This is a genomic window from Psychrobacter sp. R86515, from assembly GCF_042466315.1.
GTDB lineage: Bacteria > Pseudomonadota > Gammaproteobacteria > Pseudomonadales > Moraxellaceae > Psychrobacter.
This window is the reverse complement of sequence record NZ_JAXHCC010000001.1, coordinates 2825903-2883573: the sequence shown is the minus strand read 5'-3', so window position 1 is coordinate 2883573 and position 57671 is coordinate 2825903. Positions and strand designations below refer to the sequence as shown.

Below are 57671 nucleotides of genomic sequence, written 5' to 3'. Positions count from 1 at the left end.
TCAATACTGAAGGTGTCGAATACGCGAGTACTGTCAATGGACAGCCTATTGTTGTGAATATAAAAAATAACCTTTGTATCGATGACAATGGCTATCAAAATGAATTTACTGCAATATTAACTTACGCAGGCAAAGCATATCAGGGTTGTGCTGTTGCCGGTGCAATAGAAATTGCGCCCACATAGCAGATAAGCCCAAGCGGTAGCCAATGTATATCCCAGCGGAACCATCTGAAAAGGCTCATTAATCAATTAATAGACTACTCATAGTAGACTGCTGTAGTGGAACCACTTAATGAGTACTGAGCATCTTCGGTCTTTCCTTGGCTACATCAGCGATCAGATGCCGTGAGCACTTGGTCATTTTTTGAATATCAGAATAGCTATGACCTGATTTGAGCAGACTAGTGATGATCTTACGCTTTTCCGTATCCTTTCTACGACCGGCATACTTACCTTCTGCTTTAGCACGAGCTATACCTTGCATCTGACGGTTACGGCGATCCTCATAATCTTTTCGAGCAATGGCTGCGAGCATATCCAGCATCATTGAATTAATGGCCTGCAATACACTGCTCATAAATTCAGTGCTGCTTTCAGGTTGAAGCGCCATATATGAGGTCGGCAGCTCTTTTGATACGATAGAGAGTTTTTTTTCTGATAGCATTCTTTTAAGCGTATCCCAATCAGCTTGGTTCAAACGTGCCAAGCGATCAATCTGCTCAACTAAGATAACATCGCCCTTATGAGCGTCTTCAATCAGTTGCATAAGCTTGGGTCGCACCAAGATAGCTCCTGATTCGTTTTCGATATAGAAGGCAGCAATTTTGTGGCCATGATCGTTGGCAAATGCTATGAGTTCGCTTTTGGCACGCTTAGCGTCTTGTTCTTTGGTAGACGCTCTAAGATACGCTCTGATAAACATAAACACCTAAAATAGTCTGTTATAAGTGGTTCCATTATAGCAGTCTGTTTTAAGTGGTCTGTTAATAGGTTTAGAGGGTAAAATAGCTGGTTCCCTTGGGGTATACTTAAAAATTATGCTTTTCATATGCATATGCATACTATCTATTTGTGATATTATATATATTCGTTATATTAAATATTTAAAGTTGGCTATTAAAATAAGAGAGGGTTCCGTTAACCTTCTTATGTTGTTTATCCAGGTTGTAAATAATGGAGCTAATACTATGAAACAGGAAATGCAACATCATTCAGAGAACGACCTAGGAGCCAAACCTGCGGACGAACTTGACGCAATTACGGCTGAGGATGAGTTAAACCATCTTGCAGAGCAAACATCTAATAAGTCTGGTTGGTATGACGTAAAGTGTGGAGTATGTGGGCGAGTGTGTTGTTCCCGATGTACTGCGGATGGGGATATTAATCGTTGCGCGAAAACTAGGTTTAATGCATGTAGTGTTTGCAATCATCCATCTTCGCAGCACTACCGAACTAATCACTGAATTTAATAAAGCTTTAATATGAGATTTTTTTCATTATATTCTTTATTTTTAGAACATATTTTTTTGTTAAAGATTAATTATTAGCAATAAAAAGCATAGTATATTTTCCGTTTTGAACTTCAAGAATATAGTCGACCAAAAACCTAGGAGAATGAAAATGAAAATGATACCTATCGTTTTTTTCGCCCTATGCGTTTCTTACCAAGCTAGCGCTGAAGTGACTTATTCAGTTAATGCAATAACAAAAGCAACAGCATTAGGTCCTATTGAGGTAGATACAGAATCAATTCAGACAGGTGACCATCATTGTCCACGTAACTGTGAAGGAGAGCCTACTAGGACCGCCTATAGAATTAATTATGCAGTTGAGGTTAATGAATATGAAATTACAGATGCAAAACTATCTTGCGATGCAGGGGCTTCTTGCAGCTATAACCAAGTCAGAGGTGTTGGTCATACAAAAAACACTGCTTATGGCGCTTTTGACGTTTGGTCGAGACCTAGTACATGGACATTGACAGTACAACGTCGAAAAATTCTAGATGTGGATGGTAAAACGGTACAGATCGACAGCGATGAACTTAAAGCAGGTAAATCTTTTGTGGTTGAACATGACAGAGCTTTATATAAAGATATTGAGCTCGAGGTAAATATGCCTTTCGGTGTCATAACGATGGATCCCAAGGACCCTTCAAATAAGTACTTTGAGTTACTTGGAAAGTCTAATTTTGGAACCAAAGTAAAGTATACGTTACTTTTTAAAGGTATTTAACCTCTCACAATTAGAACTAATCAACATTCGATATTATAAGAATCTTTGTGGAATGATGACGAAAATATGTATCAACATTTTTGACTCGATGCTATGCTGGCTATAGCTCCCCAGTCCCAACTACATATATTCATACATTTATCCTTCGAAGAAACTCACGCATGTTATTGAGAAATAAGCACACTTTAATGTACTGGTTCGTAACAAGCATTAAGAGCGATTAGCGAGAAAGTATCTAGGCCACCTTGGCTTCTTAAAAGAATCTCAATATTTTTTGCAAAATGAACTCTTGCTTGGTCTGTTTTGAAGGATTTTTTCAAAAACTTAAATTTATCTGGATTACTATCAGAGACAGTTTCCATTATAAATAGAACAAAATTCGATCTAGATATTTTTGAGTTTGAATTCATTATTGTTTTTAGAGAGCCAGGGGCTGCAAGACCTTAGCTCTCTACGATAGTTGCGGCTTGAAGAGTTAAGATATATGCTCTTTTTGTCTTATAGTAGAATTACCTGCAATATTCCACCACTCAGCTATCGATAACAAAGTTTTTTCATAAGCCTCATCAGAGTCACTGTACCTAGAGTTTTTACGATATTTGTAGGCTATTATAAAGAATATTATTATGCCGATAGTAAGCCAAGTAGGCATACTCGCTCCCTAAAGCACTAACTTTTATAATGCTCTTGCCGTAATTGACAGCCCATTCATAATGTAACTTCGGCCAATAACTCCATATCTTCTACCTTCTATAACGATATCAAAAGATATAGCTGAATTATCGATCTGCTTGAGTTCCATGATTATAGAAGGGTTTTCGTTAACAAATTTTAATAGCTCTGTATAATAAACATCGTCAATAGTTATAGCTAGTTCTTGTGGGTTTTTAGCTAAGAAGTTTGCTGTATAGACAATGACATTGAAAAATTTATATTTCTTTTTGCGAAAATTGTTGAATTTGTATCGAAACCAAATATATATAATTAAGAGAATGGTAATTATCCCTAGTGTTTCCATAATTGAACCTTATTATCTTGAATTTAGCACATCGTTATGCTTAGAAAGGTTACTACTTTACTCGTTTTACTCAAAAATTGTTTAATTAAAAGGCTGTCAAAGTGGGTAACGAGATTTAAAAGCCAGCGTAGCTATCGTCTCTGCACCACATTTAGCTAGAATCAATATGAAAAATAGTCTCTTGCAATAGTTATATCCAAAGCGTTGTCTCTGTGAGCAATATCACATGAGTGAGCTATGCTGAAAAAACCGTACACCTAAACTTGGTAAACTAAGCGTATTAATCGGAGTTTATCATGACCAAGAAAATAAGAAGCTACAGTGACGAATTTAAAGCCGAGGCCGTCAAGAAGATATCAGACAATAATGGCAATATCTCAGCGACCGCAAAGCACCTTGGCATCGCCATGCAGACCTTATCTAATTGGCATAATAAAGCCAATCAAGGCAAGCTTATCGGCACAGAACAATATGATCCTGATCTTATGACGGCTCTTCAGGAAATAAAGCAGCTCAAACGACAGCTTAAAGTAGCCGAAGAGGAACGAGAGATATTAAAAAAGGCGACGGCGTACTTTGCCAAGCACAGTTAGTGAAGTACGCCTTTATCAAAAACAACGATCTCTTCTTTAGTATCACTACTATGTGTCGTGTACTAAAGGTTAAGCATTCTAGCTACTATGACTGGCTGAGTCGTGATATTAGTGAGCAACAGATACACCGTAACCAATCTGAGCTACTTGTCAGAGCGGCACATAGTAAAACAAAAGCACGTTATGGTGCTGATCGACTGCACGCAAAGCTGATAGAGCAAGGGCACGATATTAGCCTATATATGGTCAGAAGCATTAAAGAAGAACATGACATCAAATGCCGTCGTCACAAACGCTTTAAAATCACCACTGATTCCAACCATAACAAGCTTGTCTATCCAAACATACTAAATCAGCAATTTGATGCTAAGCATCCTAATGAATCGTGGGTCAGTGATATTACTTATATCTGGACCAATGAGGGTTGGTTATATTTAGCTGGAGTCAAAGATTTATACACCAAAGAGCTGGTCGGGTATGCTATCAATAAGCGAATGACCGCAGATTTAGTATGTCGTGCACTCAATATGGCAATCAAGAATAAACGTCCAAGCCAAGGATTGATTGTGCACTCTGACAGAGGCAGCCAGTATTGTAGTCATGCCTATCACAAAATCATCAAGCAGCATAATTTCAAAGGCTCGATGAGTGGTAAAGGCAATTGTTTCGACAACGCACCCATAGAAAGCTTCTGGGGCACATTAAAGAATGAGCTAGTGTATTACCAAGACTATAAAACAAGGTTTATAGCAATCAATGATATCATCGGCTATATCGAGCTGTACTACAACCAAACGAGGATTCAAAAGAGTTTAGGCTATAAGTCGCCAAGACAGGTATGGTTTGACTATTATCGTCAAGCTGCTTGATTCAAATCTCCCAAGTTTAACTGTACGGATTTGACGGCAGGGGTCAATATTAGTTATATCGGTGATGGCAGAAGATACGAACAGATTAGATTCATAATTCCTGGCTATAATAAGGCATGGGTCTGCTTCGAGTTTGATAATGCAGAGTTTGATCGTCCAATCCTAGGAATTAAGTTCACTTCTGTAGAAGCCGCGAAAGCGTGTCCACATGCAGAAAGTATGAAAACGGTAATGAATACGATGCTAACTGATAAAAAAGTGAGCTCTTCTGCTCAGTGGCCTGCTTACTACTACTTTGATCCGCAAGACTGGAAAGGTTCGAGTGAGGCATGGTTAATGATAAATGAAGGCACGATGGCCGATAAAATCTTGGAAGAAATGGACACAGTGTTTCAGGTTTTAAATGATAACCATCTATTGAATGAAAAGTTATAATTATAAATGAGTATACCCATGAAATATCAGCTCGATAACTCGCAAATAGACGATACCCCTTGTGCTGCTTTATATCGATCAAACACAGAGTGTTTTCCACCAGCTATCATTGGTTGTTTTGTTATGAACGATGAATGGAGTGAGCAGGCACTGTTTGAGCTAAAACAGAAAGTAAAGGCTGATATTTTAGTAGGTTTACAAACAGATGATCATAACTATGAAAGCTTAGATATTGTAGAAGCAGTCATTAAGTGTCAGCCTAATGAAATAAATGATGTCGTCGAACTGCTTGATGTAGCTTCTGCAAGTACTATCATCGGCATAGATATGGCAGATGTTATAGACTTGCTTGAGTGTGGTAATTCCTTTCAGTTTGTGCACTCAAGTGCTACAGGTGAGGCTGAGTTAGATATGGTAAAAACAGCTACATACCAGCTAATTGGCCAACTTGAAAAAGCTTGTGATACCAAAGGGGTGTTGATTGGCATGGAGAGCGAGCAAAGCTTACCAATAGAAGCTTTTGCTTACATAGGAGATGCTGTCGAAGGATTATTATCTAATACTGGTGAGTCTATATATTATCGATCAAGTATGACTGATGAGCCTAACTCGTTTCAGTTAAAAGCGATATATGTTGAGGATTGCTAAGCCTTCGGCTTTACTTAAGCAAGGACTATAAATAAAAAGCCAAACAGCTTTGAGCTGTCTGGCTTTTTTGACGGTTAACACTCATTTATTTTCTTTATCTGTCCGCCATAAAGCATGTTCACATATCACGCATAACCAACTATCTTTTGCGCGCATATAACAAATATCAGCAGGTACTTCAATTGAACAAGCATAACCGCAATACTCACATACAACATCGTCCAAGTAGGCATAACACTGAGCAACTGTCTCAAAAAATACTTGAGGACTTACCTCATACTTCTCACAAAGCGTCTTCACATGTTTAATAAAGCCGCTTTTATTATCGTATGCCCAGTAATCCTCACATATTTTGATATCATATGGGCTCTGCGTCATATTAGGCTGAAGTTTTATACTCATCATATTCTCCTCAGTAGCTTCCATAGTCAGAGTACGGTAATAGCTCATAAAGCTCGATCTGAAGCTGACAACGCATATCCTCAACCACATAACCAAAACTTGCATCCAAGCGCTTCTGCACCCACACACGCATCGCCATATCATTATTAAAGCACCGCTTTACCCCTAGGAAGCGTGCTAGGTTATGACCAGATGAAATATATAACTCACGCATCAATGCATTAGCAATAAGGTTTGCATCTGTACTGATTGCACCATCAGGTTTAAACTCACCAAACAGCTCCTCATAATTGATGATTTTCATTGTGACGTCTCCTTGTCAGTTTGTGCATTCGTGATTAGTGTTTCAGCTCCAGAGCTATTCGATGCGCCTGTTAACTTCTCCTTACTCGCAAGTAGTAAGTTATCCATCGCTGAGCCATCTTGACGGGTAATATCAGGGACATAGCGGCTGTAGACCCGAAACAACATCTCCGTACTGCTATGACCCATCTGCCTAGCAATCCACTCAGGATTTTCACCAGCAGCTAACCAAAGCGTCGCTGCCGTGTGCCGAGTTTGATAAGCACGCCTATGTTTCAGACCGAGGAGGGCAAGGGTGGGCTTCCATATCCGCCTATTCACATTACGGTACTCCATCGGATTGCCTTGTGAATTGCAAAACACAAACTCAGACTTACCAAAGGTGCTTGCCTTCTGCTCTTGGAGGGCGTCATAGACCAGTTGTGACATCGCAATATCGCGCTGTGAGCCTAATGTCTTAGTCGGACCCATCTCCCCGTTTACCAATGCCCCTCTGATACTGATTTCACGCCGATCAAAGTTAATACAGTCCCACTTAAGCCCATCAATCTCACTGGTACGCATCCCTGTAAAAAAGCGGATAGTGTAGTAGGGTCTATAATCAGCACGAACATGCTTTAAAATCAGCCATACCTCGCTCAATGTAAACGGATTTACATCAGGACGAGCTTGCTTGAGATTCTTAATATTTTTATAAGGCATCTCAAACTCATGGCGATCTGACGCTTCTTCTAGTATCATACGAAGAAGTATCATAATCTGATTGATTCGTGCTACTGACAGACTTGACTGACCATCTTTACCGTAACGAACTTTGGCGAGAGAGCTACGGAAGGTCAGCAGGTCTGATTTTTTTATGGCATGTACCGCTTTGCCACCAAACGCAGGTAATAAGTACTTATTTAGAATAATCTTTGTCTTTTGCCGATAGCTCGGCCGCCATTCAATTTTCTTTTCCTCGTAAAAAATCTCTGCAAACTGCCCAAAGGTTGGATTACGACTGATACAAGCTTCTGCTCTATCAGCCAATGCCGTCATCTCCTGTGCTCGTTCACTCTTGGGAAAGTAAGCGGCATAGTCGAAAATACCTAGAGTGATTTCTGCTTCCATTTTTTCGATAATTTTAGCCAGCTTCTTTCGATTAGCTGGAGTGTCTGTGAGATTGGTTGTCTCACGGCAACGCATATTCATATATCGAAAATCTACGAATAGCTTGCCACGTCTCGCTCTTATTGAGGCCATTGTTTAGCTCCTTGCTTATGTAAAATTTACTGTAAGGCCATTCCGTTGATCGCACTCATGACAGGCTTACACATATCTTCTTCGATACGCTCCCATACATATAAAATCTTGCGACCACCGAAAGGGCGTATATAGTGGATGTTCTCGATTAAGACGGTATCCTTTAGTTGGTTACGGATAGTACGCGCATCGTATTTGATACGTTCGGCTAGTTCTTGAGTGGTGAGATAGGTCTGTGACATAATAGTTCTCCAGTCAGTATTAAATAGTTTTTAATAGACACTTTGTTGTTGCCAACGAGTACTATATTATCAGAAAAGTAGTCATTGGCAAGTACTTTTTACTTACCAATAAGGAATTTATTGTGATTTCATGTAACTTACCTGTTCTTTTGGCAGAAAGAAGGTTGCGTGTGGCAGATTTAGTGAGAATGACGGACATCAGTAAATCGACGCTACATAGGATCTATAATGATGATACGACTAGAATTGAGTTCGATACTTTGAGCAAGCTATGTAATGTATTAGAAGTAACGCCAGGGGATATTTTGAAGTATGTTCCAGATGAACTTGGTGAGGACGACTCTTCAGGAAAAGAGTGACTTAACTATCGCGATAACCGCTGATAGGGAATTTCTAGCTAAAGACTTATTAGGGCTAAAGCATACTTGTAGGGCTTAATAATTTCTATTGTTAGGTTGGAGTCATCATTTTTTAAGTGACGATTAGCTTTGAATACTATGGATCTTAGATACATTTCCAATAAATGAAGCATCTAAAAAACACATTTTTTGCTGAATTAAGGTTGGGTTCAAAAATCATCATAGTGCCAAATTTACTAGGTTAGGTGTCATGATGTTTTTTGAACCAAAAATAGCTAGGTTGTGGTCAGATACGTATATGCAGTTTTAGGGCAGGGCACGGTTTGGGCACCAAATGGGCACCGCACCGAAAATGAGCTTTTTGATTGAGTAGTTAGACTTAACTATATTCAAAAAGATATTTCGATAAATCTTCTACAAACCCTCGAAAATTGGACAAAAAAAAGCCTCACTGTTAAGTGAGGCTTTTTAAGTATTTGGAGCGGGAAAAGAGATTCGAACTCTCGACCCCAACCTTGGCAAGGTTATGCTCTACCACTGAGCTATTCCCGCTAATTATCAATTAACTATCGTCAGTTGATGAAGGCGTATTATACGCAGTTTTTTTTAGGTGTCAACACCTATGACGAAAAAAATTAAAGTTATTAAAATAGGCGTGTCTTCTGGCCATGGATATATGTTATAACGGTTTATTATAATATGTATTCCAAAAGCTTTGTAGTACATAAATAAGCTGGGACGCACTTTATAATTTAATCTCAATCACATTCACAATTATCAATACTTACAAAGATAAGTCATAAGGATAAAAAATGAGTCAACAATATACCATCGCTGATTATTTGTTTGATCGTGTCGCAGAAGCGGGCGCCTCTGAGATATTTGGCGTACCTGGTGATTTTAACTTAACTTTTTTGGATAACGTTCTTGCTTCTGACAAGCTACGCTGGGTAGGCAACACAAATGAGCTAAATGCTGGCTATGCTGCGGATGGATACGCACGTGAGCGTGGGTTTGCCGCCATGGTGACGACTTTTGGCGTAGGCGAGCTGTCAGCGATTAACGCGACCGCAGGTTCTTTTGCTGAGTACGCACCGGTATTGCATATCGTAGGTGCACCAAGCACGGCTCTACAAGATTCAAAGCGCCGTATTCATCATTCGCTTGGTGATGGTGTATTCAATCATTTTATTAAGATGGTCGAGCCTGTGACGGTAGCACGAGCGCAGCTTACTCCTGAAAATGCTGCTTCAGAAATTGATAGAGTGATTCGCTTAATTCTCAAAAAGCATCGTCCAGGTTACCTATTGCTATCACCAGACGTTGCGCGTCAGCCTATCTATCCACCAACGACCAAGCTGATCGATAGCCAAGAAGATATTACCAGCCAAGCGGCATTATCAGACTTTAAGCAAGCCTTAACAGAATTTTTGCCAAATAAGACCACCACACTGATGGCAGATTTGATGGTGCATCGTTTGGGATTGCAGTCACAGCTCAAAGCATTGATCGCTGATACCGATATTCCTTATACCACGCTATCTTGGGGCAAGACGCTGCTTGATGAAAATAGCGATCGTTGGGCAGGTACTTATGCGGGTGTTGCTTCGCGTCCAATTGTGAAAGATGCGGTAGAAAACTGCGAATGTCTCATCAAAGTAGGGGTGCAATATACTGACACTACTACCGCAGGGTTTAGCCAAGATATCAATGAAGATGTGGTCGTAGACTTGCATTATGAGCGTGCTTCTATCAGTGGTAAGAACTTTGCACCGATTGCGCTAAAAGATGCGTTGCAAGCCCTGCATGAAGTGATGACATCTGGCATTAATATCGTGCCAAAACCTTTCTGTGAAGAAGTTAAGCCGCACGAACAAAAAGGCAAAGACAGTGAGGCTATCCGCCAAGATGACCTATGGCACATTATCGCTGATCGCTTAGATCACAATAATTTGGTGTTTTCTGAACAAGGCACGGCCTATTTTGGTATCAGTGATGTGCGCCTACCAGAAGGGGTAACATCATATGGGCAGCCGATGTGGGGGTCAATTGGTTACACGTTGCCAGCTAGCTTGGGCGCGGCAATCGCATCGCCAGATAAGCGCAGTGTGTTATTAATTGGTGACGGCTCAGCATTGCTAACGATCCAAGAGCTAGCGGTCATGATTCAAGAACGCATCAATCCTGTGATAGTCTTAATCAATAACGACGGCTATACGGTAGAGCGCGCGATTCATGGCGAAAACCAATACTATAATGATATTCCTAAATGCGATTGGCAAATCATGCCGCGAGCGTTTGGCGCGACAGAAGAAAATAGCCTATTACTCAAAGCAGAGACAGCAGGCGAGCTAAAATCTGCTTTCGACAAAGCTGCTGCGACTACCGATAAGCTTATAATGATTGAGGTGATCGCAGACAAGCATGATATTCCGCCATTGCTAGCAGACATCAGCGCGGCATTAAAGCCAAAAAAGGACTAAGTCATTCGTAAAAGCTTAATGAATAAAAGTAACAGCCCCATTTAGCAACTTAGCTAGATGGGGTTTTTGCATTTTTTTATCATACAGATTAATTAATCAGCGATTGCTCTTATGTCAGTTTGCAGACTTTAGTATCATGGCGGATTGGGCTACGTTCAGCCTTGATAGTCAACAGGAGACAGACCCGTCGTGATTTGGTTAAAAATGCTTATCGGCGCCTTGATGGTACTGGCGATTCAAATGTTCGCCCAAACCCGGTTTTTCTATTTGGCGGCACTTGCGCCGCTATTCCCCACTTTTACGTTAATCAGTCACTTTATCGTTGGTACTGAGCGCAGTCCTGCTGATTTAAAGGTCGCGCTGATATTTAGTATGCTTGGTGTCATACCGCATTTGATTTATACCTTTGTGGTATTTTTTAGCATCAGTTATATGAGTTTATACAAGGCACTGCTATTAGGGGTGGTCGCTTGGACAATAGCGGCGGCTATTCTGGTACTGACATGGCAATACATTCAGGGTTAAGTAATATTAAGACGTAAACTCTTTTAGCACAGCAATGATATTTTATAAACTTAACTTTAATATTAGAGCGTTTTTTATTGAAGTCTTTTTTATTGATCTAGGGCGTGTCTTCAATTCACCCGATAGTCATCTAAATGGGCTAAAAATGGCTAAATCTTGCCAAACAGCGTCAAATAGCTGGTTAATATCCCGATATTAGCTGCGCTATTTTTCTTGTTTGACGGCAATTTATCTCATTTTTATCACCATTTTTGAAATGAAGACACGCCCTAGTATTGGCTGCTAGTTCTGATGGTAATGCTAATATCATCATAAATAATTGTCATTCATATTTTGAATAACGGCCGCTTATGATAGGCTCACTGGTGTAATATCTACTAACAGCAAGATAACGAAAACCCCATCGCAATCAATTACTATTCTTAATAATAAAAAATAGGGCTCAAAAAAAATGGATACCTTAAATATCCTGTATCTCGTAGGCGCAGTATTAATTTTCGCCAGTATCATGGCGAGTACATTATCGGCGCGCTTAGGCGTACCATTATTGTTGCTGTTTTTGATAGTGGGTATGTTGGCAGGCGAGCAGGGTATCTTGGGTATTGAGTTCTCTCAATATGCGCTAGCCAATTTCGTTGGGCAGGCAGCCTTAGCCTGTATCTTGCTAGATGGTGGTTTACGCACTTCCTTTAAATCATTTCGAGTGGGTCTAAAGCCTGCAATTACGCTGGCCACGTGGGGCGTGTTGGTCACGGTCATGGTGCTAGGTGTATTTGTCACTTGGCTGCTCGATGTCGATTGGCGCTTTGGTTTACTGATGGCAGCGATTGTCGGCTCGACCGATGCCGCCGCCGTATTTTCTCTATTACGTAATGGCGGCGTCAAGCTAAATGACCGTGTGCAGGCTACGCTTGAACTTGAGTCTGGTGCCAACGATCCCTTGGCTATTTTATTAGTCACTGGTTTGATTGCCTTAAATGTTGATCCTGATGGTCAGACAGTATTTGGCTTTTTAGTTTTATTGCTACAGCAGCTGAGCTTTGGGCTAGGTATGGGCTTATTGTTCGGTTATTTCTTATCCCGATTATTGCCCAAGGTACATTTGGCAGAAGGCATGTACGCTATTTTGATTCTCTCTGCTGGTTTGGCTGTGTTCGCCGCGACCAATCTCATTGGCGGCAGTGGATTTTTGGCGGTATACCTCACTGGTGTGTTAATCGGCAACCACAAGGTGCGCTCGACAGAGCATGTCATGCGAGTGATGGACAGCTTTGCTTGGCTGTCTCAGGCGGTGCTGTTTGTGGTATTAGGACTGCTGGTCACTCCGTCAAACGTCCTCAATGTCTGGCATTATTCGGTTGCAATCGCGCTCTTTATGATCTTTGTAGCGCGTCCTATTGCCGTCTATACCAGTGTCAAACCTTTCAAATTTAAAGACAGAGAGATCGGGTTTATCTCTTGGGTTGGTTTACGCGGTGCAGTGCCTATTACTTTGGCAATTTTACCCGTCATGGCTGGTATAGATAACGCCTTTATGCTGTTTGATATTGCCTTTGGTGTCGTGGTTCTGTCGTTGATTTTGCAAGGTACGACCATCCCGACGATGGCAAATCTATTTAAAGTACGTATTCCAACCAATAAAGACCCGAAAGAAGAACATGAAGTCTGGGTGTCCGATAAGGCCAGTATCACGCTGTATGAGTTTGAGGCAAAGTCGGGTGCATTTGCCATTGGGCGTCATCCTATGGGTATCTCCAAAGGTATCAATCCAGATGAAATCAGTGTCTTTGCGCTAGTCCGTAATCAGCAAATCGTAGTAGTCGATGATAACACAAAGCTAAAATTCGGCGACAGTGTCTGGTATGCCATGAGAGGTAATCACGCGAGCAAAATCGCCAAGATTTTTAATGACACAACATTAGATCGCAAAGCTATCGATGACTTCTATGGCGATTGGTTGTTATCACCGAGTGTTAAGCTTGGAGATTTGCCGTTTTTTACAGGAATTATGGCATCTGAGACTCTGGTAAAAACACTCAAAACGTCCGATGAAGACAGCGCAAAAAATATGTGGGAGCAGACGGTAGCTGAGTACGTAAAATCGCATTTAGGTACTGCGCCAGTGTCAGGCGACACCGTCGTGATAAGTGATGAATGGTCATTGGTCATTAAGGAAGTCGATGACAAAGGGAAGCTGAGAACCATTGGTCTAAAGCACCAAGATCAAGCAGCGACCGCTTAAATGTTTATCGTAACTTTGTAATGGCTAATGATCAAAATAGTAAGGCAATTAGCTATTAAAAGTATTCAGTTAGAAACGACTCACTAGCTACTAATAGCTTGAAAATAGAAAGCAGTTAAAATAAAAGGAGCCAGTTTTGCTGATAAATTAGGCTTTAGAATAATTCTCTGACAACAAATTTATCATTTTGTTCAAAAAATCTGCCACATGTTTGTGTAGGTTTTCTCTGTATGCCCAGTGATGCTTCACTTCATAGCTTGCCTCATCAGGCAGCAGTATTTTCATCAGCCCCATCTCTTCATAGCGCATTGCTAGATCGCGTGGCAAGTAACCAACATGGTGACCTGCTAGGATAAGCTGCGCGGTGGCTTCCATCTGATAGGTAGTTGCGCTCAGTATTTTTGGGCGAATATGATTGATACTGACATCAGTAATATAGCCTCGTTTCACCCAATGATGGTCTTGCTCTAATTCCTCAAATGTTAGCTTGTCAGGCTCATGAAATGAACGATGCTCACGCCCGCAGCAGACGACTTGTGTTTCGATAAAAGCAGGTTGAAAGGTCAATAGCGGCGGAAAGCTACCAAAATACCCCACACCAATATCACTCTCGTTACCGAGGAGCTTTTCTATCATGCTCTCAGGACTTTGCACGTCAATCGAAAAGTGTATCAATGGATTGTCACGGTAGCTTGCAGCCAAACATTGACGCAGCGCATCATAAAAAAGCGTCGGCATCTGATCGATTAAACACAGTCTGATATGACCACCACGCACAGAGTCTAACTGACGGATGTAGTGCAACTGATGTTGAAAGCTGGCAACGGCCTCGGTAAAGCTCAAACAAGCCTCATACACTGCCGCACCGTCCTCTGTGAGCTTAAATCCTGCTCGACCACGATGACACAGCGTCATTCCTAAGCGGTCTTCTAAATGCGTCAAATGTCCACTGATGACAGAAGTCGTGACATTCAAGCGTGACTGAGCAGCTGTCACGCCTTGGCACTCTACGATAGCCATAAAGCTACGCAGCGTTTTTATATCTATTTTTATTAGCTCATCTAGCATCGATCGCCACCCTATATCAAATTAATTAAATAGTAATGGATAAGAATTGAGTAATTTTCATCAACCTTACTTTTCTATATGTATTCGTACCATCTACTAAGAAATAAAAAATAAAAGCTAATTTTATCAAGGTTTTAAGATTACCTAACAAAACATTCTGCTTGTCAAAACTTCTGATAATAATATGTAAATTTCGTTTACTACGAAAAAATAGAAGTTTGCTTCTGAATTTTACCATGGTTCATGCTCTTATATTTATGTATTGTCAATGGCATGTAGCAAATTGTGTACTTAAACCAAATAGAACAAGGAAGTAACTTATGACATTCAATCAACCATTAAGCGGCAATGATATGCCAAGATTTGGTGGTTTCGCTTCTATGATGCGTCTGCCAACTCAAGCCGATGCTGAAGGGTTAGATGTGGCGTTCGTTGGCGTACCTTTAGACATTGGTGCATCCAACCGTAGCGGTGCAAGATTGGGTCCTAGACAGATTCGTGATGAGTCAAGAATGATTCGTCCCTACAATGTGGCCACTCGCGCTGCGCCTTTTGAATCACTACAAGTCGCTGACATCGGCGATGTGCCTATCAATACATTCAACCTGCTAAAAAGCGTTGATATCATCGAAAAATTCTATACCGATAAAATCGTCAGACACGGCGCGATTCCTTTAACGCTAGGTGGCGATCATACTATCGCGTTGCCTATTCTGCGCGCACTTGCTAAAAAACATGGCCCTGTCGGTATGGTGCATATCGATGCTCATGCTGATATCAATGATGATATGTTTGGCGAAAAAATCGCGCATGGTACGCCGTTCCGCCGCGCTGTTGAAGAAAACCTCATCGATGGCAATCGTGTGGTACAGATTGGTCTACGTGGTACAGGCTACAGCGCTGAAGAGTTTGACTGGTCAACTGAGCAAGGATTCCGTGTGGTACCTGCTGAAGAGTGCTGGTATAAGTCGCTAACACCGCTCATGGCTGAAGTACGCGAAAAGCTAGGAGATGGTCCTGTCTATTTGAGCTTCGATATCGACGGTATTGATCCTGCGTTTGCCCCAGGTACGGGTACTGCTGAAATCGGTGGTCTGACCTCTACTCAAGGTATCGAAATCATACGCGGTATGCGCGGCCTAGATGTAGTGGGTGGAGATTTGGTTGAAGTATCACCACCGTATGATCCATTTGGTAATACCTCGGTATTGGCAGCGAACTTATTGTTCGAGATGCTATGCATCCTGCCGGGCGTACGCTATGACGACAAGGTTAAAGCAGTTTATTAATAGCCATCATTTATTACCTCTATAATGAGCAGCCTTTGCAGCCAGTAATTAGTGACTAATAATCGGTATGAAAGAAAAAATACAAAGGTTGTTTTGAGGTATTGATAATTATCTGAATATTCAGCGAAATTTTTTAGGATGACTGACCCATGACCCAATTAACGCAAACGCCTTCTTCTTTGTCTGACACATCATCATTGACCTGTGGTGAGCTATTGGTGCAGTGGCTAGAGTATTATGGTGTAGAGACAGTTTTTGGTATCCCTGGTGTACACACGGTAGAGCTGTATCGCGGCTTGCCTAGTACCAATATCCGTCATGTGACACCGCGTCATGAACAAGGTGCTGGGTTTATGGCAGATGGTTACTACCGTGCCTCTGGCAAGATTGGCGTATGTTTCATCATCACTGGCCCTGGTATGACCAACATTATGACGGCGATGGCGCAAGCACTGGCTGATTCGATACCGATGCTAGTGATTTCTAGTGTCAATAAAGTCAAAGACACGGGTAGTGAGGAAGGGCATTTGCATGAGTTGCATGATCAGCAAGGCATGATTAGTAAAGTAGCATTGACGAGTAAGACTATTTGGCAACCTGAATCGCTACCAAAAGTCATTGCAGAAGCTTTTGCCTTATTTAATGGTGCGCGTCCTGGCCCTGTACATATTCAGCTGCCTATCGATATCATCACTGCTGATGCCAGCCATGTTGCTAAGCCGCCTAGTTTAAATGCTGTAGCAAATAGCCAAACCGATATAAATAGTTTGAGCCTACCGCAGGTCACAAGACCATTGCCGAATCCTACACAATTAGACCTAATCGTACAGTCACTACAAACCGCAAAAAACCCCGTAATACTTTATGGGGGCGGCTGCGTCGATGTCGATCACGATGCACAGCGATTGGCAGAGTTGATAGATGCGCCAACGTTTTTGACGATTAATGCCAAAGGCTTGCTGCCACCTGGTCATCCATTAAGTTTAGGTAGCAACCAGTCATTAGACGCAGGCCGAGCCGTGATTACCGAGGCGGACTGGGTATTAGCGATTGGGACTGAGCTTGGGGAGACTGACTATGATGTGTTCTTTAATGGTGAGTTTAAGATAAATGGCACGCTGGTACGTATCGACTGTGATGCCCAGCAATTGCAGCGTCCATTTAGAGCAGATATCGCGGTACTGTCCGACGCGCAGATGGCGATTAGTGGTTTATATAGTCGCTTAGAAGGTCAGACATTCGATCATCAAGCATTATCACGTGTCAATGAGGCAAAGCATGCCATCTTGAAGGACGTAACGACAGACTTTGCGGGTCAAAATGCATTACTGAAGCTGATTAGAGATGAGGTAGAAGACGTCATTTTCGTTGGTGATTCAACGCAGCCTGTCTATAGCGGTAACCTTGGTCTTGAAGCCTTGGCGACGCGTAAATGGTTTAACTCATCGACAGGTTTTGGCACATTAGGTTATGGGTTGCCTGCTGCTATTGGGGCCATGGTTGGCTCAAATCTACCTGTCGTCAGTCTAATGGGTGACGGCGGTATTCAATTTACGATTGCCGAGCTCATCTGCGCCGCTGAGCTTGAGCTACCATTGATTGTTTTGCTATGGAACAACCAAGGTTACGGTGAGATTCGTCGTTACATGGAAGAGGGCGGTTTACCACTAATTGGCGTCAATATCAAAACGCCAAACTTTGAGCCACTAGCAGCAGGGTTTGGCGCTGGCTATCGTAGAATCACCGATAAGCAGCAATTGCTAGACGCATTAAAGACAGACACGAAGGGTAAACAGCCAATCATTTATGAGATTGATGAAGCAGATGACTTTCTAAAAGAAATGGCTAAGACAGTGACTTATTTTAATTAACAGTAATACTGGCGCTAATGCCGCGGATAATAACGAGACTGATAGTCACAGGTCTAAAAAACGACAAAAAAATGACAAACTCTGGTTACGCAAGGAAAGACGTTCATGACGCCCAATGCTAGAGAAATGTCAGAAAGTAGACATGAGCAAATACCGCGTTTGTTGACGGAGCTTGCTGCTGTCGTTGGTACGACCAATGTATTGACAAAACCTAGCCAACAGCAGTCTTATGTGCAAGGTGCGCTTGAGGCTGTCACAGACGCTACCGTAGCAGTTGTGATACCGCACTCTCTTGTGGCACTATGGCGCGTCATTAATATCTGTGCCGCTGCCGATGTGATTATCATTGCTCAAGCGGCCAATACAGGCCTGACAGGTGGCTCAACTCCGAATGGAGATTATGATCGTCCACTAGTCGTAATCTCTATGCAGTTATTGGGCGGCGTGCATTTACTTAATGATGCAGCAGAGCTGGTTGCTTTGCCAGCCGCTACTTTGCAGCAATTAGAGTCCACTCTTGCGCCATTAGGGCGTGAGCCACATTCAGTACTAGGCTCTAGTTGTGTTGGCGCATCGGTAATAGGCGGCATCTGTAACAGCTCAGGCGGGATGCTAGTGCAGCGTGGACCTGCTTATACTGAGATGGCGTTATTTGCCAGACGCAATGCATCAGGTCAGTTTGAGTTAATCAATCATCTCGGACTGGATTTGGGGTCGCATCCAGAGGAAGTGCTTGAGAACCTGCAAGCTGGCACGTTTAATAAGGTCTCAAATAGTACGAGTAACAGTAAAGCCTGCACTAACCGCCATTATCAACACAAAGTCCGTGATTGCGAAGCGGATACACCTGCGAGATTTAACAATGATCCCAATGGTCTGTATGAAGCGTCTGGCTCAGCTGGCAAGGTCATTGTATTTGCGGTGAGGGTAGCGACCTTTGCCAAGCCCAAGCAAGAGCAAACGTTTTATATTTCGACCAACGACGCTGATACCTTGACCACACTCAGGCAACAATGGCTAAAAAGCGATTTGAAATTGCCTGTGTTGACAGAGTATATGCACAAAGATTATAACGACATTACCATGCACTATGGTCGCGATACTTGTCTGAGTATGCGCTCATTACCCGCCAGCAAGATAGGGTCGCTGTATCGACTGCAAGCAAAAATTGGCTACTATCTGAATAAATGGCACCTCCCACAGACGCTGCCAGATCGAATACTGCAACTAACATCTAAGTTTATGCCGCCGTCATTACCAGCCACTTTGACCACGCAGGCGCTCTCATATAAGTACCATTTGATTATAAAAGTCGCAGATGGTTTTGATCCAGATTCTTATAAAAACGACGGCAACAATATCGCCGCTGCGCAGGATTTTCTGCAAAATCATCTACAGCAGTATCAAGGTGCGCTGCATGTATGCACAGAGCTTGAATCGCAATCGTTATTGGTATTTCGCAGTGCTGCGACCGCTGCTATGTTCCGTTATCATAATTTAAATCAAGACAAGTTTGGCGAGCTGCTATCGACCGATATTGCCTTACCTAGAAATGCCGTAGATTGGGATGAGACTCTACCTGAACACTTGCAAGAACAAGTCAGAAAAACCTTTTATTTGGGGCATTTTTTCTGTCATGTCATGCACCAAGACTATTTATTGAAACCTAAGACCAATGCCAAGCAGTTCAAGGATGAACTGCTGGCATTTTATGATAAGCGTCATATTGAGTATCCTGCTGAGCATAATGTGGGGCATGCGTATCCTGCTAAAACTGAGCTACATTATTTTTATAAAAAACTGGATCCAACCAATTCGCTTAACCCAGGTATTGGTCAGACAGAGAAATGGAAAAACTGGCAATCATCGCCCATTAAGGAGAAATTAAATGACGAGTTACATGGATAAGTCACAGCAGCCGATTTTAGGGAATAATACGGTTGATCCAGAAACGCCAAAAGCAGGACAGTGGCGTGCAGCAATGTGGAAGTTCCTATTGTTTTCAGCATTGGGTATTGCGCTATTTATCATACCGTTTGAGTGGGATGGTAAAGTCACGATTTTATTGGGTGTATTGACCGATACGCTACAATCTGCCTTAGGTGGTTTGGTGACCTATATTACGATGGCACTCGTGACGATATCCTTTATCGGTGCGCTAGTAGTCAAAGTATTGAAGCCCAATCTGAATGAAGGTTCGCTTGCTAAAAAACTCTTTGATGTTGAGTGGTTTTGGCTTGCTATCCGGTTTTTAGGAATGGCATTTGTTTGGATGATTTTTCTACAAGTTGGCCCTGAGTTTATTATCAATCGGAATACGGGCGGTGTCATTTTTGAAGATTTGATTCCTGTCTTGATTCCGTTGTTCTTCTTTGCCATTTTATCGCTACCATTTTTGACTGATTTCGGTTTGATGGAGTTTTTGGGTACTTTAGCCAGTAAAGTATTTATCAAGCTCTTTAAACTACCTGGTCGTTCTGCTGTCGATGCGATGTCTTCTTGGTTTGGCGCAGCGTCTATCGGCCTGCTAGTTACTATGCAAGAGTATGACAAAAGCTTCTACAGCCAGCGTGAAGCCGCCATTATCGCGACCACATTTTCAGTCACTTCTATCGCCTTTACCTATGTGGTTGCCAAAACCATCGGCGTAGACAATAACTTCGTCTTCTTTTATCTGACCATTGCGCTAACTGGTTTTATCGCTGCGATTATCATGCCACGTATACCGCCATTGTCACTCAAGCCTGATACGTATCATTCTGGCAAAAGTATGCTAGATGAAGGCATCCCTGCTGAATATACAACGTACCAATGGGCGGTCAATCGTGCCGTCACTCGCGCGCATTCTATGCCTAGCTTAGGTAAAGTGTTCAAACGCAGTGTACATAATCTGTTTGATATCTATTTGGGATTGATTCCAGTAACGTTCGCTATCGGTACGATTGGTCTTGGTTTAGCAGAGTACACGCCTGTCTTTAATTGGATTGCGACACCGTTAGTGCCAGTACTTGAATGGTTACAGATTCCAGAAGCGGCCAAAGCTGGCCCGGCCATGATTATGGGCTTTGCAGATATGTACTTGCCAGCATTGGTCGGTAAAAGCATTGAAAGTGAGATGACACGATTCATCGTTGGTGCTGCTTCAATTACTCAGATTATCTACATGTCTGAAGTAGGTGCGCTGATTTTGAAGTCAAATATTAAGCTAAATGTATTAGAGCTATTTTTAATCTTTATACTTCGTACGCTTATCAGCTTGGTAGTGATTACATCAGTGGCTCATCTACTGTATTAGTGGCGTGTCTAGTATTCACAAGGCATCTAGCCTGACGATAATATGAAAATGGTCGGTTTTTCTGTAGTCAGTTAAACCGACCATTTAGCCAATTACGTTACGGACGTTACGCACATAAAGACAATTTGATCAAAAATATAAGGCGATTGACCATTATGGAAATGCTGAACTCTACAGACTTAACCAGAGAAACGGCCATACAAACGGCTCAAAACGAAGTTGTATTAAATGCCGCTTATATCAATGGTGACTGGGTTACGATTGCAGCATCTGTGACTGATTCTAATCATTCAAATATCCAAGCATTGTATGATCCAAATTCAGGCGAGGTGATCGCAACGACTCGCTTATGTACCAGTGCTCATGTAGAGCAGGCAGTCGAAGCAGCTGATGAAGCCCTTGCTAGCTGGTCACAGGCTAGTGTAAGTGAGCGTGCCCGCTATTTAAATGCGATTGCAGACTCTATGGAACAGCAATTCGATAAGTTGGTTGGACTGTCTGTATTAAACAACGGCAAGCCAATTGAAGAAGCAAAGATAGACGTAGGGGACGCCATTGCCTGCTATCGCTACTATGCCAATCTCATCACAGAGCAGGCAACGTGGTCTAAGGTCTCAACGCTTGAGTCGGGTATTCGATTGTTAAAAACATACTCGCCAGTAGGTATTTGTGCGCTGATTACCCCTTGGAATTTCCCAATGGTGACGACTTCTTGGAAGCTGGCACCTGCGCTAGCGGCAGGTTGTACCGTGCTATTAAAACCGTCTGAGGTGACACTATTACCAGAGCTTATGCTAGGTAATATCCTATCTGAGATAGGCTTGCCAAAAGGGGTGGTTAATATTTTACCGGGTGCTGCTGAAGTGGGTACTGCTATGACCAGTCATCCATTGATTGACAAAGTATCGTTTACTGGTAGTAATATAGTAGGCGAAAAGGTGATGGTTCAAGCAGCAAAAGGCATTAAAGACATTAGCCTAGAGTTGGGTGGCAAGTCTGCTATTGCGGTCTGCGCAGATGCTGATATTGATTACGCTTGTGATTTAATCATTGGTGGTATATTTACCAATGCAGGTCAGATATGCTCGGCCACGTCGCGATTGGTTGTACATCAAAATATCGCTGAGCAGCTGTTTGACACATTAAAAGCAAAAACAGAAAGTTTGCAGATTGGTGATGGTTTTGCGACAGATACGCAAATGGGTCCATTGGTGAGTGAGCAGCAATTGAACCAAGTTCAGAAATACTTTGATATTGCCGCTGACGAACATCTTGCTTGTCTGACTGGTGGCGAGATAGTTACTGGTTCAGGATATTTTGCAACCCCAACGATTTATACAGACGTACCAACGACCAGCCAATTATGGATGGAGGAAGTGTTTGGGCCTGTATTAGTCAGTACAACCTTTATCGACAACGCAGAGGCGGTCGCCTTAGCCAACGATAGCAAATTTGCTCTAGCAGCAACCATCGTTTGCGCCGATGAGACTGCCGCACTTGAGATGGCGCTACAAATAAAAGCCGGGCATATTTGGATTAACGAGCAACAAATCGTACTGCCAGAAGCAGGGTGGGGCGGGTTCAAACACAGCGGTATCGGCCGTGAGTTGGGCGGTGATGGTTTGTCCGCTTATCAGAAGAGCAAACACGTATTACTGACCGATTAATTGGATTTTTAACTAGATTATCACTAGCCACTGTAGAGGCCATTTACGAGCTATCAACATGACTGTTGAATTATTGTGAAATGATTGTTGATAGCTAAGTCGCGCCCTAGCATTACGTTTGTTTACCAGACCGTTTCTTATATTAACTTTACTGTCGCACCCATTCAGGATAAAATTGAGCAATCATTCAAGTTTTATAGCCGTGCCCATTTTTATATGAGGTCACGGCTTTTTAAATGGGGCACATTATGTCACGCACCGCACTTTACAACCGTCATGACGCCTTGGAGCGTGCGCTACAGCTTTTTTGGCAAAAGGGTTTTCATGCCACGTCTCTAAAAGATATTGAGCAAGCACTCGATATGCGCCCAGGCAGTATCTATGCTGCTTTCGGTAATAAAGAGGGCCTGTTTCAAGAAGCGCTAGAATACTATGCGCGTCTAGGATTGACTGAGCTTGAGCGAGTGTTGAGCCATCATGAAACGCCTTTATTAGGACTGGCCGCTTATATACGTCAGCTTGGCGGGATTCGTGATAAAGCGTTACCGAGCCGAGCCTGTATGTTGGTCAAGAGCTTACTAGAGCTGGGTGCGCGTGAGCAGACAGCGTTAACCAAGGTGGAGATGCTGCTGGCAGGTATGGAGACGCGTTTTATAGAATGCTTTAAGGAAGCGCAGAATGTCGGTGAGATGGATAGTGAGCTTGATCCGGTTAGGCTTGGTCGCCGCTTACAAGCAGAAGTTATGGGGCTGCGTGCCTTTGCACAGCGTGACATAGAGAGCTCAACGGTACACGCCCTTGCTGAAGATATGGCCTTATCTATAGAGGCGCTGCGACTCGATGATTCGGTAAATGCTTAGAAGTTCATTGCTGGGTTTCAATATGGTGTATATCTTTAGATGCTTACTTGGTAGATTCGAGCTGCTTGAGGGTATGATACCCACCATGTATACGAGTAAAAATAGTAACAGCGCAGGCAGTAGCAAAGATACCAGCCAGTAGCACAAAATGCTGCGGCCAAATGCAAAGAGCAATAAAAAGAGCAATAGTTTCAGTGCCTTCAGTAAGACCATTAAGATAATAAAAGCTCTTATATTTAAACTGCGGCTTGTCTAATTGAAACTTTTCTGCAGAAATCGCAAAGGCCAAAAAGCTCGAACCTGTCCCAATAAATGCCGCTAATAACAACGCACCTGCAATAGCATTTTGCGCAGGATTGGCCAAAATAAACCCGAGTGGCACAGCGGCATAAAACAAAAAATCGAGGGTGATATCTAAGTAGCCGCCAGCGCTTGAGCTTTGCTGTGCGTAGCGTGCCATTGCGCCATCCAGCCCATCAAAGATACGATTCAATATAATCGCTGCTAGCGCGCCATACCATAGCTCAAACGCGAGTAGTGGTAATGCCAACATACCGACCAAGAACCCAGCTACTGTAAGCTGATCAGCCGTGATGCCGAGCTTATGCAATGTCGCTACTATCGGGGTCAGCAGCGGCTTGATAACGGGCGTAATAAACTTGTCTAACATGCGAGCTGCCTTTTATATTTTGCTTTCTTTGTCATTTTGGCTGAGTGTTTGACTCTGATATCTAAAATTATCGTCCTACATAAATAACCTTACCATTAGCTGCTTCGGCATCGCTTTGGTCGTGCGTGACCATAATAGCAGGCAGCTTATGAGTACGAATTTGCTCAAACACCAATTGCCGCGTATCCATTCTTAGCTGGGTATCGAGCTTGCTAAAGGGCTCATCAAGTAGTATCGCTTTGGGCTCACTCAGTAGCGTTCGTAGTAGGGCGACACGCGCTTGTTGACCACCTGATAGGTTATCAGGATGACGATCTCCCATCCCTTCTAAGCCCACTTGCACTAAAGATTGCGCTATTTTTTCAACTCGCTGTTTTTTGTTTCCTTTTGGCATGGCAAAAGCAATATTACCCGCAACGGATAGATGCGAAAACAGCAGTGCGTCTTGATACAGTACACCAATACGGCGCAAATGCGCAGGCAGTTGAGTCACGTTTTCATCGTTTAACCAGACAGTACCCGTCGCGGTAAAGTCGCTCGCCAAAGTGCCTGTTAGCCAGTTTAGTAAGCTAGACTTGCCACTACCAGAACGCCCCATCACGGTTAGGATGTCACCACCAGCGATGTGCTCATTGATACTCAATAACTGCTCGTTTTGACGAAACAGCTGTAAGTCTTTTATCTGTAGAGATGATGGCATCAGGAACCCTTTGTTTGCGTTTTTCATGACTAATTATTTGAATATTTAGTATTTTTAGCAGCTATTTTTTTCATAACGGCTGTTTTCGATAGCTGATGCTTCTCAAAACTGTTCTTATTCGTGGTCAACCTGCTACCGCGCGCCACTTCTAAAAAAGTATTTGGGTAGCATCCAAGCCAATATAAAACCTATGAGCGGTAGCGCCATTTGCATAATTGCGTAGACAGCACTGGTACGTCTACTGGCTCCATTCGCCAGTGTCACTGCTTCTGTCGTGATAGTAGCAATACGTCCGCCACCCGCCAATAGAGTTGGTAAATATTGACCAAAGCTAATCGCTAGACCGAGAGCGATGGCAATCAAAATAGGGGCAAATAACTGCGGCAGTTTTATCTGAAAGAACACCTTGATGGGTGCAGCGCCAAGGCTAGCGGCCACATGAGCGAAACGTGAGTCTAAGCGTCGGTAGCTACTGGCCAATGACAAAAACACGTACGGTAGCACGAATAAAAGATGGGCGAATGCCACGTTAAAAAATTCTGATTGATGATTGGCCAACTGCTGTAACCATACCAAGCCAAATAAAAACGCGATACTTGGCACCAAGAGCGGTAAGTAAATAATAAAACTGGTGAAGTGTGACAGTGGTTTAGCACTCAGTTGCTCAGCTTCCAAGCATAGCAAAGTCAGAAAAACAGCAAAGGCAGTACTGACGGCCCCAATGCTAAGCGTATTGACCAATGGTGTGCTCATTTGAGTAAAGGCACTTTGAAAGTGTAATAGTACGAATTGCTCTGGTAGCATCGCCGGAAACCGCCAAAATCCTGCAAATGCCCATAACACAAGACCAGAGAGCGACAGTAGCATAAAACTAATCACGCCTACGGTAAGTATAGCGGTAACTTTTTGCCAGATAGCATCTGCATAATGACGCTTGCCATTGACTGATGAAACATTAAAGATTGCCTTGATAGTTTTTTCGCCGCCCAGCCAGAAGACGACTAAACCTGCTGTCAGTACGAGTTGTAATAATGCGCCTGCTGATGCTTTGATACGCAATGTCAGGTCAACATCGTTGAACCATTGTATGATAGAGACAGCAAGTGTTGGCGGTGTGTTAGGGCCCAGTATCAACGGCATCTCAACGCTCGCACTGGCATAGGCCAACACGGCCAAAATCGGTAAACGCAGAAAAGGATATAACAGGGGCAAGACCGCCTTAAAAAAAGCAGTAATTGGGTAATAACCTAAATTGAGCGCAACAGTATATTGTTGACGTAGTTTTTTGCCAAGTTCAGGCTGAGCAAGCGCGCCCAGTGCCATTAATAATAAAAACGGCAGTTCTTTTAAGGTTAAACCCAAGATGATACTGATACCGTATGGATCATGTGGAAACATACCATCGGGTGCCATCTCCCAACCAGTTAGCCACGGGGAGATGAGCCGTGCAAACATGCCAGACGGCGCAATCAAAAACCCAACGGCAATGGCTGAAGCTGCATGAGGAATGACCAAGATAGGGCTTAATAAATGCTCAATACGCTGCAACCAAACACTGTTAAAGAACGCGGCTAATATCATCAGGGCAATGACAAAAGCAAGTAGGGTGCTGATAAGTCCTGTAGCCAGGCTTAATGCAGCCATCTGCGTGATGCCAGGCGTTTGCCACAGGTCTATAAACCCTTGCAGATTCAAGGTTGTTTTTTCTAGGGCAGGAAGCCAGCTCAGGGCAGGCAACAGTACACAGATGAGGCCACAGAGTACCGGTAGTATTAGTATAAGAATTAAGAGTTTGGGACTAAAAGACACGATACGCGTAAACAGATCTTTTTTCTCAAGCATAATAGGTCTAGGGCTATCACCTTTTTTCGTTATTTTATCAAAACCTTGGCTCATGGACTCACCCCATAACGTGCTTGCCAGCCTTGCTGGATGGCCTCTACCCAACTTGGATGCGGCTCGCTTACCGTGCGTTTGACACTGTCAAAGGCTAGGGCGCTTGGATGGGGCTGCTTGGTTTTGAATAATGCTTGTTGTGCAGGGCTAAGCGTAGATTGAACCAGTACGCTTTTGTCACCCCATACCGAAGGGGTTTGTTTTTTTGCTTGGGCTTCTGGACTCATTAAGAAGTTGGCTACTAATTGCGCCGCTTGAGAGTGGCTAGCATTATAAGGGATAGCGACAAAATGAGTATTGCTTAAGCTGCCGTCACTCATCGCATAGCTGCGAATGCTCTGGGGTAAGTCATAACGCTGTACGGCTGCAGGAACTTCTGGTGCTGAAAAGGTAAAGGCCAGACTCAGCTCAGTATCATCGACCAAGCGCCGCATCTGCGCACCTGTCTGCACGAACTGCTCGCCATTACGCCATAAGGTTGGATGAAAGTTATCCAAAAACGCCCATAGCGGATCTAATACGAGCGCGGTGTTTTCTTCAGTGGCGGACAAGTTGAGCTGCGCGCTAATGTCTTTACCCGTTTGAGCATCTTGTTGCTCATGTAGCATGACTAAAACGTATTTTAAGAAACTCATACCCAAAAAATCAGGCGGTTTGGGATAGCTAAAGCGGCCAGGGTTTTGTGCTGTCCAAGTAGTTAGCTCAGTTAGCGTTGTTGGCGGTTTACTGGTCGATAAGCTGTCGTAATAGAACGTCAGAGAGGCTTGTCCCCATGGTGCTTCCATGCCGTTGGTCGGCACACCAAAGTCGAAATTTACGGTTAGATTATTTTCCGGATCAGTCAACGCAAAATTGGGCAGCTTGTTTGCCCATTGTTTAAGTAATAATGAGTTCTCACTCATGGTGGCAAAGTTAGCACCATTAATCCAGACCAAATCAACACTGCCTTGATCGTCATTGTGAGCGGATTTTTCTGCGAGTACACGACTGACTGCTTCACTGGTGTCGCTCAATTTAACATGGACTAAGTTGATATTATATTTATCATCGACTTGATCGGCGACCCATTGTAGATAGGCGTTAATTTGCGGATCACCGCCCCATGCATAAAAGTAAACGTCTTGATTGCTGCCTTGGGCTTCTATCTGCTGCCAAGGTGATAAGTCTTGGTTAATATTAGCAGTAGTTGGCGATGCTGTGCTTGCTGATATACCAATACAAATGCTCATCACCATAGCGTAGGTGCTATATCGCGTAAGACGTTTGAGCATCGGTAAAGTGGTAATAACGCGCATTCAAGTTTCCGTTATGATTTAAATGTTAGTAAAGCTGGTAAAGATTTCATAGTCTGCCATGTCAAACCAAACAGATACTACGAAATTTAAACCAGCTTTATTGGAGTCTTTTAGAACTTTGCTGCTAATTGCATCATTTAATGACGTTGATCAGCAAACTGCCCTTAATTAACTAACCGCCATTAACTAACCGCGACGCCAAGTATGGTATTTCTCTAGCCAACTCAATACGGTCTCAGGCGCATGAGCACGTTTCCACTCACCAGCGGCATATTTGTTGCCTTCTGCCCAAGTAGGGTAGCTATGAATGGTGCCCAATATTTTATTGAGACCCAGACCATGTTTCATGGCCAGTACAAACTCAGCGATTAGGTCGCCTGCATGTTCAGACACCACCGTAACGCCCAATATTTTGTCTTTACCTTTTGGCGTAATGACTTTGATAAAACCTTTAGCCGCGCTATCCGTAATGGCGCGATCCAGCTCTTCAAACTCAAAACGAGTAATCTCGTAATCGATGCCTTTATCGATGGCTTCTTGCTCGTTGATACCGACACGAGCAACTTCTGGGTCGATAAACGTAACCCAAGGAATCACACGATAATCTACTTTAAACTTTTTCAAATTGCCAAATAAGCCATTGACTGCGGCGTACCAACCCTGATGGGCAGCGACATGAGTAAACTGGTATGGGCCAACGATATCACCTGCAGCAAAAATATTAGGATATAACGTCTCGAGATATTCGTTGGTTACGATAGTACGATTGGTTTCGATACCTAATGCCTCTAAACCATAACCTTCAAGGCGTGCGCTACGACCAACGGCACAAAGTAGCTCATCATACTCGATATCGATTTCTGTTTCATTGTGTTTGACGATAATGTATTTTTTACCATCACGCATCTCGCAGCGCATCGCTTGATGTGAGGTCAAAATATTGACACCGCTTTCAGTGAGCGACTGGTGAGCAAAGGTAGACACTTCAAGGTCTTCTTTGCCCATAATGCGATCGCTCATCTCAATTTGCGTCACATTAGAACCCAATCGAGCAAAGCTTTGAGCAAGCTCGCTACCGATTGGACCACCGCCCAGTACTACTAGCTTTTTCGGAGCTTCTTCTAGTTCAGCAAACTTAGTCCATAGCGTGTCGCTGGTTACGTAACCTGTTTCTTCTATACCTGGCAGAGGTGGTACAAATGGGCGAGCGCCAGTGGCGATAACGATAGTACGTGCTGTTAGGGTTTGCATACCGCCGTCATTTAGTTGAATTTCTACTGTCCATGGGTCAATCAATTTAGCATAGCCTTTGACCACATCGACGCCCAGATTGGTATAACGCTCGACGCTGTCATGCGGTGCGATATCTGCAATTACTTTGTGTACGCGTGCCATCACTTTTTTGAACGAAAACTGCGGTACGGTGTTCTCTAGACCGTAGTTTTCCCCATGACGAATTTGGTCAGCGATTTTTGCGCTCTTAATGATGGCTTTACTAGGTACACAGCCATAATTAAGACAATCGCCGCCCATCTCACCTGCTTCAATCAGTGTGACTTTTGCCTTTACTGCTGCGGCAATGTAGCTTGTGACCAATCCACCAGCGCCTGCGCCAATCACAATCATATTGCGATCGAACTTTTTAGGTTTGGTATGGCCTTTATAAACACGGCGTTTTTTAAACATGTTCAACACTCCTTTTGCTATTAATGGGAAGAAACCTAATAACGCAAACGAGACAATTAAGTTGAAAGATAAAATACCCGATAAGCTGTCTATCTGTGCCAGCTGTGTCCCTGCATTGACGAAGACAAACGTTCCAGCCAGCATGCCGATTTGACTGACCCAGTAGTAAGTCCATGTTTTAATAGACGTTACACCCATCAATAGGTTAATCAAAAAGAATGGAAATATGGGTACCAGACGTAAGGTAAATAAATAAAATCCACCTTCTTTTTCGACACCTGCATCAATAGCTGCCAACCGCTCAGGAAAGCGCTGTTTGATGGTATCACGCAGTAAATACCGCGATGCCAAGAAGGCAATGGTCGCACCAATACTCGATGCAAATGAGGCAACGAGTAAGCCCTGAACCAAACCAAATAGCGCACCCGCGGCTAGCGTCAAAATCGCAGCGCCTGGTAAGGAGAGGGCAGTAACGACAACATATAGTAAGAAAAACCCACCGATAATCAACAGCGGTGACTGCGCTTTGTATTCATTAAATTGCGCCATCGACCCTTTTAAGCCATCAAGCGTCAATAATTGATTTAGGTCAAAATAAAAAAAGCTTGCCGCTAATATCAATATTAATAGTATTAAAAATATTCTTTTAATCATGGAAAATCCGGCCAAATAAGGGAGCAAAGGCTAAAATCGTAGTTATTACTCAAACTGTAGAATACTCATCATCTGAATAACTAAACTTAAGTAATGTGGCGATCAAATCGAATCATCTAAATCGCCTAACTACGATAAAAAAATTAAGTCGGCAGTCTTAATAGTATATAAATTATGTCTTGCTGTCTGATATTTATACTACTTAAGCAATAAGCACTGCCGCTGACATTTATACTGGAGACGTATTTTTACCCAATGTTAGGGTGTCATAGTCTCTCATTAGGAAGAGAGCCAAACAGGCTGCCAGCATCGGCCATGCAGCAAAGAACAGCAAGTTATCAAAAGGCGTTAGATAAAGACCAAAGGAGGCAAATGTAGAAGCGGCATGTAGTAATAAAATGATGCCGTAGGTCCATTTTTTGAATAAACCCATGACGAACGAGAAGATAAGAATAATTTGTAAGCTACCAATCAAATAAACAATGGTGATGCCTAAGTTTTCTAAAGCGTAGAATTTAGCAAACACATTGGCGGCATGCTCAGGATTTACAAATTTGTCGAGTGTCCAGAAGAAAAATACGATGAAAACACCAAGGCGAAGAAACAATAGTGAGAGTGGCAAATGTTTTGGCATGGATTATCTCTTTTTGAGAAAAAGTAAAAGTGAATTGGAACAAATTAAGCAAATAAAACGGGCACGATGGCACCGAACTATCAGGTAACAAACACAGGTAAAATATGAACAATGTTGAGTGATTACTCAAAAATAAACAAAGTATTACCACAAAATGTACTAAAAACGCATTGTAGTGGTTATTGAATAACTGTTCAAGTTGAATATATCCATATTCTAGCAATTATAGGGTTGGGTTACTTTCTTTAACCAAACCAGCAATGTTAGGTTAAAGAAGCTCGATTTGTGTACGTTTGATTGAGTCTATCGACACATTTAACGTTTATCTTGCGCTATAAAGATTTGCCTAACCCGTATAAACGCAAAAAGCCCTTTATAGAACGTAAATTCTATAAAGGGCTTTTGAGGAGATGCTTACAACACTATAGTAAAGCCAACAGCAGTAAAATAATGCCTTACCACATCAAGTCATCTGGAATCACATAAGCGGCATACGGATCATCTTCTGCCAATGCTTCTTCAGCAGTGTCGTTGGACACAACCATAAAGCCTTCCATTTTTGAATCGATACGGTCAGCCAACGGACGAGGCAATAGTGCGTAGCTCTCTTCCAAACGTGCGATGACTACGTGACCGGCCACGATTTGATCGTAGAGTTTCTGAGTGATAGCGATTTTCTTTACTTTGGACTCATCGACAAACTGATAGCTGACCTCACCTTCTGTCTCAGTAATCTGATGCTGCTTAATCATTTGGACGATATTGGCCTTTAATGCTTTCTCTTCCAATACGCGCTGTTTTTCTTGATTAAGCTTTTGATCCTTTTCTAGCTTTTGAGCTTGCGCCTCTGCCAACGCTTTTTTTGCTTCGACGCTTTCTGAGTCACCAGTACGCTTGGCATGTTGCGTTTGCTTGCTGATCTTCTTGGCCTTTTTGCTATCAACCAAGCCAGCCTTTAATAATTGAGCCTGTAGGGCATTTTTTGCCATAATCCAATCACCTAAATAACGTTACCGAAATCATAAATGCTAAAAAATACATTGTAGCAAACTTTGCTAGCGCATGTGGTTAGACGATGGTAAGACTTTATATATAGCTAAGTTTCAGACTGCGGTGAGCCATGCACAATGCTGTCAGTAACAATTTGCAATTATTGCAAAAGGGTCGCACACATCGCTGGATGAAGCCGTGTAAATTGGTTATTATCAAATGAAGAGGTAAATTTACTTGATAAGATAATTTTTAAAAGATAACTATTATAAGGTAAATGAAACATACCCTAGTCGAAGAGCATAGCTTGGTTAGATCTAACAAGCTGTATAGGATTAAATAATTAATTTAAGGACAGATTATGACAACATCACAGCACATTTTGGCCTGTATTGACGGCTCGGCAGTGACTGAATCGGTTTGTGACTATGCAGCATGGTATGCCAGTAAACTAAACGTACCTGTTGGATTATTGCATGTCAGTGACATACCAGCATCGACCAGACGAGATTTATCAGGTGCTATAGGCATAAACAGCCGTCAGTTTTTATTAGAAGAGTTGTCCCAGTTGGATGAGCAAAGAGCAAAAGTCGTCAACAGCTATAGTAATGCGTTGGTACAAGATGCCAAAAGCCACATTCAAAGCAGTTTCGCTGATGTCAATGTTCGCGTTTATCAACGCCACGGCAAACTGCTTCCTAGCATTGAGCATTTCAAAGAAGAAAATCGTGCGATTGTGATGGGACGCCGTGGAGAAGATCATAAGAACAGTCGGATTAATATTGGTAGTCAAATCGAGACAGTCGCTCGTGGGTCAGATATTCCTATATTGATTTGCTCAGAGAAATTTGAAGAGCCAAGCTCGTATATGATTGCCTTTGATGGTAGTAAAACCTCTATTAAAGCAGCACGAATGGTGTCAAAAAGTCCACTATTAAAAGGTCTAAAAGGCCATATCGTGATGGTAGGCAATCATAACGACGCCGCCAAGCAAAGTATGAGCGCCGCCGCCGCACAGTTAGAAGATGCTGGGTTTGTCGTTGAAGCACATCACTTATCCGCTTCTGATGCGGTGGACGGATTGTTAAAATTTCAGGTAGAGAACAATGTCGACATTATGGTGGTGGGTGCGTACGGACATTCGAAATGGCAGCAACTGTTTCTCGGAAGTACAACGACAGAAATTATCGCTAGCACGTTATCGCCGGTCATTCTAGTGCGGTAATAACGTCATATATTTATGTTTATCGTCTAGGGCGTGTCCTCAGTTTTATATTGTGGGTACGCCCTAATCATTTAATATCTTTGGAATACTTTATGCTTATCAATGCAGATTTTTCACAACGTGCTTCACTGACTCCTGAAGCACATCAATGGATTAAATCACCACAAAACGGTGTAGAGCGTGTCATGCTTGATCGTGTGGGCGCGGAGAAGGCTCGTGCTACCAGTCTTGTGCGTTACGCGCCAAACTCTTACTTTCCGCATCATTTACATCCAGGTGGCGAAGAGATTTTGGTATTATCAGGCACTTTTTCTGCAGATGACACTCATTATCCAGCAGGTTGGTATTTACGTAATCCACCGACTTCAGGTCATCGGCCTTATAGTGATGAAGGTGCTGTTATTTTCGTCAAGTTACGGCAAATGTCGTCTGACGAAACGCAGCACGTGGCTATCGACACTTATAATGATGCTAATTGGCAGCAACAAGGCAACCGTACTGTCTGCCCGCTTTTTTCCGATGGGGTAGAGCACGTTAGTCTGCAGCGTATCGATGCAGGCGAGTTGCTATTCACTGAAACAGTTCATGGCGGTGCAGAAATATTAGTGGTAGCAGGTGAGCTAATAGAGGGTGGACAGATATATCAGCAGAATAGTTGGATACGCCTACCGATAGATGCAAATGTACAAATAAAAGTAGGGGCGGAGGGTGCAACCATATACTTAAAAACTGGCCATCTTAATTATGTCATCGGTTTAGACATTGAAGAAACTTAAATAGCACTTATTAATTGTATAGACAAAATATAAAAATAATTTGGTACCTCTAGTTCTTAATTATGACGTACCAAATTATCACTTCATAAAAATAATACATTATAAGCAATATTCGTTTTGTGTGAACTTCATAAAAAAAGATACCAAGTATGATCTTTTCTTATCTATCTTCGAAAAATTCTAACCTTCCAAATAGCGTCTTCTAAAAAATTAGCCTAAGCGATTAAATAGAGTGATTTTAAATAGCACTTTTGGCTAGTCTTATCTTTTACCATAAAAAATTCTATTTATTTCTATAATAAATGAGAATGAATATTATTTATATTATCTATTTATTAAAGAATCTTAGTTTATAAAAAATATTCATTATAGTTCTATTCACTTATCAAACCTACTTGTTATCTATAAGGTTAACTACTGAAACGTATTTATACAGGTTAATCTAAAGATAATATACCTTTTAAAATCAAATTATATTTGCAAAATCGAATATTGTTTACAATTAAACAAAGAAACTGTGTTGACCTATAAACCTAGCGTATTATTATAAAAATAATAGCACAAAATATATCCGAAGCTTTCTATGAAAAGCATACAAGTATTTTCTAACAAAAAATGAATATTTACAAAGTCTAATAATAAGTAACAAAAGTTCTCTAAACAGTTTGTGAATTAGATTTTTGTTGATAGAATGCATCATTATGTGAGGTTGTTATTTCTTATACATTGATATTAAGGTTTAACTAATATTTTATGTAAATATGTTTTTTATTGAATATATTGATATTTTAGAGCGACTTTTTATACGAATGATACTGTAGTTTTTTTAATAAAAGATTATGTAAACAATACTAATAAACGAAAACATTATTCTAGATTGATATGTATTTAGAATTAATTAATCAAGGATGATCCTATGAGCACTATCACAGTTAAAGTAAATGATAAAATTCAAACAATTACTGAGCACAAAGTATTTACTCAGAGTAACCAACCCACAATCATTCAAGCTATCGACAAAACAAACTACGAGTTTTTTGATGAAACAGCAGGCCGCGCGCCAAAAAGCATCGCTACTAAAAGAGTAGACAAAGATCTTCATGTTTCATTTGAAGGAGAAAGCGTAAATCCTGATCTAATTATTAAAGAATTTTACGATACTATTGATAGTGCAATTGTAGGTATTGCTGAAGACGGCAGTTATCACTATTATTCGACTGAAACTGGTCAAATTGTAGATTATGCAAATGAGTTACAAGGAAGTGATGTTCAGGATCAATTAGTTAGCGAGAACGTACAAACGAATACTTGGTGGCAAAGTTTCACAAATAGTGGAGAAAATAATCTTGCACCATGGTTATTGGGTCTAGCAGGACTAGGTTTAGCATCTGCTGCTTTCTCTAGCAATGGTGATGACGCCGATGCTGACGCCGATGCTGACGCCGATGCTGACGCCGATGCTGACGCCGATGCTGATGCCGATGCTGACGCCGATGCTGACGCCGATGCTGACGCCGATGCTGACGCCGATGCTGACGCCGATGCTGACGCCGATGCCGACGCCGATGCCGATGCTGATGCCGATGCCGATGCCGATGCCGATGCTGACGCCGATGCTGATGCTGATGCTGATGCTGATGCCGATGCCGATGCTGACGCCGACGCCGATGCCGATGCTGATGCCGATGCCGATGCCGATGCCGATGCCGATGCCGATGCTGATGCCGATGCCGATGCCGATGCTGACGCCGATGCCGATGCTGATGCCGATGCCGATGCTGATGCCGATGCTGACGCCGATGCTGACGCCGATGCTGACGCCGATGCTGACGCCGATGCTGACGCCGATGCTGACGCCGATGCCGATGCTGATGCTGATGCCGATGCTGACGCCGATGCCGATGCCGATGCCGATGCTGACGCCGATGCTGACGCCGATGCTGACGCCGATGCTGACGCCGACGCCGATGCCGATGCTGATGCCGATGCCGATGCTGACGCCGATGCTGACGCCGATGCTGACGCCGATGCTGACGCCGATGCCGATGCCGATGCTGACGCCGATGCTGACGCCGATGCCGATGCCGATGCCGATGCTGATGCCGATGCTGATGCCGATGCTGACGCCGACGCCGATGCCGATGCTGATGCCGATGCTGATGCCGATGCTGATGCTGATGCCGATGCTGATGCCGATGCTGACGCCGATGCTGACGCCGATGCTGACGCCGATGCTGACGCCGATGCTGACGCCGATGCCGATGCCGATGCTGATGCTGATGCTGATGCAGACGCTGATGCCGATGCTGATGCGCCCGTCATCAATGCAGTCACAGGCGATGACATTATCAATGCGATTGAAGCAGGTGCCGGGTTTAATGTGACCGGTACTGGTACTGCAGGTGACATCATCACCTTAACCAATGAAGCAGGTACTCAGATTGGCAATCCTGTGACCGTTGATGGTGATGGCAACTGGAGTGTGGCAGTTGATGCCGATGACGTGGCGGCCATGGGCGAAGGGGATGAAACCCTAACCGCCACTGCCACGGACGCCGCTGGTAATCTACCAAGCGCCAGCAGCACGGTTGATATTGTCGTAGACACCATTGCACCAACAGCGCCCGTCATCAATGCAGTCACAGGCGATGACATTATCAATGCGATTGAAGCAGGTGCCGGGTTTAATGTGACCGGTACTGGTACTGCAGGTGACATCATCACCTTAACCAATGAAGCAGGTACTCAGATTGGCAATCCTGTGACCGTTGATGGTGATGGCAACTGGAGTGTGGCGGTTGATGCCGATGACGTGGCGGCCATGGGCGAAGGGGATGAAACCCTAACCGCCACTGCCACAGACGCCGCTGGTAATCTACCAAGCGCCAGCAGCACGGTTGATATTGTCGTAGACACCATTGCACCAACAGCGCCCGTCATCAATGCAGTCACAGGCGATGACATTATCAATGCGATTGAAGCAGGTGCCGGGTTTAATGTGACCGGTACTGGTACTGCAGGTGACATCATCACCTTAACCAATGAAGCAGGTACTCAGATTGGCAATCCTGTGACCGTTGATGGTGATGGCAACTGGAGTGTGGCGGTTGATGCCGATGACGTGGCGGCCATGGGCGAAGGGGATGAAACCCTAACCGCCACTGCCACGGACGCCGCTGGTAATCTACCAAGCGCCAGCAGCACGGTTGATATTGTCGTAGACACCATTGCACCAACAGCGCCCGTCATCAATGCAGTCACAGGCGATGACATTATCAATGCGATTGAAGCAGGTGCTGGGTTTAATGTGACCGGTACTGGTACTGCAGGTGACATCATCACCTTAACCAATGAAGCAGGTACTCAGATTGGCAATCCTGTGACCGTTGATGGTGATGGCAACTGGAGTGTGGCGGTTGATGCCGATGACGTGGCGGCCATGGGCGAAGGGGATGAAACCCTAACCGCCACTGCCACAGACGCCGCTGGTAATCTACCAAGCGCCAGCAGCACGGTTGATATTGTCGTAGACACCATTGCACCAACAGCGCCCGTCATCAATGCAGTCACAGGCGATGACATTATCAATGCGATTGAAGCAGGTGCCGGGTTTAATGTGACCGGTACTGGTACTGCAGGTGACATCATCACCTTAACCAATGAAGCAGGTACTCAGATTGGCAATCCTGTGACCGTTGATGGTGATGGCAACTGGAGTGTGGCAGTTGATGCCGATGACGTGGCGGCCATGGGCGAAGGGGATGAAACCCTAACCGCCACTGCCACGGACGCCGCTGGTAATCTACCAAGCGCCAGCAGCACGGTTGATATTGTCGTAGACACCATTGCACCAACAGCGCCCGTCATCAATGCAGTCACAGGCGATGACATTATCAATGCGATTGAAGCAGGTGCCGGGTTTAATGTGACCGGTACTGGTACTGCAGGTGACATCATCACCTTAACCAATGAAGCAGGTACTCAGATTGGCAATCCTGTGACCGTTGATGGTGATGGCAACTGGAGTGTGGCGGTTGATGCCGATGACGTGGCGGCCATGGGCGAAGGGGATGAAACCCTAACCGCCACTGCCACAGACGCCGCTGGTAATCTACCAAGCGCCAGCAGCACGGTTGATATTGTCGTAGACACCATTGCACCAACAGCGCCCGTCATCAATGCAGTCACAGGCGATGACATTATCAATGCGATTGAAGCAGGTGCTGGGTTTAATGTGACCGGTACTGGTACTGCAGGTGACATCATCACCTTAACCAATGAAGCAGGTACTCAGATTGGCAATCCTGTGACCGTTGATGGTGATGGCAACTGGAGTGTGGCGGTTGATGCCGATGACGTGGCGGCCATGGGCGAAGGGGATGAAACCCTAACCGCCACTGCCACAGACGCCGCTGGTAATCTACCAAGCGCCAGCAGCACGGTTGATATTGTCGTAGACACCATTGCACCAACAGCGCCCGTCATCAATGCAGTCACAGGCGATGACATTATCAATGCGGCTGAAGCAGGTGCCGGGTTTAATGTGACCGGTACTGGTACTGCAGGTGACATCATCACCTTAACCAATGAAGCAGGTACTCAGATTGGCAATCCTGTGACCGTTGATGGTGATGGCAACTGGAGTGTGGCAGTTGATGCCGATGACGTGGCGGCCATGGGCGAAGGGGATGAAACCCTAACCGCCACTGCCACAGACGCCGCTGGTAATCTCAGCGCCCCTGCGATCAAAGACATCAGTGTGGACACGGATGTACCAACGGCACCAACTGACGCCCCTGTGGTCACTGACAACGTTGCCAATGACGGCAGTGGTAATGAACTTACTCCAGCAGAACCCATCACTAATGGCGGCTTGACTAACGACAGCACCCCAGGCGTTGTTGTACCTCCCGAGCAAGTGGCTAATGGTACCCCGCAACTGGTGGTTGATGGCAGCGTCGTACCTTCAACCTCTACGCCTAATGATGATGGCAGCGTGACCTTAACGCCAACCACGGCATTGACTGATGGTGATTATACACTCAGCTACAACCTTATTGATGAGGCAGGTAACGTGAGTGAGGATTCGCCAGTCACTAACGTGACGGTTGATACCACCGTCATTATCGCTCAAGATGACTCAGATAATATCGATTTAGGTAAGTTACAAGTAACCACTTATCCTTCAGTAAATAACGATAGCGTCACCGTACTCGGTGTCGCCGAAAGCGATAGCGGTACAGATGGTACGCTTGACTTTACGGTAAGTGAAGGCGCTAATGGTACGGTCAGTATTGAAGTTAGTCAGACAGCACTAGTCGCAGTAGCGGATGCGGTCAACATCGAAGTCTACAATAGTAATGGCGACCGTGTTTATGTCGGTACGACTGGTGGTGACCCACTGGTAGGTGATGTAATAGGTCTAGAATTATTAGGATTGACTGGCAATGACACGTTAACAGCAGTCGTATCTGGTTTAGAGCCAGGAGATTACACTGTGGTAGTGCGCAAAAGTGAGAGTGCATTAACCACTTTAGTACAAGATGTGGAGTTGGCAGAGTTGGGTGACTCAGGCATTGTTTTAGGTCCAAATAACCAAGAGGCTGTCTTAAATGCAGTGGAAACCTCACTCAATACTGATTACCCTATCTTGCAATTGGGCACTACTGTCAAAGGTATTCTGTCAGCTGCATTGCTAGTAACGAATGAGCTGGGTGTCGATGAGTTGGTAACGTTGCTTCAAGACAATACCGTATTGAACACTTTGCTTGGTGGTGTGATTGACCCAGTATTGGATGCGGTTGCAGTAGCATTGCTTAGCAATACTTTAACGCTGCTTGAAACCACTGATGTCACAGCCACCCTAACTGAGTATGATTTCGATTCAAGTACAGCTATCACAGGCAATGTGATTGACCCTGAGGCATCGATAACGAATGAGTCAGGTGAGGATACGGTTACTGTCAACACTAAGCTGACGGACATAAGCAGTGATAATATAGTTTCAGAGCCAACGTCTCAGCTTGTCGACGGTGTCAATGTATTTACCATACAGGGACAATACGGTGTACTAGTGATTGATGAAAATGGTGATTATACTTACACGGTCAATGGTGATTATGCTTCGTCAGGTGAAACAGACGTGTTTGAGTACACCATCTCTAACGGTGCAGCAGGTAACAGCGATACCGCAAAACTGGTGATCGATATCAGCTCTACGGCCCCTGATGCACCAGTTACAGCGGCAACTATTACAGACAATGTAGCTAATGACGGCAGTGGTGATGTGCTAATACCTTCAGAATTCATTGCAGATGATGGCACCACAAATGACAATACACCAAGCCTTGAGGTTGCTGCTGGTGTACTTAGTGATGGTGAAACACTGCAGTTAGTGGTAAATGGTAACGTAGTTGATGCAGTGATCACTGAAAACGCCGATGGTAGCTATATTTTGACGCCGCAAACACCTTTAGATGATGCTAAGTATGAGCTAAGCTACATGAGCTATGCTGAAAAAACCGTACACCTAAACTTGGTAAACTAAGCGTATTAATCGGAGTTTATCATGACCAAGAAAATAAGAAGCTACAGTGACGAATTTAAAGCCGAGGCCGTCAAGAAGATATCAGACAATAATGGCAATATCTCAGCGACCGCAAAGCACCTTGGCATCGCCATGCAGACCTTATCTAATTGGCATAATAAAGCCAATCAAGGCAAGCTTATCGGCACAGAACAATATGATCCTGATCTTATGACGGCTCTTCAGGAAATAAAGCAGCTCAAACGACAGCTTAAAGTAGCCGAAGAGGAACGAGAGATATTAAAAAAGGCGACGGCGTACTTTGCCAAGCACAGTTAGTGAAGTACGCCTTTATCAAAAACAACGATCTCTTCTTTAGTATCACTACTATGTGTCGTGTACTAAAGGTTAAGCATTCTAGCTACTATGACTGGCTGAGTCGTGATATTAGTGAGCAACAGATACACCGTAACCAATCTGAGCTACTTGTCAGAGCGGCACATAGTAAAACAAAAGCACGTTATGGTGCTGATCGACTGCACGCAAAGCTGATAGAGCAAGGGCACGATATTAGCCTATATATGGTCAGAAGCATTAAAGAAGAACATGACATCAAATGCCGTCGTCACAAACGCTTTAAAATCACCACTGATTCCAACCATAACAAGCTTGTCTATCCAAACATACTAAATCAGCAATTTGATGCTAAGCATCCTAATGAATCGTGGGTCAGTGATATTACTTATATCTGGACCAATGAGGGTTGGTTATATTTAGCTGGAGTCAAAGATTTATACACCAAAGAGCTGGTCGGGTATGCTATCAATAAGCGAATGACCGCAGATTTAGTATGTCGTGCACTCAATATGGCAATCAAGAATAAACGTCCAAGCCAAGGATTGATTGTGCACTCTGACAGAGGCAGCCAGTATTGTAGTCATGCCTATCACAAAATCATCAAGCAGCATAATTTCAAAGGCTCGATGAGTGGTAAAGGCAATTGTTTCGACAACGCACCCATAGAAAGCTTCTGGGGCACATTAAAGAATGAGCTAGTGTATTACCAAGACTATAAAACAAGGTTTATAGCAATCAATGATATCATCGGCTATATCGAGCTGTACTACAACCAAACGAGGATTCAAAAGAGTTTAGGCTATAAGTCGCCAAGACAGGTATGGTTTGACTATTATCGTCAAGCTGCTTGATTCAAATCTCCCAAGTTTAACTGTACGGATTTGACGGCAGGGGTCAACAACATCAAAGATGCGGTGAACAATGTGAGCGGGAACGCACCTGCTGTGACAGTTACAGTAGATACGACCTCACCAGCCGCTGTAGACAATGAGTCCACCCTAAATGTGAATGTCACGCCCACCATCACCACGCAAGAAACACAAACAAAAACGGTAGGAGGGCTTTTAAATCTTGGCGTGCTTTCGGATACGATAGAGGTAAGTTTGCTTAGTAGTAACAGTGGGCTTACTTTTGTGGTACCCAATAATGCGACTGAGCAAGTAACCGTAGATGGCACTGGCTTTGCTACCTTAAGCGTAGGAGGTCTTACTGCTCTCTTAGGTCTTGGAGATATTGACTTTGATCTTTTGGTATACAGAGTTGAAGATGGTAGCAACGATGCTGTATTGGTACACAAAACAGAAGACTGGTTAGTTGGCAATGGTGTCTTGGCTGCTAGATGGAACGCCGATAATTTAGTATTACCAGAGTTTGAAGGTGGTGGTACCTATTATGTGACCTTGGGTAACAACGGGGGGCTTTTAGACGTTGACTTATTAGGCGGCTTATCCATCAGCACAGTGTCCGATGTGGTTACTAACTATAGCCCAGCTGGCAGTATTGACGGCTCGGTAGGGGGTAACGTTATCACTGACTTAGGTGTTGATGGTGCTGATACGGTAGCTACTGGCACAGTGGTATCAACAGTTAATGGCTCAACTGTGATTGACGGCACAGAAATAGTAGGTAGCTATGGCACATTGACCATTAATTCGGATGGTAGCTACAACTATGTGGCCAACGCCACATTTACAGGTACTTATGGTGATAAAGATATCTTTGAGTATACGATTACTGCACCAAATGGTGAGTCATCTTCTGCAAATCTAGAGATTACGATCGACTATGATTCTGAGAGCCGGGCATCTGCAGGTCGCGTAAGTGCCAGTAGCTTCACACTTGCTGATGATGCAACTTCTATCGATATTCCTGATACGTCATTGACTGTCTCAAGCGAAGGGCTTGATGTTTTAAGCTTTGAGGGCGCAGGTCAAGTCATTAGTTTAGCTGACATGATGCAGCCTGATATCATTGATATTGGTGGCATCGGGGCTAATACTTTAAATGTGGCAGTTAGCGATGTTGAGTCTACTATCTATATCAGAGGTGATAGCGATGATACAGTCGATCTAGAAGGCGATAGTTGGTCCAATGTTGCACAGATTACCTCAGAAAATGAGCTATATAATGTATGGCAAGTAGGTGCTGATACATCTACACAGATTTATATCGATACTGATATTACCAACATTATCTAACATTCAATAGTTGAACTTTTATCTTGAAAACGCTTCCAAAATGGAGGCGTTTTTTACAATATTTGTCTAATTTTTTTGAGCTATAGTGAATAAGTATAAAAAATAGCCTTAATATAATGGCTGTATATTTATATGCAAATACAACAAAGCATAAGGTGCTACAGGGCAATAAAGACATGGATGAACATATAAACTCGAATCTTCTAGTAAAATATTTAGAAGTATTTTTACCATCTATTTATGATAACTGGACGCAGTCACATCTCACGAAGCTAAATAACGAAACAGAAAGCAGCTCAGATGGCATAGTGTTAGATAATTTGGCCAATACTTTCATATTGTCGGTCTCTGATAGTCAAAAAAGAGCCAAAACAATTACCTTTATTATTGAACATTTAGTAAATACAGATGAAGTAGGTAGTACCAATAATTTTTCTGATTTTGAAAAAATATTGCCGGTGATAATGGCAAAGCTTGATAAGTTAACAGAGAAGTTTGATGATCCTATTGCTTGGCTAAGGCTTGAGTGGATCAATCAAGTCTCATTCACTACTTGGTCAAATTTTCAGCAAAGTCTAAAGGGCTTCAAACGCAATTATTACCGCTCAGGCATTGCATTTGAAGGTGTGCGCGAGCCATGGTTATTGCTCACCGAAATGGAGTTAAATGCCAATGCCTGCCTCTATAAGGGTAACACGATCTCTCATGCAGGGGTTAATGCTAATAATCTGAACGTGTATCTAAAAGCGCGCCATGGCAGTAGCCAAATTCCAAAATTTAGCGATGATTTACCCGTTATTAGCTTTAACACGGCTGGTGTGTTTATAGATGATCACACAGGTGAATGTCATCACCTTGATACTCAGCCACGCTTTAAGGGTCACCGTAAGTTGTTGCCACTATCGGCAGAGACGACTCAGCCTATTATTGAGATGTCTACAAATTACTTAGCCAGACAGGTGCAGCCTTCTGGCCAGTATGTGTATGGATATTTTCCTTGTTTTGGCCGCACGATAGATACTTATAATAGCCTGCGCCATGCCAGTAGCACTTATGCACTGATAGAAGGCTATGAAGCTTGTCATAGTTTTGACGCCTATCGTAACGATGAGGCTAAGCTTGCTTTGGCTAATATGAAAGTTAGTATTGATAATGCCATGAGCTACCTAATTGAGGAACTTATTCAAACCTATGATGACAAAGCGTATGTGATTGATACTGGCGGAGAGATTAAGTTAGGCGCAAATGCTGTTGCGATATTAGCAATCGTTAAATATTTGCAAGTGTTTAAAGGCACACCAAAAGCAGATGATTATCATGCGTTGGCAGAGCAATTAGCGCTAGGCATCATCGCGATGCAACAAGATGATGGTAGCTTCATACATGTCTTACATAGTAAAGATTTAACGCTAAAGGCCAAGAATCGAATCATTTATTATGATGGTGAGGCAGCATTTGCAATGATGCGTTTATATGGCTTGACCAAAGATGCACGTTGGCTTGACTGTGTCACTCGTGCTTTTGACTATTTCATTGAAGCCAAGCATCATCAAGCACATGACCATTGGTTGTCTTACTGTTCAAACGAGCTGATCATTTATAAGCCCGAAAAAAAGTATTTTCAGTTTGCAGTCAACAATATTGCAGGCTATACCGATTTTATCAAAAACCGTATCACTACTTTTCCGACATTGCTTGAGCTATCCATGGCGTTCCATAAAATGCTATTAAAGCTAGATGAGCATCCGGAGTTTCATGATGTGTTAGCAGGTTTTGATGTTCAAGGGTTTTATCAGGCATTGCATGCGCGTGCTAATCATCTTATAAATGGTTTTTTCTTTCCAGAAATGGCCATGTTTTATAAATCCCCGCAAACGATTTTACATGGATTTTTTATCCGCCATCACTCGTTCAGAGTGCGAATTGATGATGTAGAGCACTATCTATCAGGGCTTATTGGTTACTTTGATTTTTTAAAAACGGCTAATTACCCAAAGCTCGCTGCTAAAAAATATCAATCAACTCATAATGTAGTCCATACAGATAACGAAGACAAAAATCAGCCAGTAAAATCCGATAGTCAGGATTTGAAACAACCTGTGTTAACGGCCAATTCGCTGGTCCTTGCCACTAAGGGTAGGTGGCTAGTCACACCGCCAGTAGATTGGTCTGCAACAGGATTATGCATTTGGCCACCCAGTTTTGAGTCAGGGCAGATTATCGTGGCTCGAGGAAAAAACATGGCGGTGGGCTATTTGTCTGAAAAGTCGATTGAGTCTTTAGTGAAAAAAGGTGCTTCTGCCATTATCACTGATGATGTTATAGCATACAAAAACTCAAGTATTCCCGTGCTGTACGTGCGCGATATACGTGAAGCGACTATTGCGATTGGACGATATGCTTGGCAAGTCTTTGATGGTCAAGTGATTGGTATTACTGGTAGTGCTGGGAAGACCACAACAGTGCATATGCTGGCACATGTACTGAATGGTTTCGGCGGTGCGAGCTACACTCAATCTAGTGCAAATCTACCGGTAGGCATTGCATGGAATTTGGCTTCTATGCCTCATTCTATAAACTATTGGGTATTAGAGATGGCGATTGGCTCTATGTCTGCCAATACCAATTTAGTCCGCCCTGATATAGCGCTCATTACTAATATTGCACCCGCACATCTTGAGTATCATCATAATGTTGAGACTATTGCTCTCAAAAAATCACGTATTTTTGAGGGTATGGCGCCAGGTTCTCTCGCCATTGTTTGCCGAGATATCGAGCAGTATAGTTTGATTGAGCGTTTAGCAACCACATGGGGTATTCACGTTGTCAGCTATGGTGAACATGATGATGCGACAATTAAGCTACTTAGTTATAATCAAAAAGAGGCACAAGCACAGATAGCAGTTGATGGTCAGACTTATCTGCTGAATTTACAGGCCCGTGGTCAGCACATGGTATTAAATGCGATGGCTATTTTGGCCGTGGTCAACCATAATAATTTACCTATCCATGACGCCATTACTCGATTAGAAACTTTTAAAGCAGTGACTGGGCGAGGGCAAGTACTCGAAACGACTTATCAAAACCGACCAATTACACTTTATGATGAAGCTTATAATGCAAATCCATTATCTATGCAGGCGGCGCTCGAAACATTTGAACAGCTACAGGCACCTACCCATCAAAAAGTATTGATTTTGGGTGATATGTTAGAGCTAGGGGGTGACAGTAGTAAGTACCATTTACAGTTGGCTCCTATCATTGAGAGGATGAATTTCAGAGCTTTGGTTTTAGTTGGTAGTCAAAGCAAAGTATTGCTTGATAAGCTTAAAAGTCTAGATATAACACTTTATCACTTTGAAAATGTACAAGCCTTAAGCTTGAAACTACATGAGTTTATTGAAGATTATGACCATGTTTTTATTAAAGCCTCTAATGGTATTGGACTCAATAAGCTATTTATAGAAGGTTAAAATATTCTGAATGTAATTAGAAGTCAGAGCTAACAATATAGGAGGCACTGCCATGGAAAAATTTGATACGGACGCCGCCATATTGGTTGAGAGTTTTAAATTAAGAAATAATGAGATAACTGATCAGCGTCTTATCATAGAAAACAAGTCAGCAATACCAAAAATGATGGCATCATTGGCTAAATTGATGACCGTTATGTTGGTCTGGGATAAAGTGATACAGGATAAAATCGACCCTGTTACAACTACGGTAGAGATGCCGGTTAGTTTATTAAAGGGTAGTAGTGAGTACTATCAGTTCTATCAAAAAGGCGAACAAGTACCGTTAATAGTACTTATTGAGTCTGCTTTAATCGCTAGCTCTAATGAAGCAGCATTCACTTTAGCCTCTTGGCACTCTGGTACTGAACAGACTTTCGTCACTCAAATGGTTCGTCAGTCATACTTTCTTGGTTTAAGAGGCAGTCATTGGACCAGTTGCTCAGGTCTTGAGAAAAGTGCTTATACAACAGCCCAAGACATGAGTAAGCTTGCCAAAGTATTTATCAGCCAGTATGGGGCAATAGCTTCTTTTTGTTCGTTGAAATATTTTGAATTTAATGGCAAAAGAGTGCTCAATACTAATAAGCTTATGCGTTCTTATTCTAATATTCTAGGATTAAAGACAGGTAATTTGGTTGGTATAGGTTCGAATCTTATAAACTACTGGACTGATGATGACACGCATTATCTTAGTATTACTTTAGGAGCTGAAAGTCGAGACATATGTTATAGCATTTCCAAAGCAATTATGAATAGCTATGGTAGGTTTACTCCGTAAAGAGCGGCTTGGGAGGCTTCATTCAAATAGCAATTAATGTATGCCATTATTTACGAACTATCTTAAACTTATATTGTAGCTATACTCTTATTTTATGCTATATGCTAAACAATATTTTTATGCGAGTAAGACGCACGTTTTTATGTTCAATTATCCAAGTCTATTAGTAGTAATAGACTTAAATTAATTTTACGAAATATTTAATTAATATCTATTGATTTTTCGACGTAGCGTTATGGTTTTACTGATGATTTATTAAGTGTGGAGCTATACTGGCGAATTGAGGCCAATGACACAGCAGCTCTAAGACTATCTTATATAACAGGTTAGACTTTATTTAAATTATTATCTTATTGCCTTATAAGGTAAGTTTTAGTAAGGTTTAGTGCATAAAAGATCAACATTTATTCAAAAAACATTCATAGAGCTGATCACTGAAAAATAATATGAAAAATTCGTCAAATCGTAAGCAGTTACTTCGTAGCATTTCAGTGCGCCATTTTATGACGACTTTGGCGACTGGTATATGTTTTACAGTGACTTCACACGCAGCAGTAGCAGATTTCCAAATCAATAGCTTAGTGGCGCAGGCAATTCAAACGCATCCTTTAGTAGGGTCGGCTCGAGCGAGTCAGCAAGCAACAACTGAAGGAATTAATGCGGCCAAATTAAATCTTTTACCAACACCAAGCGTAAGCTCAGGTTACGATAGAGACAATGATTTTGTCTCAGAGGTGACCATTCGCCAGCCCCTATGGACAGGGGGTAAGCTCACCGCAGATGTCAATCAAGCCATATTCGATGATAAAGCTGCGGTAGAGTATATTTATGAGCAGCAAAACCTAGTGGCCAAAACAACGATTGATGCTTGGCAGAGCTATATCCAAGCCGTCGCTACACAAAGTGTCCATGTAGAGAATTTAAAAGAGCTGAATGATTTTGAAGCCATGATGCAGCGTCGCGTTGGTCAAGGTGTATCGGCTCGTATTGAGCTTGATCTGGTGACTAACCGTATATTGCAAGAGCAAACATCTTATCAAGCGGCAGTTGAGCAGCAACGTATCGCCGCTGCTAGGCTAGAACAAATCATTGGTCAACCACTGTCTCAGATGAGTGTCACGAGCATACCGAACCTTAAAGTATTGGTAAATCAAGCCAAGCAGCAATCCGTTGACTTCGAAAGAATGGCGTTTGATAGAGCTGGATTTTATAATCCTACCGTCGTCAAAGAACACTTCCAGATTGAATCCGCTAAGCAAGGTGTCGAAGCACAGCAAGCGGCTCGTTACCCAACCATTTATGCCCAATATGAGCATGCTTACTATCATGAGGATAACGAAAACGATGGTAAGTTCTCAGTGGGATTGAGCTATGCACCAGGTGCTGGATTTTCCAATTTTGCGCTAGCACGAGCCTCACAGGCAAAGGTCAACAGCCTAGTGCAAAACCAAGAAGCTGCACGCCGTAATATTATCGAAAACATTCAAGTACAGTATCAGCAGTTTGTCAGTGCCAAAGATAGAGAAACCTCGTTGGTTGCTGCTGTGGCAGGTGCACAGATTGTGGTCAGCTCTTATCGCCGGCAATTCATTGCAGGACGCAAGTCTTGGCTTGAAGTCCTAAACGCTGTCCGTGAGCATAACGATTATCAAGTCCAACTGGTACAAACTCGCGCAGAAATGCTAGGTGCATTTTATAGACTACAAGTAGATTTTGGCATCATGCAGTGGCAGCAGTTTTCTCATAATCGTGACCCAGTGACTTTGTTTAGTCCAGCCAATTCTGTCAAGCAATGGCTCAATAAACAAGACAAAAACCGCGCTAGTAGTCATTTCGGTTATGGAGACAACGCAGCAGAAGAATATATCGATATTAAGTTGCCCGCGACGGCAGAGCAAAGCTTGAACAATGGTGAGTATCTCATGTTAAATGATGATTACAGTATTACGCCGATAACTGATCAAGAGAATATGACAAATAATTAAATCAAAAAGTCATATAAACAGGCGTAAATTATCCTACATACGCAACCATCTAAAATATTAAATAAGCGATTAATATGAGTGCACAATTACAAAAGACACCGTCTCAGTCTGTTGACCATCATGAGCTACAATACTCAGAGCAGGTCGATCTGACCGAAACGTTGACTGATGCGATTAAGCATTTACTCGGACAGCAAGGCTATCCAGTAGATAACATACGGCTCCATGATGTCGTCAAACGTCATAGTGAGCAATCGGACAGGCAAGGTCAAAGCATTCATGAGTTAGGCGGTGTCATTGCAGTATTACAAGGCATTGGCATAACAGATACACCAGAAATACTAGAGCAGCCTGATGCCGCTTTTTTGCCCTTACTAGCGTATCGAACGGATTTAGGTTGGGGCGTGATTGATAGCCAAACGCCGCAAAAAAGCTGGAACTTTAGACAAGCGAACCAACAGGTACATACGCGTGCCGAAGAATTGACTTTGGTCATGCGTATTCGTCTAAAAGAAGATCATATTAAGCAGCGAAAGGCCTCATTTTCTGATCTATTAAAGTCTGATTTGGGTAATTATAAAGGTATTTTAGCTGAAGCCGTAATTGCTACTTTTCTGATTAACATGTTGGCATTAGCCGTTTCTCTGTTTTCTATGCAGGTTTATGACCGTGTCATACCAACGCGTAGTGAATACACGCTGATCATTTTAGCCAGTGGCGTCTTCTTGGTGATCATGTTTGAAGCGTTTATGAAGTTTTCGCGCTCAAGAATCATGGATAAGGTCGTCGTCGGTCTAGACCAGTACCTATCTCGAGAAGTGTTTCAACGTTTACTCAAGGTACGTATCGACCAAATGCCGGGGTCAGTTGGCTCTATGGCAGCACAGCTACGTGGTTATGAGCAAGTACGTAGCTTTTTTACGGCGAGCACGCTTTTTGGTTTAGTCGATTTGCCCATGACCATTATTTTTATCAGCTTAATAGCTTTTATTGGCTCGCCATTAGTCGCTGTTGTACCAGTAATAGCGGCGGTAATTGCAATTACGATGGGACTGATTGCACGCAAACGAATTGATGCCATTGCATCAGAGGGCGCGACTGCTTCTTATTATAAGACAGGTCTGTTAGTAGAAGCTGTGGAAGGCGTCGAGACAATAAAAGCCGGGGCAGGCAGCTGGAAGTTTCTCTCGCGTTGGCTAGATGTGATGGATGTCACCATCAAAAACGATTTGGATATGAAGCATGCTAATGACAACTTAACGTATTTTACGCAGATGCTACAGCAAGTAAGCTACGTTGGTATCGTGATAGTCGGGTCGTTTGTCGTCATGCAAGGTGACATGACAATGGGTGGACTGATTGCCTGCTCGATATTGGGTGGTAGAGTGTTGGCGCCTGTTATGGCGATACCCAATCTACTGGTGCAATACGCTCATGCCAAAGCCGCCAAATTAAACATTGAGAGCCTATTTGCCCTTGAGCAAGACAACCAAGGCGTTGCCTATCCATTATCGCCTACGCATATAAAAGGTGCGTATCAGTGCGACGGATTGTCGTTCAATTACCAAGGCAACGATCGACCAGCCATTACGGTTCCGCAACTGTCGATTAAACCAGGAGAGCGTATAGCGATACTTGGGCCTATTGGTTCAGGTAAATCTACCTTGCTTAAGGTGCTAGCAGGACTGTATGCACCCACGGAAGGACGCGTTTTGTTAGACGGACTTGATATACATCAAATCAGTCGTGAGACACTTAGTGAGCGCTTGGGTTATCTGCAGCAAGATCATCGATTGTTCCAAGGGACCCTGCGTGAGAACCTATTAATCGGTATGGCAGCGCCCAATGATGATGTCCTTCAAGAGACTTTAAACAGGACAGGGCTAATCAACTTAGTATCCAGTCATTCAAGTGGTCTTGATCTACCGATCAGTGAAGGCGGTAAAGGCCTATCAGGTGGCCAAAAGCAACTGGTGGCATTTACCCGTTTATTATTGACCAAACCTGATGTGTTTTTGCTAGACGAGCCAACGGCTTCCATGGATAATCGACAAGAGCAGCGCTGTCTACAAGTGCTACGTCAGGAGTTGACGAAAGGGCAGACGTTTATTGTTTCGACCCACAAGACAGCATTGCTAGACTTGGTAGATCGGCTGATCATTATGGATAACCAGCGTATTATTATCGATGGTCCAAAACAAGCTGTACTTGATGAGCTCAGAAAAAACGATCAAGCAAAAAATAAAACCACCGTACAGCAAAAAGATAGAATCGTTAACAAAACCAATCAACCGTCGAAAGAAGGTGCCGACGAAAATAAGCCTGCTACCTCTAGAGTAAGAAATATCAGCGTAAAACCCATCAATGCTAAACATTCAACAGACGATCAAGGGAAGTAGGCATGTCAGAGTATAAGTACACACCCACTAAACCCCAAGTTAATCGTTCAAGATTGAGTATTTGGATAGCATTAATCGGGATCGTCACTTTAATTGTCTGGGCGTCATTTGCCAAGATTGACCAAGTGACCCGTGCGCAAGCAACGGTAATCGCCAGTGCTCGAACGCAAGAAATCCAAGCGTCAGAAGGCGGCGTATTGACTCAGCTGGCTGTCACAGAAGGTGAAGAAGTTAAGGCAGGTCAGTTATTGGTAGTGTTGGAGGAAGAGCGTGCTAAAGCAGCTGTTGATAATTCTGCTTCTAAGACAGCTGCATTGACTGCTAAGCTAGCAAGACTAAATGCTGAGATTTTTGAAAAACCATTGGTATTTCCTAAAGGGGTACAGGACTATCCTGAGTACGTGCAAAACCAAAGGGCACTATATAACAGACGTCGTCAAGCTATCAACGAGGAAGTCTCTTCTCTTGAGAAAATGCTAGTGCTGGCACGTCAAGAATTGCGTATGAATGAGCCTTTATTAAAGTATGGCGATGTCAGTCAAGCCGATGTCATCAAACTCAGTCGCCAAGTTGCTGATATCGAAGCGCAGATTAATAACAAGCGCAATAAGTACTTTGAAGAAGCACAGGCTGAAATGACAAAAGCTCAAGAAGAGTTAGATACAGAGCTTGAGCAATTGCGAGATCGGGCACAAGTACTTGAGGAGAAACGCTTGATGGCGCCCACAGAAGGTAAAATTAAGAACATCAACGTGACCACTATTGGCGGTGTTGTTAAGCCAGGCGAGGTCATCATGCAGATCCTACCGACTAGTAGTGACTTGGTTATAGATGCCAAGGTCAGTCCTGCTGATATTGCTTATGTCAAAGAAGGTCAAGAAGCGACGGTTAAGCTCGATGCTTATGATTACTCTATTTTTGGAGCCATGAAAGGGACGGTCAACTATATCAGTCCAGACACGCTAATGGAGCAAACACCTAAAGGCGAAGAGCCTTACTACCGTGTATTAATTGTGATTAATGGTGCTGAGTTTAAGGGGCGCGGTGATGAGATTGTCATCAAACCTGGTATGACAGCTTCTGTCGATATTAAAGCGATGGAGCGTACGGTATTGTCTTATTTGACTAAGCCAATTACCAAAACCTTATCGGAAGGTTTGGGAGAGCGCTAACAGTTTAATATTGGATATTTATTGAAGAGATTGGACCCACCCCCAGTTAATCACTGGGGTTTTTTTATATAAATGTATTTGGTCTCGTGCTACTACTTATAACTCTTATATTCTTAGTTAGGATTTTCAGGAAGTCTGTGGCTATTCGCCTCATTTCTTAACTGTTGTTGCTCATCAATTTTCTGCTGGTTACGCTTTTTGACTTCGTTGATAGCGGCACTCAATTGATCGTTTATTGCTTCCACTTCAGATTTTGCTGAAAGATAGTTTTTATCTATTTTGACGTTAATTTTTTGGGCAGGAACGTCTATATCCAACAAGCTTGCATTGTTCTTAATCTCTTCCAATTTATCATCAGTGTTCGCAACTATAGATTGAGTATTGCTATCTGTTTGAACATTTAGCGCTTTTTCCTTTTGCGGAGCAGTACTGTTCGCTTGAGCTGATTCTATCGATGTAGAAGCTGGTTTTTTGGGTTTATTATCGACGTTATTGGCAGCTGAAGAAGGGGGCGCTTTTCTGCTTTCCACGCTAGCTGTTTGCCCATTATTACTTGCTAGCTGATATACCTCAGACTTATCACCAATCTCAGATTTTTTATTGACCGTGCCTTCTATATTATCGTTATTGTCATTAGGTGTCTTGGTGCTGGTGACACTAGTGGTATAGACCTTTTCAGGTAGATTTATACTGTTGATAACGGTAGGTTCAGTCGTGTTTGTTTGGCTATCAGCTACTTCTACTGAATCTGTCTGATGAGTGTTGAGATAGAAAATAAAGAAAACCACAACATGTACTAATACTGCAAGGCACAATGCCCAAAACCATTTTTCGCGGAACTTCATCATTATATGGCTTTACCTTTATCATATTAGTACACGTGCGACACACCTTGAGGTTATCAAATAATTGGGATTGTTGGTAGAGAGAATAGGCTAAGCCTGTTCAATATTATCTTTGGTTTCAAAGTCACTGCTCTCAAAGTCAGCCAACATTTCTGTGATTAGTTGATCCTTTTGATGCCATATTTGCTCTACCCAATCAAACATCTGCGCTTTTATCGCTTCATCTGTTTCATAGCCGCCGTTTTTGATCGCAGTAAACAGATCTTCGGGTATCTCAATATGTCGCACATCGACGCCTAAACGCTTGATATTACCTTTCCATAGATCGCTATAAGTGGGCACACCGTCAGGGTAGACAATCGTCATGTCCAAAATCCCATCGATCTCTTCCCCCAAGGCACTCATAGCCAGTGACAACCCGCCAGCGCGTGGCTTAAGTAAATGCGTATACGGGGATTCTTGTTTATCATGTTTACTAGGAGTGAAGCGAGTTCCTTCTAGATAGTTCAATAGCGTAAAAGGCTTGTCCTTGAGCAACGCACACGCTCGTTTCGCTTCTTCGATATCCTTACCCTTTAGTGCAGGGTTTTTAGCGATGGCTTCTTTTGAATGTCGACGCATCATAGGAAAGTCGAGAAAGTAGAAAGCCTGACCAATGACAGGGATGTATATGAGCTCAAACTTGGTAAAAAAACGCGTCAATGGCAAACGTTTTTCGCTGATATATTGCACGATACTGGTATCAACCCATGACTGATGATTGCTCACCAGTAGATACTTACCGTTGGTATGCACATCATCAGGCAAATTAATACGCCAATCTTTGCGCGGTAATACGTTATCGATCAATGCATTGTTACTATTGATCCAATAGTTCGTCACATCGATAACGGCTTTGTCAGCGATGGCAGCACCAGTGATAGCCTTGGTAGCACCCATTACCCAGACAGGTAGACCAGCTAACATACTATTAAAAGTGATAACGCTGGTTGCTGTCGTCAGTGAGGCAGCTTTGCCTAATTTTGGAGCGCGTTCATGTAGTTTTTGAACGATTGATTTCAATCGCATATCGAATCCTTTTACTCATGCCTATGATGAGATATTGATAATGTTGCTGCATGATTTTAGCAGAAATCAATCTCAGTGTACGAGTGTTAACAACAAATAATAAACAGCATTGATAAATCAGAACGTACAATCGTATCAAGATTTAGCCGAAACGAGAGACAAATCAAACCATAAGCACAGTCTGTCTTATTTATAAAAATAAACCGATAAAAAAGAAATACAGATTACTTAAAAGGGAAAATATTTATGATGATATTTCGAGCTCAAATATAGCCCTTATATGCTGGCTAGTCTATGAGTTTCGTCTAGAACCTCTTTTTATAGATTCACAGTGCTACTCACACATTAGTACTGAGCAAGTATTAATGAACTTAGAGATGAAGCGACTGCGTTTGATAGCAGTTAAGTTATCAATAAACAAAAAAAGGGCGTATCAAGAATTATCTCGATACGCCCCATATAGTTTAACCCGTTAGATATAGGTCAGCCAAATAATCGAGTGAATCAACACTCTATATCTACTATATCAATTAGCCGTGCATACCACGGATAGGGTAGTTGTTCTCTGGATTTCTAACAAAAGCCAAACCATTTGCCAAGGCTTCAAGATCTGGTCTAGAGAATGGTGCGTTTGAGATATCAACGATATGCACTTTTCCTTCAGCATTGATAACGAACACAGCAGGCTCAGCGAAAGGATGGTCGGTTTCTTTTTCTGAACGTGGATCAGAGATGTATAGACCTAGCGTATTCATCTGCTCGATGGTCAGACCATAAGCCATAGGGAAACTAACATCTATCTGATCTAGATGACCTTCTAACTGCTCTTTGCTGTCTGCAGATACTGCGATGATATCGACACCGACGTCATAGAAAGACTGTTTTACTGTCTCTAAGGTATTTAGATACTTTGTGCAAATTGGGCAATGCTTACCACGGTAGACAACTACCAATTTCCAGTCATGACCGTTTTCAGGTTTGCCTAATGAAGTCATTTCACCGTTTAATACTTGTACTTCCATTTCAGGAAACGTAGTACCGGCTTGAATTTTTTGAGCATAATCTGTTGACATAGTTCTTATCCTTTTTAATAGTATTTTTATGGTTGGTTGGTATTTAACAGCCTTACATTAGCAGTCTTAAGTGCAAAAGTATTGGATGTTTACAGTAGTCCCAAGTAGTAACAGGAAAAGTTAACATTACCTTTAAAATCGATTAATAAGACTACTTAAGTAAGCTAGTAAGTCATAGACAAAGCGTCTATTTTTTCGCTTCTTCAGTTGTTTGAGCATCTAGTTTATCTTGAGTTTTTAGCTCAAAATCAGAGGCGTCATGACGCTCGTGTAGTTGCTCAGCAGGTTCACCCCAAGTGCGGTTTACCTTGCGACCACGTTGTACAGCAGGACGTTCTAAAATCTCAGCTGCCCAGCGACGCACATTTGGATAGCTCTCAACTTGTAGAAACTCTCCTGCATTATATGCTTCGCCTAGTATTAGATTGCCATACCAAGGCCAAGTGGCGATATCTGCAATCGTATACTCATCGCCACCTAAATAGCGATTTTCTACAAGCTCACGTTCTAGTACATCTAACTGGCGTTTTACTTCCATCGTGAATCGATTGATAGGGTACTCAAACTTTTCTGGTGCATAAAAGTAGAAGTGTCCAAAACCGCCACCTAAGTAAGGGGCAGAACCTTGTAACCAAAAAAGCCAATTCATCACTTCAGTACGTGCTGCTGCATCTTTAGGCAGTAGTTTTCCGAATTTTTCGGCCAGATAAAACAAAATAGCGCCACTCTCAAACACACGACTACCAGTCTCTGTATCCAAAAGCACAGGGATTTTTGAGTTTGGATTTAGCTCAACGAAACCTGATGAGAACTGTCCGCCTTCACCAATTTGAATCAGGTGCGCGTCGTACTCAGCTTCTGTCACACCCAACGCCAATAACTCTTCGACCATAATGGTGACTTTTTGGCCGTTAGGGGTGCCCATTGAGTAGATCTGCAACGGATGCTTGCCGCGAGGTAGTTCTGCTTCATGCGTTGGACCAGCGATAGGGCGGTTGACACTTGCCCACTTACCGCCGCTTTCTGCATCCCATGTCCAGACGCTAGGTGGCTCGTAATGATTAGAGTTTGACATAATGATGATACCTTTTTATATACTGTGTTCAGTAGGGTGTAATTGGTAAATCAGATCCAGTTTATTGTTTTTATTCTGGCATGTCTGCTAGTTGCTTTAAGATGTTTTTGTAGTTTTCTACACCTTGCGCGCCGCTCACTAGATGCTGACCGTTAAAGATAACGGATGGTACGCTTTGAACACCTTGCTGCTTTGAGTGCTGTACGGCTTCACGTATCACATTGGCAAAGCGTTGATCTGCGATAACGGCAAGCGCCTCAACACGATCGAGCCCAATATCTGCTGCGACGTCTGCCAGTACGGTACTGTCAGCCACGTTTTTATTATCAACGAAATGTGCAACGAACAATGCTTGTTTTAGGTCGTGCATACGTCCTTGCTGATCAGCCCAATGCAGCAACTGATGCGCGTTAAAAGTATTGTAGGTACGAAACTCGTCGGTAAACTGAAAATTAAATCCAGCTTCTGCACCTGCTGCTGTCATTCTAGCTCGGTTCTCTTTAACG

45 protein-coding genes and 1 tRNA gene (2 of these 46 running past the window's edge) are annotated in these 57671 nt (G+C 42.9%); 25 read left to right on the top strand and 21 right to left on the bottom strand.

The genetic code is table 11. The features are described 5' to 3' along the window. Nucleotides 1-185, top strand: partial view of a hypothetical protein gene (locus tag SJY28_RS11815; protein ID WP_110817436.1) — the 3' portion only. The gene continues 256 nt to the left of window position 1, outside the view; 185 of the gene's 441 nt are visible here — the last part of the coding sequence; the start codon falls outside the window, past its left edge; it ends in the stop codon at nt 183-185. Between the two features lie 106 nt (nt 186-291). Here SJY28_RS11815 and SJY28_RS11810 read toward each other — a convergent pair whose 3' ends face one another. Beyond that, nucleotides 292-924, bottom strand: coding sequence for a recombinase family protein (locus tag SJY28_RS11810; protein ID WP_290189693.1), 633 nt, complete (start codon nt 922-924; stop codon nt 292-294). A gap of 698 nt (nt 925-1622) precedes the next feature. Between SJY28_RS11810 and SJY28_RS11805 the strand changes: the two genes are divergently transcribed. Further along, the gene (locus SJY28_RS11805; protein ID WP_379544595.1) at nt 1623-2237 is read left to right on the top strand and encodes a hypothetical protein; all 615 of its coding nucleotides are present in this window, start codon (nt 1623-1625) and stop codon (nt 2235-2237) included. 475 nt (nt 2238-2712) lie between these two features. Here the strand turns inward: SJY28_RS11805 and SJY28_RS11800 are convergent, their stop codons facing one another. Both SJY28_RS11800 and SJY28_RS11795 read right to left on the bottom strand, forming a co-directional pair. Then, nucleotides 2713-2889 (bottom strand): hypothetical protein, encoded by a 177-nt coding sequence (locus SJY28_RS11800; protein ID WP_379544594.1) that lies wholly within the window; start codon nt 2887-2889, stop codon nt 2713-2715. Between the two features lie 24 nt (nt 2890-2913). Further along, nucleotides 2914-3255, bottom strand: coding sequence for a hypothetical protein (locus SJY28_RS11795; protein WP_379544593.1), 342 nt, complete (start codon nt 3253-3255; stop codon nt 2914-2916). Nucleotides 3256-3551: 296 nt separating this feature from the next. On the opposite strand from SJY28_RS11795, the gene SJY28_RS11790 reads away from it, so the two are divergent. The 3 genes from SJY28_RS11790 (at nt 3552) to SJY28_RS11780 (ending at nt 5800) form a co-directional block, all read left to right on the top strand. Continuing rightward, a protein-coding gene (locus tag SJY28_RS11790) for an IS3 family transposase (protein WP_379544527.1) occupies nt 3552-4717 on the top strand; the annotation gives its coding sequence in 2 pieces (ribosomal slippage) (nt 3552-3810 and nt 3810-4717; 1167 coding nt in all). Nucleotides 4718-4936: 219 nt separating this feature from the next. After that, a complete protein-coding gene (locus SJY28_RS11785; RefSeq protein ID WP_379544592.1) occupies nt 4937-5152 on the top strand; it encodes a hypothetical protein in 216 nt (71 codons plus the stop codon). Nucleotides 5153-5275: 123 nt separating this feature from the next. Next, on the top strand, nt 5276-5800 hold the full coding sequence (locus SJY28_RS11780) for a hypothetical protein (protein ID WP_379544591.1): 525 nt from the start codon (nt 5276-5278) through the stop codon (nt 5798-5800). An 81-nt stretch (nt 5801-5881) separates the two neighbouring features. Here SJY28_RS11780 and SJY28_RS11775 read toward each other — a convergent pair whose 3' ends face one another. The 4 genes from SJY28_RS11775 to SJY28_RS11760 are packed head-to-tail and all read right to left on the bottom strand — an operon-like array spanning nt 5882 to nt 7989. Next, nucleotides 5882-6202 (bottom strand): hypothetical protein, encoded by a 321-nt coding sequence (locus SJY28_RS11775; RefSeq protein WP_379544590.1) that lies wholly within the window; start codon nt 6200-6202, stop codon nt 5882-5884. 10 nt (nt 6203-6212) lie between these two features. Next, nucleotides 6213-6506: a hypothetical protein gene (locus tag SJY28_RS11770; protein ID WP_379544589.1), complete on the bottom strand. Its 294-nt coding sequence runs from the start codon at nt 6504-6506 to the stop codon at nt 6213-6215. Continuing rightward, nucleotides 6503-7747: an Arm DNA-binding domain-containing protein gene (locus SJY28_RS11765; RefSeq protein WP_379544588.1), complete on the bottom strand. Its 1245-nt coding sequence runs from the start codon at nt 7745-7747 to the stop codon at nt 6503-6505. The genes SJY28_RS11770 and SJY28_RS11765 overlap by 4 nt, the downstream gene beginning before the upstream one ends. Nucleotides 7748-7773: 26 nt before the next feature. Continuing rightward, nucleotides 7774-7989: a hypothetical protein gene (locus SJY28_RS11760; RefSeq protein ID WP_045456309.1), complete on the bottom strand. Its 216-nt coding sequence runs from the start codon at nt 7987-7989 to the stop codon at nt 7774-7776. Nucleotides 7990-8177: 188 nt separating this feature from the next. Between SJY28_RS11760 and SJY28_RS11755 the strand changes: the two genes are divergently transcribed. Then, complete coding sequence (locus SJY28_RS11755; RefSeq protein WP_257020073.1) at nt 8178-8348, top strand: helix-turn-helix transcriptional regulator; 171 nt, start codon at nt 8178-8180, stop codon at nt 8346-8348. A 477-nt stretch (nt 8349-8825) separates the two neighbouring features. Here SJY28_RS11755 and SJY28_RS11750 read toward each other — a convergent pair. Continuing rightward, nucleotides 8826-8900: transfer RNA gene (locus SJY28_RS11750), tRNA-Gly, on the bottom strand. A 260-nt stretch (nt 8901-9160) separates the two neighbouring features. On the opposite strand from SJY28_RS11750, the gene SJY28_RS11745 reads away from it, so the two are divergent. From SJY28_RS11745 to SJY28_RS11735, 3 genes are all read left to right on the top strand, one after another. After that, nucleotides 9161-10831 (top strand): alpha-keto acid decarboxylase family protein, encoded by a 1671-nt coding sequence (locus tag SJY28_RS11745; protein ID WP_290179005.1) that lies wholly within the window; start codon nt 9161-9163, stop codon nt 10829-10831. A 189-nt stretch (nt 10832-11020) separates the two neighbouring features. After that, nucleotides 11021-11356: a GlpM family protein gene (locus SJY28_RS11740; RefSeq protein WP_227511140.1), complete on the top strand. Its 336-nt coding sequence runs from the start codon at nt 11021-11023 to the stop codon at nt 11354-11356. A gap of 451 nt (nt 11357-11807) precedes the next feature. Beyond that, the gene (locus SJY28_RS11735; protein WP_379544587.1) at nt 11808-13598 is read left to right on the top strand and encodes a potassium/proton antiporter; all 1791 of its coding nucleotides are present in this window, start codon (nt 11808-11810) and stop codon (nt 13596-13598) included. A 147-nt stretch (nt 13599-13745) separates the two neighbouring features. Here the strand turns inward: SJY28_RS11735 and SJY28_RS11730 are convergent, their stop codons facing one another. Further along, entirely contained in the window at nt 13746-14666 is a 921-nt protein-coding gene (locus SJY28_RS11730; protein ID WP_201567603.1) for a LysR family transcriptional regulator, read from the bottom strand. Nucleotides 14667-14986: 320 nt separating this feature from the next. Between SJY28_RS11730 and speB the strand changes: the two genes are divergently transcribed. The 6 genes from speB (at nt 14987) to SJY28_RS11700 (ending at nt 23648) form a co-directional block, all read left to right on the top strand. Beyond that, complete coding sequence (gene speB, locus SJY28_RS11725) at nt 14987-15955, top strand: agmatinase (RefSeq protein WP_379544586.1); 969 nt, start codon at nt 14987-14989, stop codon at nt 15953-15955. A gap of 149 nt (nt 15956-16104) precedes the next feature. Beyond that, nucleotides 16105-17826 (top strand): 5-guanidino-2-oxopentanoate decarboxylase, encoded by a 1722-nt coding sequence (locus SJY28_RS11720; protein WP_379544585.1) that lies wholly within the window; start codon nt 16105-16107, stop codon nt 17824-17826. A 105-nt stretch (nt 17827-17931) separates the two neighbouring features. After that, complete coding sequence (dld, locus tag SJY28_RS11715) at nt 17932-19734, top strand: D-lactate dehydrogenase (protein ID WP_379544584.1); 1803 nt, start codon at nt 17932-17934, stop codon at nt 19732-19734. Further along, a complete protein-coding gene (locus SJY28_RS11710; protein ID WP_379544583.1) occupies nt 19715-21121 on the top strand; it encodes a YjiH family protein in 1407 nt (468 codons plus the stop codon). The genes dld and SJY28_RS11710 overlap by 20 nt, the downstream gene beginning before the upstream one ends. Before the next feature lie 155 nt (nt 21122-21276). Next, nucleotides 21277-22788, top strand: coding sequence for an aldehyde dehydrogenase family protein (locus SJY28_RS11705; protein ID WP_379544582.1), 1512 nt, complete (start codon nt 21277-21279; stop codon nt 22786-22788). A 248-nt stretch (nt 22789-23036) separates the two neighbouring features. Continuing rightward, nucleotides 23037-23648 carry a TetR/AcrR family transcriptional regulator gene (locus SJY28_RS11700; RefSeq protein ID WP_057760610.1) on the top strand — a complete coding sequence of 204 codons (612 nt, stop codon included), beginning with the start codon at nt 23037-23039 and terminating at the stop codon, nt 23646-23648. Nucleotides 23649-23691: 43 nt separating this feature from the next. On the opposite strand, the gene SJY28_RS11695 is transcribed toward SJY28_RS11700, so the two are convergent. The 7 genes from SJY28_RS11695 to SJY28_RS11665 form a co-directional block, all read right to left on the bottom strand. Next, nucleotides 23692-24318, bottom strand: a complete 627-nt coding sequence (locus tag SJY28_RS11695; protein ID WP_379544581.1) for a CDP-alcohol phosphatidyltransferase family protein — start codon at nt 24316-24318, stop codon at nt 23692-23694. A gap of 67 nt (nt 24319-24385) precedes the next feature. Next, nucleotides 24386-25045, bottom strand: a complete 660-nt coding sequence (locus tag SJY28_RS11690; RefSeq protein ID WP_379544580.1) for an ATP-binding cassette domain-containing protein — start codon at nt 25043-25045, stop codon at nt 24386-24388. A 105-nt stretch (nt 25046-25150) separates the two neighbouring features. Continuing rightward, on the bottom strand, nt 25151-26914 hold the full coding sequence (locus SJY28_RS11685) for an ABC transporter permease (RefSeq protein ID WP_379544579.1): 1764 nt from the start codon (nt 26912-26914) through the stop codon (nt 25151-25153). After that, entirely contained in the window at nt 26911-28209 is a 1299-nt protein-coding gene (locus SJY28_RS11680) for an ABC transporter substrate-binding protein (RefSeq protein ID WP_379544578.1), read from the bottom strand. Before SJY28_RS11680 ends, SJY28_RS11685 begins: the two co-directional genes overlap by 4 nt. A gap of 186 nt (nt 28210-28395) precedes the next feature. Beyond that, a complete protein-coding gene (locus SJY28_RS11675) occupies nt 28396-30549 on the bottom strand; it encodes an FAD-dependent oxidoreductase (protein WP_379544577.1) in 2154 nt (717 codons plus the stop codon). A gap of 229 nt (nt 30550-30778) precedes the next feature. Next, nucleotides 30779-31183 carry a hypothetical protein gene (locus tag SJY28_RS11670; protein WP_102078490.1) on the bottom strand — a complete coding sequence of 135 codons (405 nt, stop codon included), beginning with the start codon at nt 31181-31183 and terminating at the stop codon, nt 30779-30781. Between the two features lie 455 nt (nt 31184-31638). Then, nucleotides 31639-32172: a DUF2058 domain-containing protein gene (locus tag SJY28_RS11665; protein ID WP_102078489.1), complete on the bottom strand. Its 534-nt coding sequence runs from the start codon at nt 32170-32172 to the stop codon at nt 31639-31641. A gap of 362 nt (nt 32173-32534) precedes the next feature. Here SJY28_RS11665 and SJY28_RS11660 point away from each other — a divergent pair, with 362 nt between their 5' ends. From SJY28_RS11660 to SJY28_RS11615, 10 genes are all read left to right on the top strand, one after another. Continuing rightward, nucleotides 32535-33398, top strand: coding sequence for a universal stress protein (locus SJY28_RS11660; protein WP_057760594.1), 864 nt, complete (start codon nt 32535-32537; stop codon nt 33396-33398). Between the two features lie 92 nt (nt 33399-33490). Beyond that, entirely contained in the window at nt 33491-34174 is a 684-nt protein-coding gene (locus SJY28_RS11655; RefSeq protein WP_379544576.1) for a cupin domain-containing protein, read from the top strand. A gap of 916 nt (nt 34175-35090) precedes the next feature. Then, nucleotides 35091-40721, top strand: a complete 5631-nt coding sequence (locus tag SJY28_RS11650; protein WP_379544575.1) for a beta strand repeat-containing protein — start codon at nt 35091-35093, stop codon at nt 40719-40721. A 21-nt stretch (nt 40722-40742) separates the two neighbouring features. Continuing rightward, nucleotides 40743-41908, top strand: a protein-coding gene (locus SJY28_RS11645) for an IS3 family transposase (protein ID WP_379544527.1) whose coding sequence is annotated in 2 segments (ribosomal slippage) — nt 40743-41001 and nt 41001-41908 — 1167 coding nt in all. Because the reading frame shifts where the segments join, the coding sequence is not laid out codon by codon here. A 72-nt stretch (nt 41909-41980) separates the two neighbouring features. Continuing rightward, nucleotides 41981-43255, top strand: coding sequence for an Ig-like domain-containing protein (locus tag SJY28_RS11640; RefSeq protein WP_379544574.1), 1275 nt, complete (start codon nt 41981-41983; stop codon nt 43253-43255). A 176-nt stretch (nt 43256-43431) separates the two neighbouring features. After that, nucleotides 43432-46728: a Mur ligase family protein gene (locus tag SJY28_RS11635; RefSeq protein ID WP_379544573.1), complete on the top strand. Its 3297-nt coding sequence runs from the start codon at nt 43432-43434 to the stop codon at nt 46726-46728. A 52-nt stretch (nt 46729-46780) separates the two neighbouring features. Next, entirely contained in the window at nt 46781-47548 is a 768-nt protein-coding gene (locus SJY28_RS11630; RefSeq protein ID WP_296210953.1) for a D-alanyl-D-alanine carboxypeptidase family protein, read from the top strand. Nucleotides 47549-47994: 446 nt separating this feature from the next. Next, a complete protein-coding gene (locus SJY28_RS11625; RefSeq protein ID WP_379544572.1) occupies nt 47995-49533 on the top strand; it encodes a TolC family protein in 1539 nt (512 codons plus the stop codon). A 74-nt stretch (nt 49534-49607) separates the two neighbouring features. Next, nucleotides 49608-51932: a type I secretion system permease/ATPase gene (locus SJY28_RS11620; RefSeq protein ID WP_379544571.1), complete on the top strand. Its 2325-nt coding sequence runs from the start codon at nt 49608-49610 to the stop codon at nt 51930-51932. A gap of 2 nt (nt 51933-51934) precedes the next feature. Next, nucleotides 51935-53104, top strand: coding sequence for an HlyD family efflux transporter periplasmic adaptor subunit (locus tag SJY28_RS11615; protein WP_057760587.1), 1170 nt, complete (start codon nt 51935-51937; stop codon nt 53102-53104). 113 nt (nt 53105-53217) lie between these two features. Here the strand turns inward: SJY28_RS11615 and SJY28_RS11610 are convergent, their stop codons facing one another. From SJY28_RS11610 to SJY28_RS11590, 5 genes are all read right to left on the bottom strand, one after another. After that, entirely contained in the window at nt 53218-53952 is a 735-nt protein-coding gene (locus SJY28_RS11610; protein ID WP_379544570.1) for a hypothetical protein, read from the bottom strand. Nucleotides 53953-54039: 87 nt separating this feature from the next. Next, on the bottom strand, nt 54040-55017 hold the full coding sequence (locus SJY28_RS11605; RefSeq protein WP_379544569.1) for an acyltransferase: 978 nt from the start codon (nt 55015-55017) through the stop codon (nt 54040-54042). Nucleotides 55018-55547: 530 nt separating this feature from the next. Next, nucleotides 55548-56090, bottom strand: a complete 543-nt coding sequence (locus SJY28_RS11600) for a peroxiredoxin-like family protein (protein ID WP_101205252.1) — start codon at nt 56088-56090, stop codon at nt 55548-55550. Between the two features lie 187 nt (nt 56091-56277). Continuing rightward, nucleotides 56278-57165, bottom strand: coding sequence for a glutathione-dependent disulfide-bond oxidoreductase (yghU, locus tag SJY28_RS11595; protein WP_379544568.1), 888 nt, complete (start codon nt 57163-57165; stop codon nt 56278-56280). Nucleotides 57166-57235: 70 nt separating this feature from the next. Next, on the bottom strand, nt 57236-57671 hold the 3' portion of the coding sequence (locus SJY28_RS11590; protein WP_379544567.1) for a DsbA family protein. Its footprint extends 218 nt past the window's final position; only the last 436 of its 654 coding nucleotides appear in the window; the start codon falls outside the window, past its right edge — the gene reads right to left on this strand; it ends in the stop codon at nt 57236-57238.

Coding starts and splice junctions, on each gene's coding strand:
- SJY28_RS11810 (WP_290189693.1), bottom strand. CDS start 924: ATGTTTATCAGAGCGTATCTTAGAGCGTCTACCAAAGAACAAGACGCT.
- SJY28_RS11805 (WP_379544595.1), top strand. CDS start 1,623: ATGAAAATGATACCTATCGTTTTTTTCGCCCTATGCGTTTCTTACCAA.
- SJY28_RS11800 (WP_379544594.1), bottom strand. CDS start 2,889: ATGCCTACTTGGCTTACTATCGGCATAATAATATTCTTTATAATAGCC.
- SJY28_RS11795 (WP_379544593.1), bottom strand. CDS start 3,255: ATGGAAACACTAGGGATAATTACCATTCTCTTAATTATATATATTTGG.
- SJY28_RS11785 (WP_379544592.1), top strand. CDS start 4,937: ATGAAAACGGTAATGAATACGATGCTAACTGATAAAAAAGTGAGCTCT.
- SJY28_RS11780 (WP_379544591.1), top strand. CDS start 5,276: ATGAACGATGAATGGAGTGAGCAGGCACTGTTTGAGCTAAAACAGAAA.
- SJY28_RS11775 (WP_379544590.1), bottom strand. CDS start 6,202: ATGAGTATAAAACTTCAGCCTAATATGACGCAGAGCCCATATGATATC.
- SJY28_RS11770 (WP_379544589.1), bottom strand. CDS start 6,506: ATGAAAATCATCAATTATGAGGAGCTGTTTGGTGAGTTTAAACCTGAT.
- SJY28_RS11765 (WP_379544588.1), bottom strand. CDS start 7,747: ATGGCCTCAATAAGAGCGAGACGTGGCAAGCTATTCGTAGATTTTCGA.
- SJY28_RS11760 (WP_045456309.1), bottom strand. CDS start 7,989: ATGTCACAGACCTATCTCACCACTCAAGAACTAGCCGAACGTATCAAA.
- SJY28_RS11755 (WP_257020073.1), top strand. CDS start 8,178: ATGACGGACATCAGTAAATCGACGCTACATAGGATCTATAATGATGAT.
- SJY28_RS11745 (WP_290179005.1), top strand. CDS start 9,161: ATGAGTCAACAATATACCATCGCTGATTATTTGTTTGATCGTGTCGCA.
- SJY28_RS11735 (WP_379544587.1), top strand. CDS start 11,808: ATGGATACCTTAAATATCCTGTATCTCGTAGGCGCAGTATTAATTTTC.
- SJY28_RS11730 (WP_201567603.1), bottom strand. CDS start 14,666: ATGCTAGATGAGCTAATAAAAATAGATATAAAAACGCTGCGTAGCTTT.
- speB (WP_379544586.1), top strand. CDS start 14,987: ATGACATTCAATCAACCATTAAGCGGCAATGATATGCCAAGATTTGGT.
- SJY28_RS11720 (WP_379544585.1), top strand. CDS start 16,105: ATGACCCAATTAACGCAAACGCCTTCTTCTTTGTCTGACACATCATCA.
- dld (WP_379544584.1), top strand. CDS start 17,932: ATGACGCCCAATGCTAGAGAAATGTCAGAAAGTAGACATGAGCAAATA.
- SJY28_RS11710 (WP_379544583.1), top strand. CDS start 19,715: ATGACGAGTTACATGGATAAGTCACAGCAGCCGATTTTAGGGAATAAT.
- SJY28_RS11705 (WP_379544582.1), top strand. CDS start 21,277: ATGGAAATGCTGAACTCTACAGACTTAACCAGAGAAACGGCCATACAA.
- SJY28_RS11700 (WP_057760610.1), top strand. CDS start 23,037: ATGTCACGCACCGCACTTTACAACCGTCATGACGCCTTGGAGCGTGCG.
- SJY28_RS11695 (WP_379544581.1), bottom strand. CDS start 24,318: ATGTTAGACAAGTTTATTACGCCCGTTATCAAGCCGCTGCTGACCCCG.
- SJY28_RS11690 (WP_379544580.1), bottom strand. CDS start 25,045: ATGAAAAACGCAAACAAAGGGTTCCTGATGCCATCATCTCTACAGATA.
- SJY28_RS11685 (WP_379544579.1), bottom strand. CDS start 26,914: ATGAGCCAAGGTTTTGATAAAATAACGAAAAAAGGTGATAGCCCTAGA.
- SJY28_RS11680 (WP_379544578.1), bottom strand. CDS start 28,209: ATGCGCGTTATTACCACTTTACCGATGCTCAAACGTCTTACGCGATAT.
- SJY28_RS11675 (WP_379544577.1), bottom strand. CDS start 30,549: ATGATTAAAAGAATATTTTTAATACTATTAATATTGATATTAGCGGCA.
- SJY28_RS11670 (WP_102078490.1), bottom strand. CDS start 31,183: ATGCCAAAACATTTGCCACTCTCACTATTGTTTCTTCGCCTTGGTGTT.
- SJY28_RS11665 (WP_102078489.1), bottom strand. CDS start 32,172: ATGGCAAAAAATGCCCTACAGGCTCAATTATTAAAGGCTGGCTTGGTT.
- SJY28_RS11660 (WP_057760594.1), top strand. CDS start 32,535: ATGACAACATCACAGCACATTTTGGCCTGTATTGACGGCTCGGCAGTG.
- SJY28_RS11655 (WP_379544576.1), top strand. CDS start 33,491: ATGCTTATCAATGCAGATTTTTCACAACGTGCTTCACTGACTCCTGAA.
- SJY28_RS11650 (WP_379544575.1), top strand. CDS start 35,091: ATGAGCACTATCACAGTTAAAGTAAATGATAAAATTCAAACAATTACT.
- SJY28_RS11635 (WP_379544573.1), top strand. CDS start 43,432: ATGGATGAACATATAAACTCGAATCTTCTAGTAAAATATTTAGAAGTA.
- SJY28_RS11630 (WP_296210953.1), top strand. CDS start 46,781: ATGGAAAAATTTGATACGGACGCCGCCATATTGGTTGAGAGTTTTAAA.
- SJY28_RS11625 (WP_379544572.1), top strand. CDS start 47,995: ATGAAAAATTCGTCAAATCGTAAGCAGTTACTTCGTAGCATTTCAGTG.
- SJY28_RS11620 (WP_379544571.1), top strand. CDS start 49,608: ATGAGTGCACAATTACAAAAGACACCGTCTCAGTCTGTTGACCATCAT.
- SJY28_RS11615 (WP_057760587.1), top strand. CDS start 51,935: ATGTCAGAGTATAAGTACACACCCACTAAACCCCAAGTTAATCGTTCA.
- SJY28_RS11610 (WP_379544570.1), bottom strand. CDS start 53,952: ATGATGAAGTTCCGCGAAAAATGGTTTTGGGCATTGTGCCTTGCAGTA.
- SJY28_RS11605 (WP_379544569.1), bottom strand. CDS start 55,017: ATGCGATTGAAATCAATCGTTCAAAAACTACATGAACGCGCTCCAAAA.
- SJY28_RS11600 (WP_101205252.1), bottom strand. CDS start 56,090: ATGTCAACAGATTATGCTCAAAAAATTCAAGCCGGTACTACGTTTCCT.
- yghU (WP_379544568.1), bottom strand. CDS start 57,165: ATGTCAAACTCTAATCATTACGAGCCACCTAGCGTCTGGACATGGGAT.